This window comes from Lactococcus sp. S47, assembly GCF_016517475.1.
GTDB lineage: Bacteria > Bacillota > Bacilli > Lactobacillales > Streptococcaceae > Lactococcus > Lactococcus lactis.
Genome location: NZ_JACVUB010000001.1, coordinates 1 through 57,671 on the forward strand (window position 1 = coordinate 1; position 57,671 = coordinate 57,671).

Below are 57,671 nucleotides of genomic sequence, written 5' to 3' on the forward strand. Positions count from 1 at the left end.
TTTTAGAAAATATAAAGAAGAGACTAAAAAATATCCAAATGTTATTTTTGGAGGGCGCTTAGGTAACTATCAATACTACGACATGGATCAGGTCTTTGGAGTGGCTTTAAAGGCGGTTGAGAAAGAAGTTGCATCTTTTAGATGATCTACTAATAAGTATTCAAAGTTAGAGTATTTGTTAAATCAATTGTCCAGACTTCATTATGAGGTTTCAGATTAAATTATTGTTTAAGTAAGTCCCATTAATTATAGAAATTTATATGTTTTCCTTAGAATTGAAAGGGAATTTTAAGTTAAATAGTGTATTGGGCCATAGTGCTCATTGGTCCCTCTTAGTTCTCTCAGTTCTCTTACTTTAACCATCAGTATAAAAATTCCAAGGGTTCTTACTGAATTAATTGAACTGGTTGTTATTGTCGCCTCGCTCATACCTGGTTTGATATATAATCAAAGCGATTATAGAAAAATAAAAAGTGAGAGATAAAAATGTAATAAACCAATTCTATTAAGTATTTATTAGAAGAAATCGATTGTTGGTGGGGGAAGACATTAATACTTTTCTAAATTCACCTTAATGAGATGAAGAATCTAGAAATTTAGTTGAGATTTACCAAGAAGAAATAGGAAAACTAAAGAGAAAGAATTGGACAGTGTTACCTTGCTCCAACAGTTAAGTGTCACTGAAAAAAATATAAACTGAGCATACAGAGTATTCATACTGTATGTTGTCTTATTAAGACTATAAAAAGACCATGATTTATTGTTATGAAATAATATATGGTTTGCGAAGTAATGATTTATATATTGTTTCTATAAGGTATAATCATATAAATTACAGTAGTTGTATGTCCTCTCGACTTAAAATATGAAGAGTGGCAACCTTCTATAATTAAAAGAAAAGTTTTTTGAATGAACAGTTATATGTAGAAAAGTTGACTGTTAAATTGTTTTCTAAAAAATTTAGTTGAAAACGTTAGTCACAATTTTGATATTAATAAAATAAATCTTTACGATATTTTTTATCAGACTTATTTAAAAATGCACAGATTTACCAGAAAATCCTATCAATAATAGGAAGTTTAACTTATAAATATGAAAAAATAGTAAAAAAGGATTAAATGAGGTCCCTTTTTTGTGTGAGATAATCTAAGCATAAACAAAATTAAACTTATTTGACCTTCGGTCAGCCCCATCTACAATTTATATTGTTGGTTATTTTTTATTAATTCATATTATTTTCTCTATAATAATATTTTTCATTTATTATTACTGATATTTGATAAAACTATTTTTATAGAGTTTTTCTATCGATATCGATTTCTAATTAAATAAATTCCAATTTATACTTTTTAGTTAAAGCAATTGAGAACGCGTGTTCTTAAGAGAGTATCGTGTGATACAGGTTTCCTATGAAACTATAGAAGATGAAGTTACGCCATTTTTTAACTCCAGCAACCAGTAACCGAAATTAAGGTATTAATTTTTAGATAAGTAGGGGGCTTTCAAGTCAGGAAGGACAAAGGTATTAGTTGATGTCTGAGACTACTTACGATTCAAAGTTTGGCTTAAGAGTGTCTAATGTAGAAATGCTTAAATCAATTAATGATTAAGATAGCGTCATGCCCAGTGTGGGAGTGATGTGTCATCCTTAGAAGTGGCTTGCAAGTGGCGCTTGCGTATTAACAACTTGAATCTAGAATGTTGAGTTGAAGGATTTCTTCAACGAATGTGCAAAGCGAAAGCTTCCAGTAGTACAAGAGGCGACAAAAGTGAAAGATTCTAGTGTGATCTGAACTTTGTATGCGTCCAACTTCATAACCCTTTAAGAACAGTTGTTGGTAATTTCCCAACTACACTCATCGTTATTGAATTTGAAACACCAGGGGCTGCGCAAAATTATTGTCAAAGACTTAATGCGCGTGACTTCAAATATTGTGTCACTAATTCTTTAGGAATGAGGCTCTAATTTCACACTAGACGTGTGACTCATTTACTCATTATGGCTGAATTAAGTCAGAATCAACAACATCCAATCGCAGATAGCGAAGTTTTACTACCTGTGGGTAGTAGATTTTTACTATCGCAATTTTAACCTAGGAGGGCAATATTATGAATAACACACACCAAATCGGACATTTGTCAAAAGACCTTGAACTTAAAAAGAAGCCTTCTAATAAAAGCTATGTTCATTTTTCGATTGTGGTAAACCGTAAGTCTAAAAATGCAAATGGCAATTGTGAAGCTGACTTTATTCCATGTATTCTTTGGGGAGAAAAAGCAGAAACACTTGTGAAATATGCTTCAAAAGTAAATAGAATTGGAATTGATGGTGAATTACGAACTAATCCTATAAAGACTCTTCAGGAGTCAAACGGTTTAGTATGGAAGTTCTCGTCAATAATTTTGAGTTTTTAGAATCAAAAGGGTCTCAAGTAGGAAATGGAACTTCAAATGGTCCAGCCTCTACTCAAGAATCAAATCAAACAACTGCTGAAGAGTTATATGGTGGAACTCCAATGGAGATCAACCCAGGTGACTTACCGTTCTAAATCTGAAAGATGAGTAACATAAAAATATGATACATTTACGACCACACAATGGGCAAGTTTTTCACCCATGGGTGGGGAGGCTTGCTTTTTATTTTTAGAAAGCAGGAAAAACATAATGGAACATCCAATTTTTACAACAATCGAACTTAAAGGAACGCTCTATCTCTACTCAGTTGATGGAGAAGCGCAAAGAAAAGGGTTCACCATATGAAAATAAAGTAAAAAATTAGTAAAACTAGATCTAATTGACGATGATTTTGCAAGTGATTTGATCACATTGTATGAATTCAGAAATAGAGTCCATTTAAAAGCCGAGATGAAGAAATGATTTGACTACAATTTAAAGATGGACAAACTGGCATATATAAGGGGTGAGGGACTAAGTACTAATTTAAGTAAAAAAACTTTCCTAATTGTATTGAAAATAATCTTGATAGTGAAGTAGTAGAAGTAGGAAGATATTTTCGCTTGTTTCGTAAAACTCCAATTTTTCAGATATCTTATGAATTTTTGAGTTTAAAACGATTTATCTTTAAAAATAAAAACACGTCCAGAAAGGATCGTGTTTTATTTTATATAAAAAGTAATCAGTACCTTTAGCCACAAATAAATATAGCTTGATATAAAGAGACCTATCCATTATTAGTTTAGTTACTATTACTTTTAATTTCGTTTAATTTATCAATAATATCAATCGCTAATTCAACAAAATTTTTGCGTTCTTTTTCACTTGCTGTATAAGGAGTGTTGTAGAATACAATTTTTTGTGATTTATCTTCTTCAAAATTTATTTCAATCCATAAAGAAAGAAAAGATAAATAATTCAAATAATTTTTCTTTGACTTAAGTCGTTCTTTAATCTCAACAGTATCACTAGGAGAACCAGAAGCATAAAGGGTAAAGTCTTTTAAACTGTTATAATTATATTTTGTTTTTTTTGAAATCGTGGGAAGTGAGAATTCTTTTTTACTATCATCAAAAGTAAAATATTGGTTAATTTTTTTTGTCATATATTTTATACCGAATAAACAAAGTTTTTAGATACAACATAAAAAGCTGCACCAGCAGGATTTCTTGTAACTACATATACATATCTTTTGAACCAGTTATCATATGCCAAATATCCATTAGCGTAATCTTTAATATAAGTGAATTGCTTTGAACCTCCCCCTTGAAATTCCACATTTGAACGAAGTGAAATTGTTGGAGTTGAATTTGGGGTTGTAGATTTAACTGAATCAGCAGAAGCTGCAGTTGAGCAACCTACTGCAATAAATGCTTAAGCAAGTGCAAGTGTAATAAACTTAGTTTTGAATTTTTCATAAAGAACCTCCATTAGTTTGTGAGATTATTATATAAATTTCTGACTGTTTCGTCAATAACAAATGTTAACGATTTTTATAAAGAGACAACCTTGGTATGCAGTACGTATTTTCATTAGTTTCGAAAAAATACTAATTTTTTGATTGCGTTGTAGTAATTGTTGCTGGAGGAGCTTATGAAGTTTCAAGTTAATTAACTAGATTTTGTCCTTGCTTATCTTTTGAATAAATTAGGACTACTCATATTATGAGTAGTTTTTTAATATAATAAAAATACTGTATATATTAGATATACAGCACCTTGCCTAACAAAAATATTTGATTACGTTTTTAACTACGTTTAAGATGAAAAGTATTGTCGCTTATTGACGTTAGCTAATTTAAAAAGTGATAAATTTCAAGTTTATTGATACGTATTGAACCCTATTGACAAGATGTGCTATAATAGATAAATATACTACTTCAAGGAGAAGATTATGACAACTATTGATTTTAAAGCCGAAGTTGAAAAGCGTAAAGACGCTTTGATGGAAGATTTATTTAGCCTTTTGCGCATTGATTCTGCAATGGATATGGAACATGCAGATGCTGAAAATCCATTTGGTCCTGGTCCAAGAAAAGCATTGGATGCATTCTTGAAGATTGCTGAACGTGATGGTTATACAACTAAAAATTATGATAATTATGTTGGACATTTTGAATACGAAAATGGTGCAAGTGATGATGCAGAAGTTCTTGGAATTATCGGTCACTTAGACGTTGTTCCTGCAGGTTCTGGTTGGGATTCAAATCCATTTGAACCAGAAATTCGTAATGGTAATCTTTATGCTCGTGGAGCATCTGATGATAAAGGCCCAACTGTTGCATGTTACTATGCCCTTAAAATCTTGAAAGAACTCAATCTTCCATTAAGCAAAAAAATCCGTTTTATCGTTGGAACAAACGAAGAAACTGGTTGGGCAGATATGGATTACTATTTTGAACATTGTGAATTGCCATTGCCAGACTTTGGTTTCTCACCTGATGCTGAATTCCCAATTATCAATGGTGAAAAAGGAAATATTACAGAATATCTCCATTTTGCAGGCAAAAATGATGGAGAAGTTGTTCTTCACAGCTTTAAAGCTGGTCTTGCCGAAAATATGGTTCCAGAATCTGCAACTGCAGTAATTTCAGGTGCTAAAGATTTACAAGCTGCACTTGAAAAATTCGTAGCTGAACATGCAAGCAAAAATCTTCGTTTTGACCTTGAAGAAAGTGCTGGAAAAGCGACAATTACACTTTATGGTAAATCAGCACACGGTGCGATGCCAGAAAAAGGTGTAAATGGAGCAACTTACCTTACTTTATTCTTGAACCAATTTAATTTTGCTGATGGTGCTGCTGCCTTCGTTAAAGTTGGAGCTGAAAAACTTCTTGAAGACCATGAAGGTGAAAAATTGGGAACAGCTTATGTTGATGAATTAATGGGTAATACTTCAATGAACGCTGGTGTTTGGTCATTTGATGAGAATTCTGAAGGTAAAATCGCGCTTAACTTCCGTTTCCCACAAGGAAATAGTCCAGAACGTATGCAAGAAATTCTTGCTAAACTTGATGGTGTTGTTGAAGTTGAACTTTCAAAACATCTTCATGTTCCACATTATGTTCCAATGTCAGACCCACTTGTATCAACATTGATTGATGTTTATGAAAAACACACAGGCCTCAAAGGTTATGAAACAATCATTGGTGGTGGAACTTTTGGTCGTCTTTTAGAACGTGGTGTTGCTTATGGTGCGATGTTTGAAGGGGAACCTGATTCAATGCACCAAGCTAATGAAATGAAACCTGTTGAAAATATTTATAAAGCGGCAGTAATTTATGCTGAAGCAATTTATGAACTTACAAAGTAATTTATAAAATTAAAGAGTTTAGTGACTAAACTTTTAAGGGTTTAAAAATCTGGCATAATTTGCCAGATTTTAACCTTTTATTCCATAAATAGAGGTGGAAAAATGGTTTTTGGAACAGGTGTTGATAATGTAGAGCTTTCTCGAATTCAAAAAGCACTGACACGTTCTGAACGTTTTGTGGAACAGGTTCTTACGGCAGTGGAGTTAGAAAAATATAATAGTTTTCAATCTACAGCTCGTAAAACTGAATTTCTTGCGGGACGTTGGGCAGCAAAAGAAGCTTTTTCTAAAGCTTACGGTACGGGATTTGGTAAGGCTTTGGGCATGCATGACCTTGAAATCAAAAATGATGAATTAGGAAAACCCTATTTTACTAAACATCCTTTTGATGGACAGGTTCATTTATCTATCTCGCATAGTAATTTAGAAGCTGTTGCTTTTGTTGTTTTGGAAAAGAATTAAGAAGTAATAAAAATTTTTGCTTAAACTAGAGGAAGGTTTAAAAGATGAAAACTTCTCCACATCGCAATACGTCAGCCATTGTTGACTTAAAGGCGATTAGAAATAATATTGAAAAATTTAAAAAACATATTCACCCTAATGCGGAAATTTGGCCAGCAGTGAAAGCAGATGCTTATGGTCATGGCTCGGTTGAGGTTTCTAAAGCGGTGAGCGATTTGGTAGGCGGTTTTTGTGTATCAAACCTTGATGAAGCAATTGAATTACGGAATCATTTGGTAACTAAACCGATTTTAGTTTTATCAGGAATTGTTCCAGAAGATGTTGATATTGCAGCTGCTCTTAATATCAGTCTTACTGCCCCAAGTTTAGAATGGTTAAAATTGGTTGTTCAAGAAGAAGCAGAACTTTCAGATTTAAAAATTCATATTGGTGTAGATTCTGGTATGGGTCGGATTGGGATTCGGGATGTTGAAGAAGCAAATCAGATGATTGAACTTGCAGATAAATATGCGATTAATTTTGAAGGGATTTTCACTCACTTTGCGACCGCCGATATGGCTGATGATACAAAATTTAAAGATCAACAGGCAAGATTTAACAAAATTATGGCCGGCTTATCACGTAAACCAAAATTTGTTCACTCAACTAATACGGCCGCCGCTTTATGGCATAAAGAACAGGTTCAAGCTATTGAACGCTTAGGTATTTCAATGTACGGCTTGAATCCAAGTGGTAAAACTTTGGAACTTCCTTTTGAAATCGAACCTGCTCTCTCTTTAGTTTCTGAATTGACTCATATTAAAAAAATAGCCGCAGGCGAAACAGTTGGTTACGGTGCAACTTATGAAACAAGTGAAGAAACATGGATTGGAACTGTTCCAATTGGTTATGCTGATGGTTGGACTCGTCAAATGCAAGGCTTCAAAGTGTTGGTAAATGGAGAATTTTGTGAGATTGTTGGTCGAGTTTGTATGGATCAAATGATGATAAAACTTGATAAATCTTATCCTATAGGAACAAAAGTTACCCTGATTGGTCGTGATAAGACTAATGAAATCACGACGACAGATGTTGCTGATTGGCGTGGAACGATAAATTATGAAGTGCTTTGTTTACTTTCTGATAGAATCAAACGAATTTATAAATAAAATGAAAAAAACTGTATTTTTGCAGTTTTTTTCATTTAGGTTAAAAATGAATTAATTCCTAATTTTTTTCTCATGATACCCTTTACAAATTGTCTTTTTATGGTAAAATATAATTAAGATATAAATGAGAAAGCCATAAGAAAAAAATGAGGTGAACACTATGATAAAAATATACACAGTAGCATCTTGTAGCTCTTGTAAAAAAGCAAAAGAATGGTTGGAGAAACAAAATCTTGCTTACCAAGAAATAAATCTGGTTACGAGTCGAATTTGTAAGGAAGATATATTAGAGATTTTAGCATTGACTGAGGAAGGAACTGGAGATATCATTTCTAGAAGAAGTCAAGCTTATCAACGATTAAATATTGATTTTGAAACGATTAAATTAAATGATTTGATTCAAATAATTGAAGAAAGCCCAACGCTCTTACGTCGACCTTTAATTGTCGATCATAAGCGACTACAAGTTGGTTACAATGATGATGAGATTAGAAAATTTTTACCAAGAAAAAAGAGAGAGATTCAAATTAAAGTCGCAACAGAAGCTTCTTATAATTTGGATATTGAAGAACAATTTCATGAAGGATAATTCAGTAGTTAGGCTACTGAATTTTTTCTATATAAAGCAAAATAGTTTATTATTTTAGAGAAAAAAAGTAGAATTAAGCTAAAGTGTTGTATCATGAGTACATTTTAAAGATCTATTAATAATTAGGAGGCTAAAGAATGTTTGATTATATTATTATTGGTGCCGGACCCGGTGGGCTAGGATTAGCTTATCGTTTAAAGACTAAAGATAACAAAATCGGAATTATTGAGAATGATAAATGGGGAGGAACTTGTCCAAACTATGGTTGTGACCCAACAAAAATGATGATGGCAGTTGTCGAAGCCAAAAGTCGTGTCGAACAGTTAAAAGGGCAGGGTATTTCTGGTGAATTAAACATTGACTGGAAAGGGCTGAAAAGTCGTAAACTAAATATTACTGACCCTTATGAAAAATCAACTTTTACTGGTTTGAAAAATGCTGGAATAGAAACAATATATGGCAGTGCCGCTTTTAATGACCAAGGAGAGCTTGAAGTTGAAGGGAAAACTTATCAAGCTAAAACTTACATTATCGCAATAGGAAGCCGTCCACGTCTTTTAGATATTGCTGGAAAAGAATTTTTAAAAACAAGTAATGATTTTTTAGCGCTTGAAGAATTTCCTGCTCAAATCAGCTTTTTAGGGAGTGGGCCAATTTCATTAGAACTGGCTCAAATTGCTAAAGCGGCTGGAAGCGATGTTACTATTATTTCACGTAAAAAAGCGAAAGCTGCTCATTTTGATGAAGAAATGGGGCAAGAATTTATTAATTACCTTAAAGCTCAAGGTATTAAATTTATCGAGGATATTTCTGTAGATAAAGTCGAAAAAGTTGCTGACGGATTTTTACTGACTGACGGGACTGATTTTGAACTTAAAACAGATTTAGTGATTGCGGGAGTAGGCCGTCAGCCAAACAGTGATAAGCTAAATTTAGAAAAAGTAGGTGTCGAAACGGATGCTAAAGGCATCAAGGTAAACGAATATTTACAAACAAGCAATTCTAAAATTTATGCGATGGGAGATGTACTTTCTAAAAATCAACCTCATTTGACGCCTGTTTCTTCTTTTGAAGGAGCTTATTTAGGTGAAAATTTAGTTAAGGATGAACCGCAAAAAATTGCTTATCCAGCAATTCCTACAATCATTTTTGGAACGGCAAAACTGGCTGAGGTTGGCCATTTGGCAGGTGAGGGGATTCATACCAAGACTTTAGATTTAAGTTCTTGGTATACTTATAAAAGAATTAATGACCCCTTGGCAAAATTAAAAGTTGCACTCAATGAAAAGCGAGAAATCGTGGGGGCATCAACGGTAAGTTCAGTGGCTGATGAAGTGATTAATTTAATTAATATTTTAATTCAACAAAAAATGATTTTGGCGGATGTTGAAAAAATGATTTTCACTTATCCAACAGTGGCTAGTGACTTAGAATATTTTTACTGACAGAAAATAAATTACTACCGACATTATAATAGTAGAAACAATAAGTTACGGCAGAATAAATTTTTTACTGACAGACTTTATTTTCAAGCTGTCAGTAAATTTTACTGATAGAAATGAGGACATTCATGATTGAATTCCAGAATGTGTCCAAGGCTTTTGCTAACAAAAAAATTCTTGATCATGCTAATTTTACAATTAAAGACCAAGAGTTTTTTGTGTTAGTGGGGCCGAGTGGAAGTGGGAAAACGACTACTTTAAAAATGATTAATCAATTAGTCACTCACAGTGAGGGAAAAATATTAATCAATAAGGAAGAAATATCAACGGCAAATTTACGAAAATTGCGCTTATCTGTGGGCTATGTGCTGCAGCAAATTGCTCTCTTTCCTAATTTGACTGTTTCAGAAAATATTGCTTTAATTCCTGAAATGAAGGGGTGGGATAAAGCAAAAATTGCTGACAGAACCAATGAGCTACTTGATTTAGTTGGTTTGAATCCTAAAGATTACGCTCAACGCCAACCTAGTGAATTATCAGGTGGTGAGCAACAGAGGGTAGGAATTTTACGAGCCATTGCCGCAAATCCCAAAATTGTCTTAATGGATGAACCTTTTTCAGCACTTGACCCAATTTCACGACGTCAGTTACAAATATTTATCAAAGACTTACAGAAAAAAATGAATTTAACAGTGGTCTTTGTGACACATGACTTAGATGAAGCGCTCTATTTAGCTGACAGAGTCGCTGTAATGAATGATGGATTAATCCAACAAATTGCTGAACCAGCAGATATCTATCAACATCCGGCAAATGATTTCGTTAAAACATTTTTTAAAGAATACCGTCAGAATTTATCAACGGTTTCTGTTGAAAATTTATTACTGACAGAGCTGTCAGTAAATCCAGAAGCGCAAGAAGTTGCTGACAATACGGCTATTTCGGAAATAATTAATCGTCTTTCTGATAAGGAAGTTTTAAAATACAAGGGCAAGTCAATTTCCTCAGATGATATTATATGCTATATCGCAGGAGGTGACAAATGAATCAGCTAATTTCAACTTTTCAAAGCCAGCAAGGCCAATTTTGGCAGGCGCTTTTAGAACATATCCAGATTTCATTAATTTCAATTTTTATTGCAATTCTGATTTCGATTCCTTTAGCTTTATTGTTACGACGTCTTCCCAAAATTGCTGAACCAGTTTTGCAAGTCACTGGAATTTTTCAAACTATACCTAGTTTGGCACTGCTAGGACTCTTGATTCCATTCATCGGAATCGGAAGTTTACCAGCAATTGTCGCTCTTGTTGTTTATGCGATTTTCCCTATTGTTCAAAATACTTATACTGGTTTAGAGCAAATTGAACCTTCTTTAATCGAAGCTGCAACAGCATTTGGGATGAATCGAAGAGAACGATTGATGAAATTTGAGCTCTCATTAGCGATGCCCTTTATCATGGCAGGAATTCGGACGAGTACAGTTATGGTCATTGGTACCGCAACACTAGCTGCTTTGATTGGTGCTGGAGGCTTAGGGAACTTTATTCTGCTCGGAATCAATATGAATGATGTTTCATTGATTTTAATTGGAGCAATTTCATCAGCACTTTTAGCGATTATTTTCAGTAGTCTTTTAAAATTTTTAGAAAAAGCCAAGATAAAAACAATTCTCATCAGTTTTTTCATTGGCTTACTCGTTCTTGGAGGCTCTTATTATCGACCTCAAACTTCTAATCATCCACAAATTACAATTGCTGGTAAATTGGGAGCAGAACCTGATGTTTTGATTAACATGTATAAACTAATGATTGAAAAAGATAGTAATATTCGCGTGAACTTAAAATCTAATTTTGGTGATACCACTTTCTTATATAATGCTTTGAAAGCTGGAAAAATTGATTTATATCCTGAATTCACAGGAACCATTACTTCAACATTTTTGAAAGATCCAGTGAGTTCAACTGATCCTAATGTCGTTTGGCAAAAGGCAGAAGAAGGAATAAAAAAACTTAATCAATTTACATATCTGTCCCCAATGAAATTTCAAGATACATATGCAATTGCCGTCAAATCTGATTTTGCTAAAGAGCATCAGCTCACCAAAATTTCTGATTTAGCGAATGTTTCAGGTTTAACTGCAGGCTTTGACGTTGAGTTTGCTAATCGTTCAGATGGAAATATTGGTTTGAGAAAGCTTTATGGTCTTGATTTAAATGTCAAAACCATGCAAAATAGTTTAATTTATAAAGCACTAAATTCTGGTGCTGTGAATGTCGCTGAGGTTTATTCTACTGATAGTCAAATCAAGCAATATAATCTGACTGTCCTGAAAGATGATAAAAATCTTTTCCCACCTTACCAAGCAGCACCATTGATGAAAGAAAGTTTATTAAAAAAATATCCTGAACTCAAAAAGATTCTCAATAAACTGTCAGGAAAAATTACTGACCAAGAGATGATTGAGATGAATTATGATGTTAATGTCAAACAAGAAGATGCTGCAAAAGTAGCAGAAAGATATTTGAAAGCTAAAGGATTGATTTAAAAGAAAAAGTCATTTTATAATGGCTTTTTTGCTTTAGATGATAAGAAAATCTAAAAGCGCGTGTAAAAGTGCAAGAATATGATGTTTTGGTGCTTTAGTGAAAGAGTAGCCTACCACTTTTGGTGGGCTTTTTTGTATTCTAAAAGTCTTGTTTTTAAATTAAGTTAAAACGATTACTTTATTTTTACCAAAGTTTCTAATTAAGCGTATAATATTAAATAATCAGAAAACAAAAAATATTCACTGAAAGGAGGTTTTGCATTGGAAAATCAGAAAAAGTACTTTCAGATGAAGTCACCAAGTAAATTTTGGTTACTTAGCACTGGAATTCTTTTAAGTTTGTTAGTTCCTGGTCTGCCTTTAGCAGTAAAGGCTGATGAAAATTTGGCTGTTAGCCCACCAAACCAAACTGAAGCTGTCACCAATCCAACTGTAAATTCTTCTCTTGCCGTGTCTGATTCGACAACCGAAGGAAATACAGGAAGTTCACAGGCAGAAACGCGAACTAAAGCGGCAAGCTCAATCACTTCACAGGTAAGCACCGCTCCAAATGCCAGTTCAGTTTCATCATCTTCAACCAGTTCGGATCAGACTTCAAGTGTAGAAGCAAGCTCTAATTCTTCAGAGGTTTCAACTTCATTGAGTTCAAAGGCCTCAACTTCAAAAGCCCCAAGTGTTCCCCTTGATTCATCAAAAGCAAACGTCACAATTGCTTCAAGCCTGTCGGCGAGCGGAACAATCATAAATCCTGTTCTCACAAATGGTTCAATTGCCAGTCAAGCCAATGGTCAAGACCCTGCAATAAGCACTATTGAAGCGACCGGTTCAGTCGCCAATGACATCACAGGGCCAGCCACGCTAGATGATATCAATATTACAATCAAGGCTAACAACCTTGTGCCAAATAACTTTTTAACGCCTGATGGTCTTCATTGGTCGGCAAATACGCAGGTTATTCCAATCACAGGTCAGGTAACAGGTCAAATCAGTACTGAAAACTTTGGACAAACGGATGGCCCGACCATACCTGCGACCACTTATACTATGAATGCAGGAGATTCTGGCCGAATTACTAATGTTGGAAGGACCCTAGCCGGAACCAATCTAGATTTGATCTACAAAGTCATTTCAACAGATGAATCAAGCTGGCAAGCCCCCGCAGAAAGTACGTCTGACTGTCCGATTGGATTGGCTTTTACAGGCGAACAAAATATTGTCAACTCCGACGGAAACTCGATTGTCGCCCTCTACTACGGGGCAAATAATGTCAACCTCAATTATCAAATCGTCGTACATAATACGAATTTTCAAATCCCTGTTCTTGCCTCATTTATCACAACGGATATTGATATGGCACAAGGAGTCAAGACCAATCTTGCTAACCTTTTAACGGTCATTCCGAAGACCACTAATCTTGCGACAGATTCAAGTGGTGTTATTTATGATACGACAAGCCCTGATACGGATTTGAATGGTCAAGCTAGTCTACCTTATGGCGGTTACTTGGGCGTTGGTTTTCTCTCTAACTTTGACTATGATTTTTATAGTCCAGCACCAGTACGTAGTGGAGATTCTTATCAATATTCGCAAGGGGTTCGCTATGACCTCTTTGGTTCAGCGCTTCAAGCGCATTTAACCACACAAGTTCGTGATAGTGTTTATCTTAACTACTATGATGCGGACGAAAACAATCAGCTTATCGTTCCCCAACATCAATTTATCTGGTTTCCAAATGTTTCTTGGAATGTTCCAGCCAGTAAATTCCCACATTATGCTTATGGACAAGAAAGTCAGCACAGAAATGGGAACACAATAATAGTTGGTGATTATTATCACATCCAAAGTACCGTCACTTATGATTACTATGGTACGGACGGTATTTATCTAGGACAACAATCAACTACTGGACTTTATGGACATTCTTATTCGGTCAATGTCCCTTATCAATTTGGCAATTACTATATCGAAGGAAGCACGACGCGGTCTGGACTTTATCCGAAACATGATGAAACGCTAAACGTTTACTACAAATATGTTCCACCGATTGTTTATTACAACACGAGCAATCCTTATGCGACGACTTATTATGCCAATGGTTATGAATATGTGCCGAATTACATTGCGCCTGTGGTTTATTATGCGTCGACTTATGGCTATTACGGTGGAGGAACTTCTTATTCTCGTGGTTATGGTTATTCATCAGGAGGAGGATATAGTAATTCTAGTGGAGCTTACTATCCAAATTACGTGCCACAATCTGCTTATTATACGAAAGAAGCTCAACTTGTAGCAGAAGATAGGGAATATGATGGAGCTAGTACATACTCACTACCAAAAACTGGGAATGAGAGTGCAGCTTGGGCACCAGCACTAGGTTTTGGACTATTTACAGCCGAAGATGCGGGAGAAAGTATAGAAGTGCCACCAGTAGCGATTGGACTTGGAGTCGTTGCTCTGGTATCTTTGGTAGTTGCAGGAGGAATTTGGTTATTTAGTAGACAGGGACCAATTAATAAACCAAACAGAAAAAAACAAAATAGAGAGGTTAACAATAAAAATCGTCAGAATGGTAAGTTTAAAAGTAATTCTAATAAAGATCCAAATCGTGCAACAAAAAAACATACGCCTGGAAGGGGACATAGAGGAAATAAATAATTATGAACTATGAAATTAAACTAAATATTCTTCCGTCCGTTAATAGATTAGTTGCGAAGGAGATTATAAAATATATTGATTGGCTAAAAGAAAGAAATTCATTTCCAGAGCAATTGACAATTATTATTACTGGGGCTTCTTATCTTGTTAGTGATAAAACTGGAAATCATGTGACTTCTACATTCGGAAAGCCATGGGGAGAGCAAAAAGATTATTATATGAAAATAGCGGTAGGAGATTTTTTTGAGATGCATCGCTGGGGGAGAAGAAATGCTGTTTATAGTATTTTAAATGATATATCGTATGGTCTTATGCAATACTATGATTTACTTAGTACAGAAAAAGCTGATTTTAATGAAGATGAAATAGATAAAAAGGCTACCCAACTAACAATCGACTATTCTATTGAACGAGGCGTTTTGCTAGGGGATATGTACAGAAAAATACATCATTGGGGAATGTCGGCAGTTAGAAAATATAGAAATAGTAAATCAAATAGAATAAAGAAGTGAGAAATAGGTAATGTTTCAAGAAATTTATACAAAAGATAATGAAGAGAATTTTTATGTTGGTAAAAAGCTTGGAAGGAAAGAAAAATTTTATCTTTATGAATTGATAGATGATAAAGGACGTTTTCTTTCTATATCTTTAATACATAAAAATATTATTAATAAAACAATAGATTCAAGCGAGTATCTGGATTTAATGAGTTATTTTGTGAAAACAAATGGCAAATTTTTTGATGTTTTCAATCTTTCAAGAGATTTTGAACCAAAAAAATTCAAATTTTCTCACCTGCTTAATAAAAATATCCTTTATGCACGTGGGAAAAAAGACTTGATAGAAATATCAAAAGTTGTAAAAGTTAAAGAAGAGAGTCTATTTTTAGGAAAAATAGACTCCCCATTATATGACTCTATTGGTGAAGAACTTTCTGAGGTTTTGTTTAGTGATTTTGAGAAAGTTGATATAGTCTCAGTTGAAGAATATTTAATGAGGCAGTATTTGAAAAAAATGTAAATATTCAGGGGGAAAATAAAAGATGTTTAAACCAAAACTATGGATTAAACCAACAAATACAAAGTGGCTTGTTAAAGAAATATCTCAATATTTGGATTGGATAATAAAAAAAGGAATTTTTGATGGAGAAATAAATATCTTTCTTACAAATGCTAAATTTGTTTACGATTCTAGTGCTAGAAAAAGAGAAGGAAACTTTTTCGGACCTTTTGATAAATCAATTATTCCGTCACTTTATTTTCCGCTTGGAGATATTTTTAGGACAATATCTCGTAGAGGAAAAGAAAATGCGGTCTGTGATTGGCTACAATATTTAACGCTCTTTCTCTATGATTATGTAGATTGGCAAGAAGATAGGGAGTTCAATAGTGAATTAAACAATGACTTAGCAGATAAAATGATTTATGAATATATAGATTTTAAAAAAATTAGCTTTGAATCAGAGGATAGAAGAAAAAGAGAAAAAAGAAAGCGGGCAAAAAATAAGGGTAAGAAGAAAGAAAAAAAGAATAGACACATGAAAAGAATTTGAAAGGAGTTTCTAAAAAAATAAATGAAGGATAGAAAAAATGAGAAAATTACGTACAATGATAGCCTAGAAAATTTAGACGATATATTTTTAATCAAAGATAAGAATAAACCTAAAACAAATAAAGAAAGAAGCAGTGAAGAAAAAGCAAGGGAAACTAAGCAAATTGTGGATAATCTTAAAAAGATGCAAGGTCCTGGAAAGAGATTGAACGAAGAACAGAAGAATGAAGTTCACTATGAAAGAAATGGACTCGTTAGATTTGAGAGTCTTACTAAACAAAAGCCAAGAAAAATTAAAAGAGGAAAAAGCTATCAAGTATTTATGGAAAATATAGATATTTATCTTGATTCTAATGAGGTTAGATTAGAAATAAAAAAACTGCTTCAAGATACTAAAGATTATTTACTTCAAGGAATCTTTGATGTTTTTGATGCTAATCGTTATCTTAGAGGTAATATTTATTTTTTAGTTCATAAAGGGAGTCAATTAAATGATTATGAACGAAAGATTCTAAAATCATTTAAAAATAAACCATATTTAAAAAATATCATTACAATCATTAGTATTTGTGTGATATCATACTTAATCTTTAAGTATATTTAAGTGATAAAAGTTTCATAATTAGTATGATAAAAAATAGAAGAGCATGTGCTCTTCTATTTTTTATCATACCTCAATCCCATCGCGTTGATTGAGACAATCACGGTTGAGATTGACATCAGGACTGCTGCAATGAGAGGGTCAATATAAATCCCTGTAAATGGATAAAGAATACCCGCTGCAACAGGAATAGCAATAATGTTATAGCCTGCTCCAAACCAGAGGTTTTGTTTCATTTTTCTAAGCATGCGTTTGGAGATATTAATCATATCCAAGACGTCACTTGGATTGGAGTTAACTAGGACGACATCAGCGGTACTGATAGCAACCGAAGTTCCTGCTCCAATCGCAAAACCAATCGTAGCAGTTGCAAGAGCTGGGGAATCATTGACACCATCACCAATGAAAAGCACGCCGGCTTTCTTTTGGTACTCTTTCACAATTTCTGCTTTATCTTCAGGTTTTAATTCCGCTCTAAATTCGGGAATATTTAGTGCACTAGCAATTTTTTGAGCAGTTTCTTTATTATCACCCGTGAGCATAACAGGGGTAATTCCTTGGGCTAATAAACCATTAATAAAGGCTTTCGCGTCTGCTTTAGGAGAATCTCCTAAGGCAATAAATCCTAAAACATCTTGTTGTTCATTGATTAGGAAAGATACAGTTAAACCTAAATCTAAATATTGAGCAATCTTTTGTTCATCATAAGAAAGTTGATTTTCACGAAGATATTTATAGTTAACAATTTGATAAAAGTTTTGATTAACTTGCCCTTTAATCCCAACTCCTGGAATATTTTCAACCGCTTCAACTTTTAGATTTTCAAGAGGTGTAGCAGCTGAAACGATTGATTGAGCAATCGGGTGGGTGGAACTTCCTTCAAGTGCTGCCACGATTTGGAGAATGTCTGTTTCATCAGTAAAATCAATAACATTACGAACAATAAACTTACCGTCAGTTAATGTTCCCGTTTTATCCATTAAGGCATATTTAATTGTATTTATTTTTTCTAGAGAAGTTCTGTTTTGAATTAATAAACCATTTTTAGCAGAAATACTGGTTAGGCGAGAAATAACAAGTGGAACCGCAAGACCTAAAGCGTGTGGACATGCAATTACAAAAACAGAAACCGCAAGAAGTAGAGCAAAACTAAAGTTAGAACTAATTGTCCAAAAAACTAATGAGAAGATACCAACAATAAGTGCGGCATAGAAAAGGTAACCAGCCACTCTATCTGCCATATTTTCCAAATTAGATTTTTGAGCTTGGGCTTTCTTGACTAATTCGGCCACTTGATTGAGAAATGAATCTTTTCCAAGGGTTGTGACTTTCATCTCAAATGGTTGGTTTTGATTGAGGGAACCACCATAAACAAGGTCATTTGTTTTTTTATTGACTGCTCGGCTTTCACCAGTAATCATTGACTCATCAACGAGCGCTTCACTTAATATAAGGCCATCTGCAGGAATTTTTTCATTTTCTTTCACTAAAAGCAAATCACCAACTTTTAGTTCTGAAAGCTCCACATCCTTCCCACTTTTTAAGTGAGCTTTTTTGGGAACAAGGCTTGCTAAATCTTTCAACGCATCGCCAGCACCCATGATTGCTTTCATCTCAATCAGATGACCAATCAGCATAATGACAATTAATGTTGCCAGTTCAAACCAGAAGTTCATGCCCATATGTCCGTTAAGACTCATGATTGTGGCATAAACAGAATAAGCATAGGCAACGGTAATTCCCATTGTAATCAGCATCATCATGGCTGGCTTACGGCTTTTTAATTCACCTTTTGCTCCGCTAAAAAAAGGAGTCCCAGAGTAAAAGAAGATAATTGTACCAAGGATGAGTTGCAAAATTTCACTTCCGGGGAATTTAAGGATAGTAAAGCCCGCGATTGGTGAAATGAGTAGAAGCGGAATCATAAGAATGATAGCCACTTTGAGCTTTTTACTCATATCACCCATATGCATCATGTGTCCTCCATGATTCATCATATCCATATTGTCCATATCATGCATATTATCCATATTGTGCATGTTGTGCATCTCATGGTTTTCGTGCTCCATATCCATCATTTCATGATTATGATGATGCTCAGACATCATTTCATCGTGATTAGACGAATGAGTTTTATTTGACATATTTTCCTCCTAAATGAATGCTTTGAAATTTCTATCTATATATAGTTTACAATTGTAAACTATCAAAGTCAAGGAAAAAAGTTGTATTCTATAAATATTACAAATAAATAACCATAAGGTTTCTTTTGTGACCTAAATGTGATATTATAATATATATTCATAGCGATACTCAATAAAAAAGTATCGGCAAGGAGAGAATAAATGAAAAAAATACGGCCAGAAGTGATTACGGTTACCTCCAAGTCTCATTTTCGAACTTGGAAATCAGGGAAAAGTTGGTTATTTGCTACTTCAGCATTAGCTATAATTATCGTTTCAGGAACGATTACTGACCAAAATGTAAAAGCGGACACAGCAATTGATGGTAGTCAGCAAATTAGTGGTATTACTGAGGTAACAAGTTATTCAGCACTAGCTTCATCGACAAATAGTGATGTAGCTGCTAGTCAAAATCAAGTTGCTTATGAACAAGCTAGTGACCAAAGTTCTAATAATTCACTGGCTAACACAGTAGAAACTGATACTGAGGGAATAACTTCAAATGTGTCAGATAGTAGCAATTCAATTAATGAAAGCCAAAATACGACAAGTACAGCGGTTATTCAAACTCTTACAAACAATATCGTATCGCTTGCAGATTCAAGCTCATCAAATGATAATGGCAGCAATTCTATATTAAGTTCTTCTAATGCTGCAGACAGCGTTGATTCGGCAGCTGTCTCTCAAAGTTCAACAAGTTCATCAGTAATTTTGAGTGAAAGTTCAGCAATTGATAGTGGTATTGGATCAACTTCTCAAAGTTCGGAAATGAATCTTGCGGGAAATAGTAGTACTAATGCTTCAAGTGCTGCTGTCGCTTCTTTTACGGCTATTCTAGCGACTAATTCGTCTATGGTACTACCAATACTTACTCAGGCACTAGCTACAACAGCGCCTGCTACAACAAGTGGTTCAGCTATTCTTAACACAACACTCGGAGATCTTGTAAATCAAGCAATTTCGACAGTAGGAATTAGTGGTTTAGAAAATATTTTTAGCACACTTGGAACTTTTAATATTCCAGGAATGACTACAGCCGCGTCAGCTCTTAATGGTGTTGAACAAATCGTCAATATTGTTGGAAATATCCAGGAAGCAGCTGCTAATCCTGGAGCCTTTCTATTAAATGGAATGAAATCTGCAGGTTTAGATGTTAGCCAAATTCCATTAGTTGGAGGGCAGATTGTGGCAGCATTTAATGCTATCCCATCAATGAGCCCCGCTGCTATGCTTACTTTTCTTGAAAATCCAACAATTCCAGGACTTTCAAGTATTCCGGGGGCAAGTCTAGTACTAAGCCCAGTACTTAGCGCAATAAGTACTGTAACAAGTGGGATTGTTAATCAACTTAATACGACAACTTCCAATGCCTTGGGTGGTGTTAATTTTGATTTAGACACACTTGTCTCTCTTCAAGGAAATGATCTTGTCAACTACTTGGCTGGTTTAGTAGTTAATTCAGCGATTAATCGAGTAGGTCAAATTGCTTGGAGTCAATTATCTCCAACTATTAGTAATATTCCTCTTGTAGGTACTACAGTTAATAATGTTTTAAGCCCAATATTAAATAATCTTACTGGTGCATCTTTGGGTGAAGTTGCGAATTTAACGGGAGTTTCCAGCCTTATTGACCAAGTAAATAATAGTTTGGGTAATCTTACAAGCCTTGGTTCAACAGCCTTAGCCACGATTGAGAACACGGTTCAAAATAGTCTAAACTCACTTGGTAATCTTCCTGCTGGTGCTTCAGATATTCTTAACCAAGTGCTCGATCAGTTGCAAAATGCGATCAATAATATTGTTGAAAGTGCGACGGGGATTGTAAATAATTTACCAGGTCTTGGAGCTATCGAAAATGGTCTTTCGAACACTATTAGTCAAATACAAAATAATATTAATAATTTCGTTAATAATGCACTTAATGGAATAACGACAATTATCAATTCTTTAACTCCAAGTGTTGGTGCTTCAACAGTTAATCCAAATTCTAGTGCTAATAGTAGCCAATCAAGCAGTAGTGCCAGTTCTTCATCAATTACAGCTAGTAGTTCAACTTCATCTTCAAATGTATCAAGCAACACGAGTTATAATTCTAGTGAAGCAAATACTTCAAGTTCGACTTCTAATGCTTCAAGTTCAAGCTCAGAAGGTTCAAGTACTTCAAGTTCAAATTCCAGTGAAGGTAGTGTCACAAGTTCATCCTCGGTAGACTCAAGTCAAACAAGTTCTGCTGGAGCAAATAGTTCAAATTCAAGCTCAGAGAGTTCAAGTGCTTCAAGTTCAAATTCCAGTGAAGATAGTGTTGCAAGTTCATCCTCGGTAGATTCAAGTCAAACAAGTTCTGCTGGAGCAAATAGTTCAAATTCAAACTCAGAAGGTTCAAGCATTTCGAGTTCAAATTCCAGTGAAAGTAGTATTGCTAGTTCATCTTCGGTAGACTCAAGTCAGTCAAGTTCAGCTGGAGTAAATGGCTCAAGTTCAAGCTCAGAGAGTTCAAGTGCTTCAAGTTCAAATTCCAGTGAAGGTAGTGTTACAAGTTCATCCTCGGTAGATTCAAGTCAAACAAGTTCAGCTGGATCAAATAGTTCAAATTCAAACTCAGAAGGTTCAAGTGCTTCAAGTCCAAATTCCAGCGAAAGTAGTATTGCCAGTTCATCTTTGGTAGACTCAAGTCAATCGAGTTCAGCTGGAGTAAATGGCTCAAGTTCAAACTCAGAAGGTTCAAGTGCTTCAAGTTCAAATTCCAGTGAAGGTAATATTGCCAGTTCATCTTCGGTAGACTCAAGTCAATCAAGTTCAGCTGGAGTAAATGGCTCAAGTTCAAGCTCAAAAGGTTCAAGTGCTTCAAGTCCAAATTCCAGCGAAAGTAGTATGACAAGTTCTGGTGGGACAAGTGATTCAAATTCAAACACTGGTCAAACTAGTACTACAAGTTCATCTTCTGAAAATTCAAGTCATTCGAGTCTGAGTTCAAATGAATCAAGTAGTGCAAGTTTGACTTCATCCGAGTCAAGTGGTTCAACAACATCTTCAAGTATGTTGACTAATCCAAATTTACAATCTAATGATAAAAATGGCTCAAGTCTAACTTCAAATAGTTCGTATACTTCAGAAATGAAACTAAATAACTTGAGTGACTCAAATTTACCTTCGAATGAAGCAAAAGTTTCGACTTTAATTTCTAAGGTATCAAGTAGTCCGAGTCTTTCAAATTCATTAAGCGCAACAATCTTACAACTTGTACCAACTGTAACGAAAGAAGAACTTCCCAAAACAGGTGCTGATGACGATTTAAGTTTAGTATTAGCAGAATTGGGATTAGGCTTAGTGGCAACGTTAACTATTGGAAAAGTTAAATATAAAAAAAGGTTTTGAGTAGTATATTTTAATTAAGGACTTCTTTTCTTTTGAAAGAAGTTTCTTTTTAATTTGGAATTATTCCTTTATTAAAAATTACGAACAATTTAAAATAAAGAAAGAAAAAGGAATGATGATGATTAGAGGATGAATGTTAGCTTATGGTATAATAGTTCTATGAACTTGATAGATGGAAAAGCACTTGCTGCTAAAATGCAAGCTGAGTTGAAAGTTAAAGTCGATAAATTAAAAGAAGCGGACAATGTTCCAGGTCTTGCCGTTATTCTTGTGGGCGAAGATCCTGCGAGTCAAATTTATGTCCGAAATAAAGCACGACAAGCCACAGCAATTGGTTTAAATTCTAGTGTGGTTCGTCTACCAGAAACTGTGTCAGAACAAGAACTGTTAGATTTAATTGAACAGTATAATCAGTCAGAACAATGGCATGGTATTTTGGTACAATTGCCATTGCCAGAACATATTTCTGAAGAAAAGGTTTTACTAGCTATTGATTCAGAAAAAGATGTGGATGGTTTTCACCCAATGAATATGGGACGTTTGTGGTCTGGGAATCCTTTGATGATTCCCTCAACTCCAGCCGGTATTATGGAAATGTTCCGTGAATATAATGTGGAACTTTCTGGTAAACGTGCAGTTGTGATTGGTCGTTCAAATATCGTCGGAAAACCAATGGCGCAATTATTAATGATGGCTGATGCTACTGTGACGATTGCTCATTCAAAAACAGAAAACTTGCGCGAATTGACTAAGGAAGCTGATATTTTGGTGGTTGCTATTGGCCGTGACCGGATGATTAAAGCTGAGGATGTCAAAAAAGGGGCAGTTGTAATTGATGTTGGGATGAACCGTGATGAAGATGGAAAACTTCATGGCGATGTTGATTTTGATGAAGTAAAAGATGTTGCAAGTTTGATTACCCCTGTTCCTGGTGGAGTTGGTCCGATGACGATTACAATGCTTATGGAACAGACAGTTCGTGCAGCAAGTAGAAAAATGAATGAAAATAAATAGTTAATTAATAAAAGAGTAACTAAGTTTATAGTAATTTCTAAAGACTTATTTTTAAGTTAGAAGTTTTTTGAAGATAAACTTTTTACTTTTTTTCGATTTTAGCAGTAGAAATTTTACTAACAGAATGATTAGTAAAAAGATTAATTGAGAACTAAAGAGTGAGGGAATGACAGAATATTTATCAGTATCAACCTTAACAAAATATTTAAAAGCGAAATTTGACCGTGATCCATATCTTGAACGGGTTTATTTGACAGGAGAAATTTCAAATTTTAGAAGAAGACCAAATCATCAATATTTTGCACTTAAAGATGAGGGCGCTGTGATTCAAGCTACGATGTGGGCGGGACAATTTCGCAAATTAGACTTTGAATTAGAAGAAGGGATGAAAGTTTTGGCTGTCGGTCGAATCAGTATTTATCCACCTTCTGGCTCTTATTCTATAAATATTGAAAGTTTAGTTCCAGATGGCGTTGGAGCTCTTGCGGTTAAGTTTGAACAGTTGAAGAAAAAGCTGACTGCTGAAGGGCTATTTGAACAACGTTGGAAACAAACTTTGCCACAATTTTCTAAAAAAATAGCTGTGGTAACTAGCCCGTCAGGAGCGGTCATTCGAGATATTATTACGACGGTTCAACGTCGTTTTCCGATGAGTCAAATCGTTCTTTATCCGACAAAAGTTCAAGGACAAGGTTCGGCTGAAGAAATTGCTGGAAATATCCGTCGAGCTAATCAACGTGGTGATTTTGATGTCATGATTATTGGTCGTGGTGGTGGGTCTATCGAAGATTTATGGGGATTTAATGAAGAAATTGTGGTTCGAGCAATTTTTGAATCACGTATTCCAATTATTTCATCGGTTGGACATGAAACAGATGTGACTTTAGCTGATTTTGTTGCTGATAGTCGTGCAGCGACTCCAACAGCGGCAGCCGAATTAGCAACACCAAATACAAAGGTTGATTTAATAAATTGGGCGAATGAGCAGGAAAAACGACTTTTTAACCGCTTAACACATTTAATTAAAATAAGGCGTGAACGAGTAGATAAATTAAGCCAGTCAGTCGTTTTTAGACAGCCAGAACGCTTGTACGATGGACACTTACAAAAACTTGACCGTTTGTGTGAACGTTTGTCAGTGCTGACGGAAAATAAAGTTGCAAATATGAAACACCGTTATGAGCTGTCAGCTGGGAAATTAATTCCGACTTACGGAAAGATAGTTGAAGCTAAAAAGAATAAGACGGAGCAACTTTATCAGTCTTTACTTTTATTAGATATTTCGAAAATAAAAGCGCGTGGTTTTTCCCTCGTTACTGACGAAAAGGGAAAGATTATTAAATCCGTAAGTGATGTGAAAAAAGGTCAGACTTTAGATGTTGAATTGACTGACGGAAAAGTAATAGTGGAGGTAAAATAATGGCAACCAAAAAAGAAGATGTAAAATTTGAAGATAATTTGGCAGAGTTAGAAAATATTGTTCGTAAGTTGGAATCTGGTGATGTAGCGTTGGAAGATGCTATTGCTGAATTTCAAAAAGGAATGAAAATTTCGGAAACTTTGAAAAAAACACTCAATGAAGCGGAAGAAACATTAGTAAAAATAGTTGGAAAAAATGATCAGGAGAGTGATTTCTCTCCGGAACAGAAAGACTACTAAAATAAAAAACCTTTGATTTTTCAAGGTTTTTTATTTTAAACAAAATTTTACTGACAAAAAAGCCTATTATTCTAATATCAATCTTATTTATTATATACTAATAATAGATAGAATTATGGTCAAGTCTTTTATAGAAAGAGTAGATTAAATGAAGAAAAAATTTGTATTAGCGCCAGATTCTTTCAAAGAAAGTTTGAGTGCGCTGGAAGTTTGTCAAGCAATGGAAAAAGGAATTAAAAAAGTTTTTCCTAAGGCTGAAATAATTTCTATGCCAATGGCTGACGGTGGTGAGGGGACAACAGATGCTTTGATTGATGCAACGGGTGGACGACGGGTATATAAAAAAGTACAAGGTTCATTTGCAAATACAAATGTAGAGGCCTATTTTGGTATTTTGGGAAACTCAAATACGGCGGTCATTGAGATGGCAAAGGCAAATGGTCTGGAATTGGTTGCTTTGGAAGATAGAAATCCATTGATTACATCAACCTATGGAACAGGACAATTAATTAAGGCTGCAATGGATGAAGGAGTAGATAAAATCATCATTGGCATTGGTGGAAGTGCGACTAATGACGGTGGCTCTGGAATGGCTCGTGCTTTGGGAGCTAAATTTTTAAATAAAGACCAAGAAGAGATTCCACTTGGTGGAGGTTTCCTTAAAGAAGTTAGAACAATTGATATGAGTGATTTTGACCCAAGAGTGGAAGAAATTGAAATATTAATTGCTACTGATGTCACCAATCCTTTAACCGGAAATAATGGCGCTTCTTATGTTTTTGGACCACAAAAGGGAGCAACTGAGGAAATGGTCAAAGTATTGGATGAAAACTTGAAGCATTATGCAGAAATTGTTCATAATGATCTGGGGAAAGATGTTAAAAATAAACCGGGAGCTGGTGCAGCAGGTGGTTTGGGAGCAGGTTTGCTTGCTTTTACCAATGCAAAAATACAATTAGGAATTGAGCTTGTTGCACAAACAATATACTTAGAAGATAAAATTAAAGAAGCTGATTATGTATTTACAGGTGAAGGTGGAATGGATTATCAGACAAAATTTGGTAAAGCACCCTATGGCGTCTGTAAAATTGCTAAAAAATACAAGAAACCTTGCTTTGCTTTGGCAGGATATATTGGGGATGGAGCAGATGTTCTTTATGACGAAGGAATGACCGCTATTTTTGGTGTTTTGAGTCAAGCACAATCTTTGTCAGATGCCTTGGCTGACGGCGCAAAGAACGTTGAGCGAACGAGTGAAAATATTACAAGAGTATTAGCAATGAATGAGCAAAAGGCTCACTTATAAAAATGGAATGGATTTAAAAAATAAAAAAATTTCCTCAAATCATCACGGTTTTTAGCCGTGAATTTTGGTATAATTAGGGTAATGGATACGAAGATACTAAAGTTAGAAGACTTTTTAACTGAATTTTATGAAAGCGCTGAATTTCCAACTGGCTTAGCCGAATCAGCAAAATATTCTTTATTGGCAGGCGGTAAACGAATTCGCCCTCTCCTTTTTTTAAACCTATTAGAGGCTTTTGATTTAGAATTGAGTAAGGCTCATTATCATGTGGCAGCCGCACTTGAGATGATTCATACGGGTTCTTTAATCCATGATGACTTACCAGCAATGGATAATGATGATTATCGTCGAGGGCAGTTAACTAATCACAAGAAATTTGACGAGGCAACTGCAATTTTATCTGGTGATACTTTATTTTTTGACCCTTTCTTTATCCTTTCAACTGCTGATTTATCCGCAGAAATAATAGTAGCGTTGACGCGTGAATTGGCCTTTGCTTCAGGTTCTTATGGAATGGTTGCGGGTCAAATCTTGGATATGGCTGGTGAAGGAAAAGAGTTGACATTAGCTGAAATTGAGCAGATTCATCGCTTGAAAACTGGGCGACTTTTAACTTTTCCTTTTGTAGCTGCTGGAATTGTTGCTCAAAAATCAACTGATGAAGTTGAAAAACTTCGTCAAGTGGGGCAAATATTAGGATTGGCTTTTCAAATTCGAGATGATATTTTAGATGTCACAGCAACTTTTGCTGAGCTTGGAAAAACACCAGGTAAGGATATTTTAGAAGAGAAATCAACATATGTTGCTCATTTAGGACTTGAGGAAGCAAAAAAATCACTGACAGGAAATTTGTCAGAAGTTAAAAAATTACTGACAGACTTATCAGTTACTGACAGCTCTGAAATTTTTAAAATTATTGAGCAATTGGAAGTGAAATAAAAAAAATAGAAATATAAAAAGAAATTATTAGTTACATTTCTAAGAAAAATACGTATAATTACTATAAAGAAAGATCTACATGAAAGAAAGAATTGACGTACTTGCCACGAATCAAGGTTTGTTTGAAACACGAGAGCAAGCCAAAAGAGGAGTAATGGCTGGTCTAGTTGTTGATAGTAAATCAGGAGAGCGTTACGATAAACCTGGTCAGAAAATTGATGATGGAACAGAACTTCGTCTTAAAGGTGAAAAGTTAAGATATGTTAGTCGAGGAGGGTTAAAATTAGAAAAGGCTCTTAAAGAATTCCATTTAGAAATTAATGGAAAAACTTGTCTTGATATTGGTTCTTCAACTGGTGGTTTTACTGATGTAATGCTTCAAAATGGTGCCAAATTAGTCTATGCTTTAGATGTTGGAACCAATCAATTGGCTTGGAAAATTCGTTCAGATGAACGCGTTGTCGTTATGGAACAATTTAATTTCCGAAATGCTGTTTTAGCTGACTTTGAACAAGGAAGACCGTCATTTACTAGTATAGATGTTAGTTTTATTTCTTTAGATTTAATTCTACCGCCACTTTATGAAATTTTGGAAGAAAATGGCGAAGTAGCAGCTCTTATTAAACCGCAGTTTGAAGCGGGACGTGAACAAGTCGGAAAAAATGGAATTATTCGTGACCCTAAAGTTCACCAAATGACTATTGAAAAAGTTTTAAAAACAGCCACTCAACTTGGTTTTTCAGTAAAAGGTTTGACCTTTTCGCCAATCAAGGGTGGGGCTGGAAACGTTGAATTTCTTGTCCATTTACTTAAAGATGGAAAAGCAGAAATTGCTCAGCAGGTTAATATTGAATCAGTTTTACAAAAAGAAAGTGAAGAACTATGAAAAGAGAAGACCGATTAAACTTTATTGCTCAATTTATCCGTGAAAACGAAATTAAAACGCAAGAAGAACTTGTGAATACCCTCTTAACTCATGGAATTGACGTTACTCAAGCGACCGTTTCCCGCGATATTAAATCACTTGCCCTAATCAAGGTGCCAGCTGAATCTGGTGGTTATCGTTATGATTTACCAAAAAACAAGGAAGTTTTACAGTCAAGCCTTCATAAAGCCTTAGCTTTTGATGCAATTACGGGAACAAAAATCAAAGATAATATGCTCTGGATTCTTGCTAATCCAGGGACAACAAGTCTTGTGAAAAATTATCTTTTGGAAGAATATAGCGATGATATTTTTTCAATCATTATTGATGATGATAGTGCTTTAGTTATTTTTGAAACGGAAGAAGATGCTAAAAATCTTTATAATTTACTGACAGAATTTTAAATTTACTGACAAGAATATTGTGACAAAATTCTGCTGAATATTTTGAGCGAATTAATAGCTGTCAGTAAAAAAGATAAGGTTATTGGGTTACTAATAGCCTTGTCATTTATTTTTGAGAAAGGAAATTTTGATGTTACAAGAGATTTCAATCAAAAATTTTGCAATTATTGAAGAAATTCATCTATCCTTTGAGAGTGGAATGACGATTTTAACTGGGGAAACTGGTGCGGGAAAATCAATAATTATTGATGCAATGTCTTTATTATTAGGTGGGCGTGCTTCGAGTGATTTTGTGCGGCATGGGGCAAACAAAGCCGAAATAGAAGGTCTCTTTTTCTTTGATAAAACTCCAGAATTGAAGGCGGTATTATTAGAACTTGGCTTTGAAGAAGTAGATTCTGAAATTATTTTAAGACGTGAGATTTTTGCTAATGGTCGTTCCGTTTGTCGAATCAATGGTCAAATGGTTAATTTAGCTACGCTAAGACAAGTGGGTGAATTATTAGTTGATATTCATGGTCAACACGATAGCCAAGAATTGATGAATCCGAAAAGCCATCTTCGTTTACTTGATGAATTTGGTGACGAAGCCTTTGATCAGATAAAAAATAATTACAAACTCAAATTTGAAAACTTCAAAAATTTGCGTCAACAGCTCAATTTACGACAAAAAAATGAGCAAGAATTTGCTCAAAGAATTGAAATTCTTCAATTTCAGGCTGAAGAAATTGAAGCAGCGGAAATTAATCTTGAAGAAGATGAACAATTAATTAATCGCCGAGAAAAGTTAAATAATATTAAAAATATTGCTGATTCGCTTAGTAGTGCTTATCTAGCGCTTGATGATGAAGATAATGATTATTCAAGTCTTAATAATATCCGAACAACAATGACAGAATTGGATAAAATTAGTAACTTTGATAATGACTACCAAGAGCTTGCTGACAAGACAGCTGAAAGTTATTATGTATTAGAAGAAGTTGCTAATCAAATTCAGAGAATCATGAGTGATTTAGAATTTAATCCAGCTGAACTTTTACAAATTGAAGACCGGATTATGACCTTGACCACTTTGAAGAAAAAATATGGCCCAGAACTGTCCGATGTGATGAACTATTTAGAGAAAGTCCAACTTGAACTCTCAGAACTGACGGGTTCAGAAAATGACTCAGAAAATCTAGAAAATTCAGTTAAAGTTGCACAAGTTCAACTCATTGAAGCAAGTAAAAAACTTAATGAAGCGCGCCATAAAATTGCCAAAGAAGTTGAAAAAGATATTAAACACGAACTTTCTGAGCTTTATATGGAAAAAGCTGATTTCAAAGTTAGTTTTGAAGGGGCAAAATTTTCAGCAAACGGGAATGAGCATGTTGAATTCTTTATTCAAACCAATCCGGGAGAAGGATTTAAACCGCTGGCAAAAACAGCTTCGGGTGGTGAACTTTCACGTTTAATGCTCGCTATAAAATCAAGCTTTTCAAGACGTGAAAATAAAACAGCCATTGTTTTTGATGAGGTCGATACTGGTGTTTCTGGCCGTGTTGCTCAAGCGATTGCTAATAAAATATATAAAATTGCTAGACATGGGCAAGTTCTTGCAATTTCTCACCTTCCGCAAGTTGTGGCCATTGCCGACAGACAATTTTATATTGAAAAAGCTTCAACCGATGACATTACTACTTCCACAGTTAGAAAATTAAACGCGGAAGAAAGAGTAAATGAAATTGCGAAAATGCTTGCTGGTGAAGATTTAACTAAAGAAGCCTTAGCTCAGGCTAAACGTTTATTGAGCAAATAAATCGAATATTATTAAGAAAAAGTCTTGATTTTTAATCGGGGCTTTTTATCTTTTAGATGACAAAATCATAATTAGTGTAAAATTGCAACCACAAATGTGTATATACCGAAAATAATAAATGTTAAAATTAAATTGTAGTTACACTATTAAAAATATTGGAGTATATGTGAAAGTAAATAAAATTTGGATTTTAATCATTTTGGTCTGTTTGTTTTTTTCAATTTATGGGCATTATAATCAAAATTATTTTTTCTTGTTCGTAGGTATTGTTGGTGCCTGTGCGGGAATAATCTGTATGTTATGTGAAATGCTGATTCAAATTCTTAGAAATCAAAAGATAAAAAAATAAATTTTAAAAAGCTAGTTTTAGATAAATTTCTTTGATTTGTTAGCAAATGTTACTGACAAACCTTTTAAAAAGGGCTAAAATATATTCATAAGCTATGTGCCAACTTCCAAGTCAGAGAGCCATAGATAAAAACGCCTTCTCCTATATAAGATAAGGGCGTTTTTATTATAAATTCGAAGCCTCATTTATTGGGGCTTTTTATCTCTAAAGGAGATATTATGAAGTAAAAATAGATTTTTTACCATTAAGAACTTCTGTTAAAGTTCTTTTATGAATTAAACTCAATATGTTATAATGAGATATCAATCATAGTACTGAAAGGAGAGGTTTGTAATTTAAAAACTGAAGTCGTATTTTATAATTTAGGAGTTAAAAATGAGTAAAACACGTTTAGAAGCATTTACGGATGCTGTCATCGCAATTATCATGACTGTCTTAGTTTTAGAATTGGTCCGTCCAGATTCAGATAGCTTGCAAAGTTTTATTGCTTTACTTCCGCATCTGGGTGTCTATTTTGTAAGTTTTTTTATACTGGCTATTTACTGGGTCAATCACCATCATCTTTTTCAAAGCATCAAAAGAATTAATGGAAAAGTTCTATGGATAAATATTAGTTTTCTTTTTGTCTTATCACTTATTCCTATTTTTTCTAACTGGGTATCAATCTATCCTAATTCATTTATCCCAGAATTAGGCTATGTGATTATCTTTTTCTTCGGGAATTTTATTTATCTACTTTTGACAAGAGAATTATTGAAAATCAATGGACATCGTAAAACGTCTGAGACAACGATTAGAAAAAATATCCTAAGTGTTGTGCTCAATATTGTCAGCATTTTATTAGGTTATTTTATAGCTCCAGTAATCATGCTTGTTGGTTCAGCCTTAATTTTTTCAATGTGGGTGATTCCAGATAAAAATATTGAAAAAATGTTTAAATAATCTTTTAATAAAAATATGAGTTTACTTAATAAAAAAGTTTGGAATAAATAACTGACCTTCTGTCAGTAAATAATATTATAAGTAAAGAGGAATAACAATGATTAAAGCATACATCAAATATTGGAAAAAAGCAGGAGATTTAAAATCTTATTCAAATCGTTCGGATTATTGGTGGGTTTTCTTGACTAATTCAATCATATTTGCGATTCTCAGCTTTTTAAACTTTATGGTGACAATACCTAAAGCTGGGAAAATAATGAGCCAATCTGCAACTTTATCACAAAAAGAAATTATTCAACAGGTGACAGACTTATATGCCAACCCTACAGGTGGCGCATTAGTAATAGTTATTGTTACAGCTCTCATTGGTCTTGCTATTCTTGTTCCTAATATCAGTTTGACAGCTCGCCGTTTATGTGATGCTAGGTTTCCTTGGTGGATTGCTCTTGTTTTTGGAGTAGCTGCAATTTATGGGCTGGTTACAATGTTTATTCATCAAGATTTTCTAGCAAAAATGGGTTATTTTGTTGGATTTGTCAATTTCATTATTTATATTCTTTGCCTTTTTCCAACCAAATATGGCATTGACGAAGAAGATGATTCAAGAACTTATGAATAATTAAAAAAATAAAGAGGTAAAATATGGTTCAAGCTTATAAAAAATTTTGGCTGGGAGCTTTCACTTTCAATAAAAAAACTAGTCGTAAAGATTTTTGGTCAGCCTTATTAACTCATATCATAATATTTGTCATCTTGTTTAAAGCTTATCATTTCTTTAATCTACTAGATTTTTATCAACTAACGACTTTATGGCAAACTTTTGCTTCATTCTTTCAATTAATATTTAATCTATATTTCTTTGGAAGTTTATTGTCCTTCATTGCTCTAACTGTTCGGAGATTGAATGATGCAGATTTGCCTTGGGGACTTATTTTTCTTAATTTTATCCTTGGTCTAGGAACTCTTGTGCTCTTGATACTTAACCTATTTCCAAGTTCGCCTAGAGCTTTAAAATTCAAGGAATACGAGATTAGTTCTTCTCAAGAATTTAATAATTTACCAGAGACAGAGACATTATCAGGTATATTCAAGGACTATTTTAAAAATTACTTTGAATTTCGCGGAAGAACGACAAGAAGAAATTTTTGGTGGGTGCAACTGTTTTGGGGACTGACCGTTATTCTTTTTCTGTTTTTAATCTATCTTTTCAATCAATTTGAACAAATAATGTTTGGCTATAATTTTATTGGTAGTATGGTCTTGCGTTTATTCTTTTTCCTATTTATCTTAGGAACATTTTTCCCACAACTTACGATTCATGTAAGACGCTTAAGAGATGCTGGTTTGAGTAATTTAGGATTATCACTTTTGTTAGGTGGAACAAGTGGAATATTAATTTTCTATCAAATGTTCACGAAGACATTAAAAATAACATATACAACCGGTCACTATCAATTAGTTCAATATCTCTTATTTTTACTAGTAATGATTGCAGGATTGAGTTTAATTCTTGTAGAAGTAATGGCGACAGGAGAATTAAAAACGAATAAAAAAAATTCTTTATTTGAAAAAATAGACTGATTAATTTCAGTCTATTTTTAGTATTAATTGTTAAACTATAAAAAGTCATGTTTACACAACTTGTAAATTGAATTGACATCAAAGAAGCCAGTAATAGATGCAAATGCAGTTCATGTAAGCCTTTTTATTAAAAAAATCTTTACATAATCATGTAAACTACTACAAAAATAGAAAAAAAGTGATATAATAAACTGTAAGTATACAAGGAGGACGGCGCTCTTGCCAAAAACAATAGCATTTAAGCATGATACAGTCTTACTACATGAAACCGTAGATATGCTTGAAGTAAAGCCAAATGGAATTTATGTTGATGCGACACTAGGTGGCGCAGGACATAGTGAGTATCTTCTTAGTAAACTGACTAATGGTCATCTTTATTCATTTGACCAGGATGAAACTGCTCATGAAAACGCAAAAGTACGCTTAAGTGAGCAACTTGCAGAAGATAAAGTAACATTGATTAAAAGTAATTTTCGCTATCTTAAATCAGCTTTAGCTGAATTAGGAGTCACGAAAATTGATGGAATTCTTTATGATTTAGGAGTTTCCAGCCCACAATTCGATGATAGTCAACGAGGTTTCTCTTATAAAAAAGAGGCAAGATTAGACATGCGGATGGACCAAAATCAAACTCTTTCTGCTTATGAAGTTGTAAATGATTATCCTTACGAAGCATTAGTTCGCATTTTTTTCCGCTACGGCGAAGATAAATTCTCTAAACAAATTGCTCGTAAGATTGAACAAGCAAGAAAAATTAAACCTATTGAGACAACAATTGAGCTTGCAGATTTAATAAAATCTGCATTGCCTCAAAAAGAACTCAAGAAAAAAGGGCATCCAGCCAAACGCATTTTCCAAGCGATTCGTATTGAAGTAAATGATGAACTTGGAGCAGCGGAAGAATCAATCGAACAAGCCATTGATTTATTAAAAGTTGATGGTCGAATCTCGGTAATTACTTTCCATTCTTTAGAAGATCGTTTAACAAAAACAATTTTCAAAGAATATAGTACAGTTAATGTTCCCAAGGGATTACCGATGCTTCCTAAAGATATGGAAGCTAAACTAAAATTGATTAATCGCAAACCAGTTCTTGCAAGCGAAGAAGAACTCGAATTTAATAATCGAGCTCATAGTGCAAAATTAAGAGTAGCGCAAAAACAAAGAGATTAATCAAATAACAAGTTGGTCTAATAAAGAGGGTTTTCCCACTTGAGGATTGTTTTTGGATGTCTTATATAAATGAAATAACAATATTTAGCTTTTCTCTTTTTAACAGTGAAGAGAGTAAGTTGAATTTCTTTAGTAAGATAAACGAGTGGAGGCAAAGATGGCAGCACAGCCTAAAGAATACTTCGATATAGAAACTGCGGCGAAAAAAGATAGTTATCTCATTGATACGGAAACTTTAGCGCCAGAAGTTCTAGCAAGTAAGTTTAAAAAGTTTTCTGGTGTTGAAAAGGTATTCTATCTGACAATGGTAGTTGCTGCTTTAGTGTTGGCTGTTGGTCTACTTTATGTTAAGACTAAGACACTTGAAGTTCAAGGGAATACAATGGACTTACGTTCAAAAATTTCTCAAGAAACAACCCGAAAAACTGAGTATGATCAACAAATTTTAGATTTAACATCAGGTACTAAAGTGCTTGATACGGCGAATAAAGCTGATTTAAAACAAAATCCTTCTAATGTATTGAAAGCAACGAAATGATAAAATTTTTAAAAAAACTAATTTTCTTTCCTTTTAGAAAAGTATCACGAAATGCCCGAAAAACGAATTGGAGTACAGAAAGAAATCGTAAACGAGTAGGTAAGAGCCTGTTTTTCCTAGCTATTGCGCTGTTTACGGTTTTTATATTTCGTTTTGTCTGGCTAATTACCGTCAATCATGTCGGTGGAACCAATCTTACAACGATGGCCAAGAGCAACTATCAAAGCACAGTAACGGTTCAGGCGAAGCGTGGAACAATATATGACCGTACAGGTGCGGCCATTGCGGTAGACTCAAGTACCTATACAATTTATGCTGTAATTGATAAAACACAGGTTGATTCAAATGGAAATCCTCTTTATATTGATAAGAAAGATTTTACCAAAGTTGAAGATTTCTTAAATAGTAAACTTGGAATTGACCGCGATTTAATTAAAAAGCAGCTCAATTCTAAATTGAAACAAGTTCAATTTGGCCCTAAAGGTAGTGATATCTCTCTTGAAAAAATGAAAGAGATTCAAAAAGCGGCTGAGAATGAAAAAATTGTTGGACTTGGTTTCACGGCAAATATTTCTCGTTCTTATCCTTTTGGAAATTTTGCTTCTCAATTTATTGGTATTGCTCGTCCTAAAGATGAAAATGGTACTCAAGCTCTCAAGGGTGATATGGGCTTGGAAAAAGCCTTCAATAATGTTTTGAGTGGTGAAAATGGTAAAGAAACTTATCAAAAAGATATCTATGGTCGCCCAATTCCAGGAACAACTAAAGTCATTGAACCTGTTAAAAATGGTCAAGACGTTTATACTACACTTGATGCACAACTTCAAAGAAATCTTGAAGGATATATGGACAAGGCGGCTACGGATACTGGAGCACAACAACTTTCAGGAACTTTAGTTGATGCTCATACCGGTGAGATTTTAGCAACAAGTCAACGTCCAACCTATACGGCAACAACGATCAATGATGCTGAGAAACAAAAGTATTTCACTTGGAACAGTTTGCTCTCACAATCAGCCTTTGAACCGGGTTCAACATTTAAAACTTTCTTGATGGCTGGAGCGCTTGATAGTGGAAAAGTAAATCTTAATGAAACTTACCAACGGAAACTTCAAGTTTATGATACAACGATTAATGACTGGGATGTAACAGAAAATAAAAGCTATACTTTGCCAGAAACAGTAACCTATGCTCAAGGTTTTGCTTTATCTTCAAATATTGGGATGAGTAAAATTGAAATGAATATGGGAGATGCTTTATGGGGAAGTTATCTTAATAAATTTAAATTTGGTCTTAAAGTAAGAGCCGGTTTAGATGGTGAAAATCCGGGAGCTCTTCCTTCATCAAATGCCGTTTCGCAAATTCAATCTTCATTTGGTCAAGGGGTTGCGGTTACTCCACTTCAATTGATTAGAGGTTGGACGGCTATTGCTGGAAATGGAACAATGCTTGAGCCACATATTGTCAGCAAAGTAGTAGATCCGAATACAAAAACAAGTTTGACTTCTAAAGCAGAAGTTGTTGGACATCCGGTCTCTAATGATGCAGCAAGTGGTGTGCGTGATTTGATGTTAACAGTAAATACTGACCCTGTTTACGGAACATCTTATTCAACAAGTGGCGATTCTGAGCAAAATCTTGCTGCTGGTCCTTTATTTATGGTCAATGGTGAACCGGCAGCGGTTAAAACGGGGACGGCCCAAATTGCCTCAACAACGGGTGGTTATATGACAGGTTCTCAAGATTACCTTTACTCTGCTGTTGTGATGTATCCTGCTAAGAATCCTGATTTTATTTTCTATATGAATGTAAAAATTCCTACAGAAAGTTGGACACTTAAATATATTGCTCGAGTGGCAAATCCATTGTTAACAAGTGCTGAAGCAATGAAAAATGATTTATCAGTTAGTGCTGATACTGATACTAAAGCTGGCAAAGTGACCATTGAGAATTATAAAGGCAAAGATTCAGGAGATACTGCTGATAGCTTACGCCGTACTGTCCTTAGTCCGGTTATTATTGGGACAGGGGCAAAAGTAACTGCTCAATCGATTGCTGAAGGTGAAAAAGTTTCAGCAAATTCACGAATTTTACTTTTGACGAATGATAAAGATCAGGTGATGCCTGATATGTATGATTGGTCGAAAAAAGAAGTTGAGCAATTGGCTAATTGGTTTGGAATTAAAGTAACTTATGAAGGGTCAGGAAATAAAGTCTTGACTCAAAGTATCGAAACTTCTACCAATGTTAAAAAAGGTCAAACTCTAACTGTTAAAATGGGAAATTAAAAATTATTAATTGAGGCTCCACAGACACTAGTCCATGTGGAGCTTCAAAAATTAGGAGAAGAAAATGTTATTGAATGGGATAGTGGCGGCGGTAATTACAATGATTATAACAATCATTGGTATTCCTCGCTTCATTATGTTCTTCCACAAGAAAAAATTGGGTGGGCAACCAACCCTTGAAGATGTAAAACAGCATGCTAGTAAAGCTGGGACTCCTACAATGGGCGGTTTTGTCTTCGTTGTTGTGAGTTTAGTAGTTTCATTAATTGCCGCTTTGGTTTTTGGCAAATTTAGTCCAGCTTTCATTACTGCGTGGTGGGTCTTTGCCATGTATGCTGTCATTGGCTTCTTAGATGACTTTTTGAAAGTATTCAAACAAATTAATGAAGGTTTGACTGCCAAACAAAAAATGTTGGCTCAAATTTTAATTGGGATTGTTTCCTATTTCATTTACAGTCATGGCGAAAAATCACATATTATTCATCTTTTAAGTTGGGAATTTAATATTGGGATTTTCTTTTCAATTTTCATTATTATTTGGCTTGTGGGTTGGTCAAATGCGGTCAATCTTACTGACGGAATCGACGGTCTTGCTTCAATCACTGTTGCGATTTCACTGACAGCTTATGCAGTTATCGCAGTAGCACATCAACAGTACGATGTTTTGTTGATTATCTTGTCAGTCATTGGTGGTTTGCTTGGATTCTTTGTCTTCAATCACAAACCAGCAAAAATTTTCATGGGTGATGTTGGTTCCTTGGCTTTGGGTGGTTTTCTTGCAATTGTTTCAATCTTACTTCATGCCGAATGGACTTTGCTTTTAATTGGTGCGGTTTATGTCATTGAAACACTTTCAGTGATGCTACAAGTTGCTTATTTCAAGAAAACAGGTGGTAAACGTATTTTTAGAATGACTCCTATTCATCATCATTTTGAACTCGGTGGATTTTCTGGAAAAGCAGCTGGTTGGTCAGAATGGAAAATTGACATTGTCTTCTGGTTATTTACAGCAGTGCTGTCAGTAATTGCGCTTTGTATTTACTTTGCTTTTTAATTAATAAATTTACTGACAGAATGGTCAGTGAAAAGTCGCTCTTGTGAGCGACTTTTTTTATTTTTTAAAGTTAATATTTTACTGACAGAATACTCAAGAAAATATTATTTAACTTTTAGAAAAGCTTAAGTTTTACTTGGGTTGAAATTAAGTTTTAACAATTATAATCAATTTATCAAGAAAAGAAAGGATTCCAAAATGAAAAAAGTTCTTAAACTTTTAAAAGGGAAAGAAATTATTTTTGTTTCATTACTAACATTAATTGTTGGTGGAGTAGGTGGCTTTTTCATTGGTAAGGGCCAAAGTAATCAATCACAGCAAAATAATTTTCAAGAACAAATGCAAAATCGCTTTGGACAAAATGGACGTAGTCCAGACACTAATAGCGGTGCGACTACGGGTGGTTCTAACAGTCAGTCAGGTAATTCAGGAACGACACAAGAAAGTAGTGACGAAAGTGGAACTGCATCAGCATAAAGGACCAAGTGGTTTTTAAGGACGTTGAGCCAATCATTCTTTCCGTCTTTATTTTTAATAAATTGACTGACGTGCTTAAAATCGACTTACAAAAAAGAGTCTATCAGAAGAAGACTCAGAAATGAGGAAAATATGGATTTTATAAGACGTGCATGGCTTTTCACTAAAGCCAAAATTGGACGGACAATACTTTTAATTGTTGCCTTTTCAGCAATTTTAATTTTTGTACTTTCAGGATTAATTATTAATAGTGCAGCTAATGTTTCTATTGATAATGCTAAAAAATCAGCTGGAGCAACCGTGTCACTCTCTGTTAACATGCAAAATGTTATCAAAGAAGCACAAAATAGTGCAACATCAAGTTCAAGTAGTAGCAGTTCAAGTGATACTGCTGAAGCAGGTAAACGGTTTAATATTGATTTACCAACGATTTCAGAAACAACTGCTGAAAAAATTGCCAAACTTGATGGTGTAAAATCAGCAAGTTTCACTTATCAGGCTCAAGCATCAGCAAGTTCTGGTATTGAAAAAGTTTCAACAAGTAGTAGTTCTTCAAGTTCATCAACAGATACGCAAGCAGCTGGTGGATTTGGTGGACGTGAAGGAGGAATGGGCGGAGCTTCCCAAGAGGATTTCACAATCAGTGGGACAAATGATTTAGCAGCAAGTACAAGCTTCACAGATTCTTATAAGATTAGTTCTGGACGCGCAATTAAGGATTCAGATGAGGGGACGAACAATGTTGTCATTGAATCAACCCTTGCTAGCCAAAACTCATTAAAAGTGGGTTCAACTTTCACAATCAAAGATAGTAATGACAAAACATATAAAATGACTGTTGTTGGTATCTATACAACAACAAGTAGCTCGACAGAAAGCTCAATTCAATACATGAATACAATGTATACTGCACTTTCTGTAGCAAATTCTATCAAAGGTACGACTGGCAAAGTATCAAATGCAACTTACAGCATGGAAAATCCTGCACAAGCAGATACTTTTGTAAAAGCTGCTAATAAATTAGTTAATGACAGTAATTTCCAAGTTTCTAAAAATGACCAAGCTTATCAAAATGTAAAATCATCATTGAATAATGTTGCAAGTTTTGCTAGAAATATTGTACTCATTGTAGCAATTGCTGGAGCAATTATCTTGGCGCTTATCGTGATGCTCATGGTTCGCGAACGTCGTTTTGAAATTGGTGTTCTGATGAGTCTTGGAGAATCAAAACTCAAAATTATTGGTCAATTTTTCTTTGAACTCTTCATGGTTATGATTGTTTCGGTTGGTATTGCATCAGCTGCTGGAAATGTAGTAGGAAATGTCGTTGGACAACAACTTTTAAAACAAGAAACAACGCAGACAACGGCAAGCACAAGCACCATGCAAGGAGCTCCAGGAGCAAATGGAGGCAAAACCGAAGGTCAAAGACCATCAGGAAATGCTGGCGGATTTATGGGGCGTGCAGGTGGAGCAATTGGCTTTGGACAATCAGCTTCTGAAGCAAAAGCACTTGAAAAATTGAATATTAAAACTTCTGTCAGTGAAATTTTACTTCTTGTTGCTATTGCGATTTTGATTACACTAATCGCTGTCGGTCTAGCAAGTATTGGAATTCTCAGATTGAATCCTAAACAAGTTTTAACAAATTGATTTCTAAGAAGAACCAGTCTAATAATTTACTGACAGCCTTCAATTTTTATCAAAAATTAATCACCAGATTTTGTCAGTAAATTTTTAAAATGAGAGGAGCAAAGATGACTCTAAAAGTTGAAAATTTAACTTATTATTATAGCAACCCCGATGACTATCTATTTAAAGATGTCACAGAAAGTTTTGAAAAAGGCACGATGTATGCCATTCTAGGACAATCCGGCTCAGGAAAAACTACTTTTCTTTCCCTGCTTGCCGGACTTGATACACCAAAATCTGGAAGTATGTCTTTTGATGATAAAGCAATCAAATCAAGTAATTTAACAAATTATCGTAAAAAAACAGTAAGTACCGTTTTTCAAGCTTATAACTTACTGACCTACATGAGTGCTTATGACAACGTCAAAACAGCCGTAAAAATTTCGTCAGTAAAATTTGAAAATGAAAAAGCAGCAATAGAAGAAGCGTTGAATAAAGTAGGATTGAGCACAGACCTAATTTATAAACCTGTCAGTAAACTTTCAGGTGGTCAGCAACAAAGAGTGGCCATCGCTAGAGCATTAGTTTTAAATCATGAGATAATTATTGCTGACGAACCCACAGGGAATCTCGATGAAGAAACAACAGCCCAAATTGTTGAACTCTTTAAAGAAATTGCTCATAAAGATAATAAAATTGTGATTCTGGTTACTCACGAAAATGAAGTTGCCAAAGCATCAGATGTTGTATTTACCCTTAAACATCGTAAATTTGAAAAGACAGCATAGAATATAAAAACCATTACAATAATTGTAATGGTTTTTTATCCAGCCAAAACAGATAAACTCAAGGTTTATGGACAATTAAACTAGAGTTGCTCAATAATACTTATGGCACTAAGAATAATTACAAAATTATGTTAAAATAGCTCCTAGGAGTATAGCCATGAGTTTAAATTTAAGAGATCTTGAATATTTTTATCAATTGTCAAAATTGCGTTCGTTCACCAATGTTGCCAAACATTTCAGGGTTAGTCAACCCACTATTTCTTACGCAATCAAACGTTTAGAAACCTACTATGACTGTGATTTATTTTATAAAGATTCCTCGCATCAGGTAGTTGATTTAACTCCGGAGGGCGAACTTTTGGCAATGAGAACCAATGAAATTCTCTCTGAACTAAATCACACGAAAAAAGCTATTCATCGTTCGAGTATGAAAGATTTTAAAGTTGGTTTTCCGCCAATTATAAGTTCATATCTTCTATCAAAGCAAGATAATTTGAACTTTTTGAATGCCTTACATATGATTTATGGTGGTTCTAATGAACTCTTGAGCCTACTTTTAAATGAAGAAATAGATTCGAGCCTTTTAGGAAGTCTAGAAAAGATTAAGCATCCCCAATTAGAAATAGAAGAACTCTTTCAAAAAGAATTTTTTATCATTATGTCGGATAGTCATCCACTAGCCAATGAAAAAGAATTAGGATTTAAAGATTTACTTAATGAAGACTTTATCTTATTGGGAGAGCATAATATCCACTTTAATGCCTTTAATCGTTTAAATGAAAAATATAATCAATCAGCTAATGTAGTTTTGAAATTAGATGATGCTCATACCATAAAAGAACTTGTCAGGAAAAATTTAGGGATCAGTCTTATGGCAGATATCCGCTTATCAGAGGACTTTAAAAATCTAGTTAAAGTACCATTTATTGAAGAAGATAAACAATTCTTTCATATTAATTATGCCTATCAAAAAAATTCTATTCTCTCTGAAAGTGAAAAAAACTTTTTAGAAATATTGAAAACATTAAAATAAATATTGCATAAGAGCATCAATGATTTGGTGCTTTTTTGATAGTAATTATTTACAGTAGAAAGCGCACAAAAAACTTTCAGGAAATGTTATAATTAGAAGTATGATGTGAATCGTTTTTAGAGCAAATAGCATTATCCAGTCAAAGAAAAATATAAGGAAATTATATTATAATTTATTAATCACTAAATATTTGAGAAGAAATTAATAAGAAGATAAGACTAGATAGGAATTAAAGTAAAATGGAAAAAGATTATTTAAAAACAAGATTTGAACCAGAAGAATTTGAAAAATTAAAAAAGAAACTTGTCAGATATGAGTGTGCTTTAGATGTTGTCAGAACTCAACTTTCTAATCTAAATACCTATTATAATAATTTTGAGGCAATCAACCCAATTGAGCATATCAAACATCGTTTAAAATCACCGGAAAGTATTGCAGGAAAGCTGAAAAAGAAAGATTTGCCTGTGACCGCCGATGCTGCTGATGAACATTTATCAGATATTGCAGGAATTCGTATTATTTGTTCTTATGCTAAAAATATCTATGAGATTGTTGAAATTATCAAAAGCCAAGAAGCTTTTACAGTTGTTAGCGAAAAAGATTATTTAAGAAACGTTAAAAAAACAGGTTATCGTAGTTATCATATGATTGTCGAAGTTAATTTAGGACATCTATTTAGTGAACAAACCTGTCGAGTTGAAATTCAGTTACGAACTTCGGCAATGGATTTTTGGGCAACGTTGGAACATAAAGTTCGTTATAAATATGATGGACAAATTCCTGAGCAACTCAGTGGTGAACTACAAAATTGTGCAGAGCAAATTCATGCGCTTGATGAGAGAATGTATCTTATTCATAAAGTTGTGGATATGATTAATCAGTCCGAAGTTGATATTGAACAAATTGGTTACTAATAAAACAAAAATAAGAACTTGTCAAAGGATGGATAATCTGTTATACTTATTGAGTATGTTTTTGCATACTAATAAAACTGTTCATCCGCTGAGCTTAATTTGCTAGATGCTGCTTAATGATGGGCAAGAGGAGAAAAAAATGAACCTTATCGAATCTATCAACGCTGCGCAACTCCGCACTGATATTCCTGACTTCCGTCCTGGTGACACTGTACGTGTTCACGCAAAAGTTGTCGAAGGAACTCGCGAACGTATCCAAATGTTCGAAGGCGTTGTTATCGCTCGTAAAAACTCAGGAATTAACGAAACTTACACTGTTCGTAAAATCTCAAACGGTGTTGGTGTAGAACGTATCTTCCCAGTTCACACTCCACGTGTTGAACAAATCGAAGTTATCCGTCACGGTAAAGTACGTCGTGCGAAACTTTACTACCTCCGTGCACTCACAGGTAAAAAAGCTCGTATCGCTGAACGTCGTCGTTAAGATACACCAGTTTAACCGCTCTATTGAGCGGTTTTTTTATTTGGAAAGATTTATGGTTATGCTCAAAGATTTAAGGATATTGTTTTATTGAATCTACTGAGCTAGGTTAATGAAGTAGTTGATAATTTAAAATAGAAGAAGTTGAATAATAAGAGCCGTTTGGTAATTTATCAAGACGACTTTTTTTGTAGTTAAATAATGACATTGATGATGGATTTTAAGGAAAAAAAATGCGATAATTGTTTAAATGTAGTTTATAGACTACAACCCAATTAAAAAAGATCAGAAAGGACTGAAATGAAAAAAAATATCAGTCGAGAAGAAGCAAAGAAATCTTTAGTCTATGACCCTTATTTTGAAAAAGGCCATTATGGGAGTAAAATTTTTCAAACTATAATTGCTCTTTTAGGATGGTGTGGTGTTATCATTCCATTTTTATGGATTATCTTTCCTTTTGTTTTTCCAAATCGAGCACGTTTTGATCATATCATAATTTATAGAGAAGAAAAAACTACACTTTTATTTCTTTTCATTTTTCTTTCTATATCTTTTATTTTCCTATCTATCTTGTATATTATCCTAACTTTTTGGAATAATTATCGTTTTAAACATTTTCTACAAAAAGAAAAGCAGTACGATGCTGAACGTGTCGATGTAAGACGAAAGTTAATTAATCAAGCTTATGATGAACGATTTGGCACAAAAGATTTTCGCCATAATGTTTGTTTTTATTCGGTCAAAGAAGAGCAAAATTTGGAAACAGATTTTGTGAAAAAACTTTATCAGAAGGGAGAAAACAATGATTAGTTTTGTTCAAACGGGAAATGGCATTGTTGACTTTATTCTGACACTGATATTTCTGGTGTTAATTACTTACCCAATTTTAGGCGGATTCGCCTGGTTTATTGGAGTCTTATGTTATAGCTTTTTGTTCAAATATAAGCAAAAGGATTGGGATGATATTCCAGTAGAAGTTGAACCTTTTGTTACTATAATGGTTCCAGCTCATAATGAAGAAATAGTCATTGAAGATACACTTAATTATTTAATGACAAAAATTAATTATGAAAATTATGAGGTTCTAGTTACTGATGATGGTTCAACTGATAGAACTCCTGAAATTTTAAAAGAATTACAAGAAAAATATGATAAATTGCGCGTGATTAGAATTGAAAAAAATAAAGGAAAAGCGCATGCCTTTAATATTGGTTTAGGATTTGCAAAAGGAGAACTAGTTTTAAGCAACGATGCAGATACTGTTCCAGAACCTGACTCTTTAAATCGCTATATCAATTATTTTATTCGACAAGATTCTACTAACATCTCAGCAGTAACAGCTAATATGGATGTTCAGAATCGTGCAAAATTGATTGCGAAATCTCAAACAGTTGAATTTTCTAGTATTGTAGGAATTATTAAACGGACTCAACTTGGTGTGCTAGGGAGTATTTATGCCTATAGTGGTGCAAATACGATGTATCGAAAAGATGCCTTAATTGATGTCGGTTTGTTTCGACAAGATAGAGCCACAGAAGATATTAGTATTGCTTGGGACCATCAAATGGACGGTTGGTTATCATTGTTTGCGCCTCGTATTATGTTTTTTATGGAGGTTCCAGAATCTCTGAAAATGCTCTATCGTCAAAGGAAACGGTGGGCCAAAGGTGGTACAGAGGTTTGGCTGACTAATTTTAAAAAAGTATTTTTACACCCTTTTGACAACGTTGGCCGAACAATTATGTTTATTGACCAAAGTTTCAGCATTATCTGGTCATTCTTTTTCTGGATTTCGTCAGCAATTTTTATCTGGTCTTTATTTCAATTTGCCATTACCGGAAACTTAGAACGGATTTATCACATGTTAACGATGGCCTTTCTCTTTGTTTGCTTTGAAATGATTTCGGGAACTTTTCAATTAGTCGCTTCATTAATAGTTGATGACCGTGGAAGAAAAGTAAAATATCTATTATTTGCTCCACTTTATATGCTTTTTTACTGGGTAATGAATGCATTAACCATTGTAACGACTTTTATTCCAGCAGTAAAAACTATTCTAGGTTTAGGGTCTGGAACCTGGAAAAGTCCGGAGCGTAAAGGGATAAAAGTGACAAATAAAAAAGATAATTGAAATTACTAACGATAAAAGTTTGATTTTATATCTTATCATTTGAAAATTTTTGAGGAGTTAAAGTACTCCTTTTTTTGAATTAACTTTTTTTTAAGAAGACTAATAATAAAAATAATGACTTGTATAAAGACAACTAAGCGTAATTTTTAATCATCATAAATAAAATATTGTATTCATTATGTTATAATTAAATGAGAATTGAAGAATATTTTTTGGAGGTAAAGTTATGTTAACAGATTTTGAAAAACTTCGACGCGGAGTCGGATTTAGTGGGATAATTTCAATTATTATTGGTTTATTGATATTATTCTTACCTACAAAAACAGCAGCTATTGTCGCCGCTCTTGTAGGGGTAGCACTCGTAATTATGGGTGTCATTTATATTGGAGCAAATCTAGTCAAAAGAAGTGAAGAAAAAGGAAATTTCTGGAGAATTTCTCACCTCTTGTTGGGATTTATCTACCTATTTGCAGGAATTTTTGTTTTTTCAGATTTGAATGCAGCCGCAGAATCGCTTTTTGTCCTTATTGGTATTTTTGTAGGGATTAGTTGGATTGTAGATGGAATTGTAACTCTTACAGTTTTGACTAATTTCAATAGTAAATTTTGGGGGATTTTCTTAAGTGTAATTAGTATCATTGCTGGTTTTACTTTAGTATTTTCTCCGCTTTGGGGAGGGGTAACTTTGTGGTTACTTCTTGGAATCGAATTTTTAATTGTTGGGTTCATCAAAATGATTCACTATTACAGATGGGATAAATAGAAACGAAAAGGCCGATGAATATCGGCTTTTTTATTTATGCAACTTTATTAGAGATAAATAAAATTTTTATGGAACAAAATTGATAATGATTGGTCTCAAAAAAATCTAAAGAATATATTTGGAAGCGTCTGACAATTTTTTATTCGTGATATAATTTTTAGTGGACGTTTTTGACGTTCTTAGATTGGGGATGAGAATGAAAAATTATCTCAAATGGCTCAAAGATGAGCTAAAATCAATTAATACAGCCGGAAGCATCATGCTTTCGTTTATCATAGGAGTACAGTTGGCTTTCTTTTTAACGTCAACAATTACGGTCTTATCAATTATCACTTTGATTGCTACCTTAATGGGGTCGGCATGTACAGTTTACATGATGATTGGAAAACCAATTAATGGTCTTTTGGGGCTGATTAGTGCTTTGGGTTATATCTATATTAACTGGACTGCTGGTCACTATGCCTCTGTTTTAGATCAAATTGTTTTTGTTTTGCTGATTGACTTGCCATTGATTTTCACTTGGAAAACTTGGGGACATCGAATTGAAAATGGGGTCAAATTCATGAAGACAAAAGGATGGATTTTGACAATCATCAGTATGTTGGTTCTTTGGTGGCCAATTACAGTCATTTATACAAAACTTGGAGACACCAATCCTTTATGGGATGCTATTACTTTAATTATTGGAGCTGCGGCTTCAATCTTGGTTGTTAGAGGTTATGGGGATAGTTACTCACTTTGGCTCTTATCTGATGTGGTCATGATTATTTTATGGGCAACAGCACTTATGGATGGCTATTCTGCAAGTTCTTTAGCAATGCTTCTAACTATTACTTTCTATTTGGTTACTTCTTTATATGGAAAATTCTTTTCTATTTGGAAGAATGACAAGAAGGCAAGTGGAGAAGTAGTAACTGAGAGAAACTAAAAAGGGAGTTGCTCATTGAGCAACTTTTTTTATTTAAAGTATAACAAAAGCACCTACTCTCAAAATTAAAGTAGATGCCTTTATCGATTGGGATACTCGCCCATTTTTTTCTCCTTAAACTAATTGTTCTAAGTTTTGTACAGCTTCTTCAATAGTATTTCCAGCACCATAAATATTTGAATCATTTACAAGTGATGCTCTGAAGATATTATGAGAAGTATCTAGAGTTACTGTATATTGGAAAAATTTATTTTTGTTAGTGAATGTCATAGTACATTCTCCTTTCTTTATTTATTATACGAAAGGGAACCAAATTGGTTCATAACGAAATTCCAACTAAATTGTAGCATAAAGAAATCAGAATATCAAAAAAAGTGATTTAATATTTTCATAAAATTATATTTTTACTCCTAAGTAAAATTGGAAAAAAAGTCTTAAAAATAAAAGTTTCTTCTAAAAATATAGTGAGTGTTTAGTTGGACTTCTTAAATATTTTATCATAGAATATAGTAAAGGAGGCGTTTACAATGAGAGATGAATACAAGAAAATTTTAGTTGCAGTTGATGGCTCTGACCAATCGAAAGAAGCAATTCACGAAGCAGTCGCCATTGCCAAAAGAAATAAAACTTCATTATTTGTTTTACATGTTAAAGACGAAACAAGACTTCGGGGAACTCCGTATGCCTTGGCAATTAATTTGGATGATTTAGAAACAGAATCTAAAGAAATTATTGCTGAAGTTGAGGTTCTGATTAATGATGAAGTTGAGTTTGAAGTCCATGCCTTTACAGGAAATCCAAAGAAAGAAATCATTAATTTTGCAAAGCAATTTGAATTGGATTTGATTGTAGTCGGTTCAAATGGTAAGGGATTATTAGACAGGATGCTAGTAGGTTCGACGACAAGTTATGTTGTTAATCATGCGCCTTGCAATGTTATGGTTGTAAAATAACCAAAAAATCTTGGCGTAAGCTAGGATTTTTTATGAAGATTTATATGATGACAAAAGAATTCACTAGAGTTAGTGAAGAAAAGGATGATAGGGAAATGTAGAAAATAGGAGGAATGAGTTAATGGCGTCGAAACAGGAGTTAATTGATTATGTAGCAGACCGTACAGAACTTTCAAAAGTAAATGTAGCAAAGGCAATCAATGCCTTTGTCGAGGCAATCACTTACTATATTTCTGAAGGGACTCCCGTACATATTTCAAATTTTGGGACTTTTGAGGTTCGTAAACGTGCAGCCAGAGTCAGTCATGATGTTCATTCAAGAGAAAAAATTTTAGTAGGCGAACAAAATATTCCGGTATTTAGAGCTGGAAAAGCTTTAAAATTGGCTACGAAACAAGAACTATCTGATGAAGATATGGTGATTGAAACATTGAGCAATATGATTTTGGAAGTTCAGCATCATGATTAACACCTGTTAATGGCTATTATTTTCCAAATAGAATGATAAAAAACGATTCTTCTAAAAGAACCGTTTTTTTTAATTTATGAGCTCAACTAATAGATTAGCAATTTGAGTAGGTGTTTCCTTTTGTTTTCGACGAATCCATGATTGAGTAGTTCCAAAAATAGCATTAGCATAGTAGGTTGTCGCATAAATTTCCCCTAATTTTCCTAATTTAAGATGTTTAGATTGAGGGAAAAAGGAACTTTGAATAAGTTCTTTGAGTTTTTGCAACATAAACTGGTGGATTTCTTTGCTACCATTTTCCGAAAGAAGAGCGGCATATATTTGATTTCCTTTTAGAAATTCAAAAGTTTCAAGCATTGTTGCATGAATATTTCCGTTATTTTTTTCAAAGACATATTGAATAGTCTCAAAAAGTCGACGCTGATAGGCTTCAATCATGTCATATTTATCTTGATAATGAGTATAAAAACTACTACGACTAACTTTAGCTAATTTCACAAGTTCAGTCGTTGAAATTTGGTCAAAAGATTTCTCGCCTAAAAGTTGAATCATGGCATCTCGTAGTTGAAGTTTTGTACGATCTTTTCTGCTGTCATTAGACATTTAAAAGGGGACCTCCGTCCTTTTTAGAATGTAAGTGCTTTATTTAGACAGATTTAAAAATCTGTCCAAAACCGAATGGATAATAATTGTCAAATTTTCTAAAAAGTTTATAATACGTATTGTAACAGTTTTTGGACGTGTTGTCCATAAAGAAAGGGGAAAAGATGTTAAAAAAAGAATGGCAAGCCATTTTAAAGCACAAATTTTTTATTATTGTTATTATCGCTTTGGCACTTGTACCAGCAATTTATAACTATATTTTCTTAGGTTCTATGTGGGATCCTTACGGTAAATTGAATGACTTACCAGTAGCGGTTGTAAATTTGGACAAGACGTCTGAATTGAACGGAAAAAAATTCAAACTTGGTGATGATGTCATTGCTGAAATGAAAAAATCAAAGGATTTAGATTATCATTTTGTTTCGGAGGATAAAGCTTCTAAAGGGATAAAAAAAGGTGATTATTACATGGTTATCACTTTTCCAGAAAACTTTTCAGAAAATGCAACAACCTTAATGAATAAGAAACCAAAAACGGTTCAGTTAGATTATCAAACGACACGTGGTCATAACTATATTTCATCAAAAATGAGCGAAAGTGCGATGAATCAGCTGAAATCAGAGGTTTCTAAAAATATCACAGAAACTTACACCAAAGAAATTTTCGCTAAACTTGGTGATATGAAGTCAGGAATGAAAGAAGCTTCTGACGGTTCAAATAAATTGGCTGATGGAACTTCGTCAGCATTGAATGGTTCAAAAGAATTAAGTAGTAATTTGAATACTTTATCTTCATCAAGTTTAACTTTTACTGACGGCGCAAATAATTTGAATTCAGGCTTAAATAAATATGTATCAGGAGTGAATCAAGCTGCCAATGGTGGGCAACAACTTTCTTCTGGTGCTGACCAATTTGTCAGTGGAACGCAACAATTAGCAGCAGGTACACAAACACTGGCTGATAAATCAAAAGAGCTGTCAGCAGGAATTTCACAAATTTCTCAAGGGTCAGAAGCGGTGAGTCAATTACAATCGGGTGTGCAACAACTATCCGAAGGCTTAAGTCAAATGGCTCAAAAAACAACTTTATCCGAAACTCAACAGCAAAAAATTAGTGCTGTACAAAATGGTCTTACTGAATTAAATCAGGAGTTACAAAAAAATACGATTGACCCAAATTTGGCTGCCAATATCCAAAATAACTTGGAAGGTCTTGGAGCTACGGTCACAAATCTAGCTAATGATCAAGTGGTAGCCTCTAAGGCAGCAGTTGAAAGTACTGAGACTTTTAAAACTTTAAGCGAAAGTCAGAAAACAGATATAAGAAATGCACTAGATAATTCTGTTGGTGCTGGAGCAGTTCAAACCGATTTACTATCTTTAAATAAGAATATTAAAGGAGTCCAAGACAGTCTTACAAGTCTACTACCAATGTTTGGAAAAATTGCTGATCTTAAAACATTAGTTCCAGGCGCAAGTCAAATAATTGCTGACCTTTCAGGTGGTCTGAACGAAGTAAACACTAATGTAAACACAAAATTTATTCCTGGTATCAATCAGTTAAATGCTGGTTTGACGAATTTTAATGACCAGTTAACTTCTGGAAGTCGAAAATTAACTTCTGGTTTTGCCCAATATGCTGACGGAGTTAATCAAGCAAACGCTGGCGCTCAACAATTAGCAAGTAAATCAAAAGATTTACAAAGCGGGACAATGCAATTAGTTTCTGGATTGTCACAATTACAAGCGAATGGTTCAACTTTAACTTCAGGTTCAAATCAATTGGCAGGGGGTGCTCAACAAATTTCCTCTGGTTCACAACAATTGGCAAATGGAGGTTCAAGTTTAACAAGTGGTTTGGGAACGCTAAATACAGGGGCTAATAACTTGTCAACAGCGTTAACCAAAGCAGATGATACTCTCTCAGCAACTAATAATTCTAATGAAAATGCTAAAAAAGTAGCTGCACCGTTGAAACTTAAACATACTGACCATGACAATGTACCAGAAAATGGTGCAGGAATGACACCATACATGATTAATGTTGCTCTCTTTATTGGTGCCCTTGCGACAAATGTTGTGATTGGAATTGGTTTCTCAGGTGAAAAATGGAAATCTGGTCGCGAATTTATGTTGGCGAAAATTGGTACAAATGGTTTGGTAGCACTTTTACAAGGAATCATCGTCTGGGGAGCAGTTGCTCTTCTTGGATTGAGACCAAATCATTTGTGGGAAATGTTGTTGTCAGTACTTTTAATCAGCTTCGCTTACATGGCAATCAATACTTTCTTCTTAACGGCTCTAGGTAAGATTGGTGAATTCCTTATGATTGTAGTCTTAGTTCTACAACTGGCGACGAGTGCAGGAACTTACCCCTTACAACTTGCGCCTAAAATATATCAAGTCATCAGTCCTTGGTTACCAATGACTTATGGTTTAAAAATGTTACGCGAAACCATTGGTTTGAATGGAGCAATTTTACCAGAAGCAATTCTATTTGTGGTTATTATCGCTCTCTTTACTTTCATGTTGAGTTTCTTCAAGAAATTCTCACGTTTTGCATAAAATAAATTACTGACAGAAAATTTTATGAATAAATTTTTTCTGTCAGTAATTTTTTATCTAGAAATTTTAAAATAAATTTGGTAAAATAAAGCTGTAAAAAGAATTTGACAATTTGGATTTGTCCTAGAAAGCACATTCGTTCAACTTTTAAAGTTTTGCTTTTTATGACAGCCTAAGGAGATAAAATGGCAGATAAATACACAGAAGAGCAAGTGAATGAAATCAAGGACAAAATTCTCTCTGCCCTTGAAAACGTCATTGACCCAGAGCTTGGGATTGATATTATCAACCTCGGATTAGTTTATGAAATTAGCTTTGAAGATAACGGATTTACAGAAATTAAAATGACATTGACAACAATGGGTTGCCCTTTGGCGGACCTTTTGACTGAACAAATTCATGATGCTTTGAAAGAAGTGCCAGAAGTTGGTGAAATCAAGGTGAACTTGGTTTGGTATCCAGCATGGACAGTTGATAAAATGAGTCGTTATGCCCGTATTGCTTTAGGAATTCGATAAATATAATAAAAAACTCCTTAGTCAGCATTGACTAGGGAGTTTTTTTATTTATTAACGAAATTCATTATTCAATTATAAGCTTTTTGTCTGTATATTTTAATCTTTGGTATTTTATTTTAAAAAATAATATTTTTTTCTTAGTTCTAATTTCTAAAAACTTAGTCATAACAAGAGGTTTAAACCAATAAAAAAACATTTAATTTAGGTAATGCATTTGTTATTTGACTAAAAGTATAGGTCGTGTTATAATTTTTTTGCTTAGGAAATATTTTGAAAATTTAATTTAAGCAATTTTGGTTAGAGATTTTCTAACCATCGGTAGGTGAGGCTACCACAGGGATACGGGTTGCTGCCGCAGAGTCGTGGAGACACGATGAGAGGGCCAACAGTTCACGTCGAAAAAAGAAGGCGTGAAATAGTGCAACAACATCGCCCTGCGGAGCTAAAGCTTGAACGATACTGGGTACTTTAGTTCACTTGATAGTGTATCTTTTTGAAATCATACCTTGTCTACGTTCAACCGGCGTAGGCAATTTTTTTATAAAAAAGGAGGTGGTGAAAATGGAAGCACAGAATAACAGTGGCTCAGACCCTGGGAGCTATAGGAAGAAAGATAGCATAAAAGTGGACAAGCATTTTTATCACTTCAATCTAATCTAGTTCTCTGAGTTGGAGCTGTACAATCAAAATCTACTATAAATCAGAAATTGAGGTACAAGCCGATGACAAAAATATTAATTCATACAACAATAAAAAATAAGAAAATAAGAAAGAAAAAGTTATTCATTGATTTGCAACTAGAAATACTCTTGTCGTTCATTTGGAAAATTAACGAAGGGGGATTCATTTATGGATAAAAAAATTACAAAAAATAGTTTTTTAGATTTATCTATTTTGATTCCTTATTTGATTCTTTCAGCTGTTGGCTTACTCATGGTGTTTTCAGCAACTGTCCCCTATCAAATTAACCGAGGACTATCTCCTTATCGATTGGCAATTTCTCAAGGAGTCTTTATAATTATAAGTTTTGTGGCTTTAATTATTATTTATCGAGTAAAATTAAGAATTATAAAAAATGAAAAGATTTTAAAAATAATTTTTCTAATTATTATCTTGCTGATGATTTATTCAAGGGTGGGTCCTAATACATCAGCGAATGGAGCGCATGGATGGATTCCCTTACCAGGGATTGGAACTATTCAGCCGGTTGAATTTGCAAAACTTTTTACAGTTTGGTTTCTTGCTTCTATCTTTTCTAACAGACAAGAAGAGATTGAGAAAAATGATATTCAAGCAATTTTTAAGGGTAACAATCTCATAAAAAAAGTTGTAGGGGGATGGCGATTTCCGATTATCTTACTAATGATAGTGGAACTCAGTATGCCTAATTTAGGAAATACAGCAATTATTGGGCTCTTAGCCTTGATAATGATTGGTGCAAGTGGAATTTCTTGGCGATGGTTTTCAGGTTATGGGAAGATGTTGCTTACGATTAGTCTTAGTTTTTTGCTCTTTCTTTTTATCAGTGGAGGCGATTTGATTCCAGGATCTTATATTAATGCTCGATTTAAAGCATTCGTTAATCCTTTTACTGACTTGGCTTCTTCGGGTCATCAACTTGCTAATTCATATTATGCGATTGTAGATGGTGGCTGGTTTGGAAGAGGACTGGGGAATTCGATTGAAAAACAAGGATTTTTGCCTGAAGCTCATACAGATTTTATATTTTCAGTAATAGTAGAAGAATTGGGAATCATTGGTGGAATTATAATCCTAGCTGTCATTTTTTTCATGATTACCCGAATGCTTTTGGTGGGGATGCGGGCAAAAGATCCATTTAATTCAATGATTTCAATTGGTTGTTCATCTTTTTTGTTGATACAAGTTTTTGTCAATTTAGGTGGAGCAATTGGTTTGGTTCCAGAAACAGGTGTCACCTTTCCCTTTTTATCACAAGGTGGATCATCATTTTTAATTTCAACTTTGGCAGTAGGACTGGTTTTGAATAGCTCGGCTGACGAAAAATTAAAGAGTTTAAGTAAGTTATAATTTTTAATAAAAGAAAGAAGTATTCTTGATATGAAAAGAAAAGAAATTAGACAAAAGAAAAAAATAAAAAGGTCTAAAAAAGTATATTTTGTTCGTTTTATGTCCCTTTTTGTTATTTTAGTCGTGGCAGTTAGTGCGGTTATCTATGTTCAAGCAGAGAAAACATTAACGAAAACTCATGTAAATACAAAAATAAAAAGTTCTAGTATATCTGCAAAAAAACCACTAACTATCTTGCTCATGGGAGTGGATACTGGTGATAATAGTCGGGGGGGTGCAGATTCATGGAATGGAAATTCAGATTCTCAAATTATTTTAACATTGAATCCTCGGACAAAAACAACCACTATTATTTCAGTGGAACGAGATACGATGACGAATATTGAAGATGCATCTGGAAAAATTCAATCTACTCAAAAAATGAATGCTGCTTATCCTTTAGGATTTAATAATGGTGGGTTATCATCTGCTGTCACTTATGCCATGAAAACCATTGGTAATCAAGTAGGGCTTAATCTTAATAATTTTATGATTGTTAATATGGACGGTTTAGTAAATCTTGTGAATGATGTTGGGGGAGTAGAAGTTGTCAATGATACTAATGGCTCAGATGTCTATCAAGGGACTGATTCAGGTAAAATAACTTTGCCTGGTTCAGATAAAATTGTAGATAGTGGAGCGATTTATATCTCAAATACAGAACCTGAATATAAAGCTTATGTTCCTTATCTTTCAGGAAATCCTAAGCAGCTCATCAACGGAGAACAAGCTTTAGTTTTTGCTCGAGATAGAGATACGTTAGCCAATGGGAATTATGGACGCGCCGCTCATCAACGAGAAGTTATGACTGAATTAATGAACAAGATGCTTAGTCTTAATAGTGTTTTTAAATATCAATCATTTTTAAATGATATTTCATCAGATTTTAAAACTAACATTTCTATAAATCTTGCTAATTTGACCGCACTTATGGCTTATAAAGATTGTCTTAATAAGGTAGTTTCTGTTCAATATCAAGGGGTAAGTCAAATGGTGGATGGTGGAAGTTATGAATTCATACCAGAAAATGTGGATTTGGCTATTCAAAATATAATGAGACAAGCAAATGATGAGTCTGTCACTGATAAGCTTGATCAAAGTGTCATTACTTATGAAAACTATTTTGGAAGTCAAATTGACCAATATTATATGCCTTCTGCGACGGTAACTATCAAAGGTGAAAAAAGTGAGACTTATGGAGTGGATACTAAAGGGAGTCTAGTAAAAATAAATAAGGAGAATGCCCAAGATTATGTTTCAAGTCAAGGAGGAGCTTTAGCCGCTAATTAAAATAGAGATAATAAAATAATGTTAACCAGTTGACATTGTTTTATTTATAGGATATACTTAACTGGTTAACTAAATTAATAAATGAAAGGATAATATTTTGGCGAAGAAATCAAAAATTGCTAAATTTAAAAAGCAACAAAAATTAGTTGCTCAATATCAAGAGCTTAGACAGGAACTTAAGAAAGCAAAAAATTATGAAGCTCTCCGAAAACTTCCTAAAGATTCTCATCCCAATCGAATGAAAATGCGAGATCGAATTGACGGAAGACCCAGAGCCTACATGCGAAAATTTGGTATGTCACGAGTTAATTTTAGAAAATTGGCGCATGAAGGTAAGATTCCAGGGGTTAAGAAGTCAAGCTGGTAGAAACCTTTTTGAACAATCTTATGGGATATGATAAAAATATTTTTATTATGTAATTTAAAGAATACTTCATCTTAATGAATGGAGTATTTTTTCTCTATTTTTCTTAAGTAAAATTTAAGTCTTAAGTCCGAGAAAAAGTAAGCTTTTTTTTGGTACAATAGATTTATGAATAAAAAATTGAAAGCAATCTTTATTATAGAAATTTTTATTGTATTAGGATTGATTTTTCATGTGATTAGTACACCGCGTATGTGGGTAGTTCTAGCTTTAGCTATTCTCTTTACTATCTTGGCGACTCGTTCGCGTGCGCGTGTGTTACGTATCATCAGTTTCATTTTTTGGGCAATATCGGTAATGATTCTCTTCACAGTTGGATGGTTCTGGTTAGCAATTATCTTCCCTACGATTGCTTGCATCGTTTTTTGGAAAAATAATCCACGAGAAGGAGGAGTAAGAAATTTTTCTTACGAAGATATTTCTCAAGATGAATCTGAGTCAATCATGAATGAAAATCAAAATGATATCATTGATCTTGATGATGTTACTTTTAAACCTTCTGGAAATAGTCTTTCTATTAAAAAAATGACAGGTAATACAAAAATTATTGTTCCTGAGGACGTAGGAGTTTCGCTTGATTTAACAACAAATGCTGGGCTTGTAAAGATTTTCAATGAGGCAGCACAAATTAATGCGGGAAATGTTCGTTATTTTAGTGAAAATTTAGATCAGGCGGAAAAACGAATTAAAATCAATATCCGGGTTGATTCAGGAAATATTGAGGTGATTAGAGGATGAAAAAATCACTTTTCACAACCTTTTTAGCAGTTTTTAGTATCATCCTTATTATGTATCTTCTTCTATTTATAATGATGAATAGTGGTCAAACTTTAGGGGGACTAAATACCGCTAATATTATTAGGGAACTTCGAGATAATTTCTATGGTTTATGGATATTTATATCAGTTGCAGGATTACTTGCGCTGATTTTTACCCTTTTTAATCATATTGAAAATATGGCTATTCAACAAAAATTTCAAGATGATATTAAACTTTTAGAAGAAAATCAACAACCTGAATCTCCTGAATTACAAGCTGTTCATGATAAAATTATGAATATGTCAGCTGAACTCCAAGAATTATCTAAGCAAAAATCTGCTGACAAAGCTGAAATTATTGAATTAGAGCGTAAAAGAATTTCACGTGAACTTCATGATTCTGTCAGTCAAGAACTTTTTGCAGCGACAATGATTTTATCTTCTGTTGCTGGTTCGACACAAAATTTGACTAAAGAACAAATCGAAACACAGACACAATTGGTTTTAAAAGTGCTCCATTCTGCACAAAATGAAATGCGAGCACTCTTACTACATCTTAGACCAGTAGAA

The 57,671-nt window shown here is 34.0% G+C and carries 53 protein-coding genes, 1 pseudogene and 1 riboswitch (1 of these 55 running past the window's edge); of the genes and pseudogenes, 50 read left to right on the forward strand and 4 right to left on the reverse strand.

Going from position 1 to position 57,671, the window contains the following annotated elements; translation table 11 throughout:
• The 3 genes and pseudogenes from IAE52_RS00005 to IAE52_RS00015 all read left to right on the forward strand — a co-directional run.
• Positions 1-145 (forward strand): annotated as a pseudogene (locus tag IAE52_RS00005) (UDP-galactopyranose mutase); the annotation flags it as partial.
• A 1,964-nt stretch (positions 146-2,109) separates the two neighbouring features.
• Positions 2,110-2,415: a single-stranded DNA-binding protein gene (locus IAE52_RS00010; protein ID WP_052062168.1), complete on the forward strand. Its 306-nt coding sequence runs from the start codon at positions 2,110-2,112 to the stop codon at positions 2,413-2,415.
• Complete coding sequence (locus IAE52_RS00015; RefSeq protein ID WP_155273359.1) at positions 2,382-2,549, forward strand: hypothetical protein; 168 nt, start codon at positions 2,382-2,384, stop codon at positions 2,547-2,549. The genes IAE52_RS00010 and IAE52_RS00015 overlap by 34 nt, the downstream gene beginning before the upstream one ends.
• A 647-nt stretch (positions 2,550-3,196) precedes the next feature.
• Here IAE52_RS00015 and IAE52_RS00020 read toward each other — a convergent pair.
• Positions 3,197-3,559, reverse strand: coding sequence for a hypothetical protein (locus IAE52_RS00020; protein WP_033900923.1), 363 nt, complete (start codon positions 3,557-3,559; stop codon positions 3,197-3,199).
• Between the two features lie 788 nt (positions 3,560-4,347).
• Between IAE52_RS00020 and pepV the strand changes: the two genes are divergently transcribed.
• The 12 genes from pepV to IAE52_RS00080 all read left to right on the forward strand — a co-directional run bounded on the left by pepV (position 4,348) and on the right by IAE52_RS00080 (position 16,762).
• A complete protein-coding gene (gene pepV / locus IAE52_RS00025) occupies positions 4,348-5,766 on the forward strand; it encodes a dipeptidase PepV (protein WP_109990756.1) in 1,419 nt (472 codons plus the stop codon).
• A gap of 102 nt (positions 5,767-5,868) precedes the next feature.
• Complete coding sequence (acpS, locus tag IAE52_RS00030) at positions 5,869-6,228, forward strand: holo-ACP synthase (protein ID WP_021468491.1); 360 nt, start codon at positions 5,869-5,871, stop codon at positions 6,226-6,228.
• A 44-nt stretch (positions 6,229-6,272) separates the two neighbouring features.
• Positions 6,273-7,376 carry an alanine racemase gene (gene alr, locus IAE52_RS00035; RefSeq protein WP_058206786.1) on the forward strand — a complete coding sequence of 368 codons (1,104 nt, stop codon included), beginning with the start codon at positions 6,273-6,275 and terminating at the stop codon, positions 7,374-7,376.
• Positions 7,377-7,536: 160 nt separating this feature from the next.
• Positions 7,537-7,965 carry a Spx/MgsR family RNA polymerase-binding regulatory protein gene (locus tag IAE52_RS00040; protein WP_033900920.1) on the forward strand — a complete coding sequence of 143 codons (429 nt, stop codon included), beginning with the start codon at positions 7,537-7,539 and terminating at the stop codon, positions 7,963-7,965.
• Between the two features lie 137 nt (positions 7,966-8,102).
• The gene (locus tag IAE52_RS00045) at positions 8,103-9,410 is read left to right on the forward strand and encodes an NAD(P)/FAD-dependent oxidoreductase (protein WP_109990757.1); all 1,308 of its coding nucleotides are present in this window, start codon (positions 8,103-8,105) and stop codon (positions 9,408-9,410) included.
• Positions 9,411-9,535: 125 nt separating this feature from the next.
• Entirely contained in the window at positions 9,536-10,453 is a 918-nt protein-coding gene (locus IAE52_RS00050) for an ABC transporter ATP-binding protein (protein WP_109990758.1), read from the forward strand.
• Positions 10,450-11,952: an ABC transporter permease/substrate-binding protein gene (locus IAE52_RS00055; RefSeq protein WP_023189035.1), complete on the forward strand. Its 1,503-nt coding sequence runs from the start codon at positions 10,450-10,452 to the stop codon at positions 11,950-11,952. The genes IAE52_RS00050 and IAE52_RS00055 overlap by 4 nt, the downstream gene beginning before the upstream one ends.
• A gap of 261 nt (positions 11,953-12,213) precedes the next feature.
• The gene (locus IAE52_RS00060; RefSeq protein ID WP_200136622.1) at positions 12,214-14,607 is read left to right on the forward strand and encodes a cell wall anchor protein; all 2,394 of its coding nucleotides are present in this window, start codon (positions 12,214-12,216) and stop codon (positions 14,605-14,607) included.
• Between the two features lie 2 nt (positions 14,608-14,609).
• Positions 14,610-15,119, forward strand: a complete 510-nt coding sequence (locus tag IAE52_RS00065; protein WP_058206782.1) for a hypothetical protein — start codon at positions 14,610-14,612, stop codon at positions 15,117-15,119.
• Positions 15,120-15,129: 10 nt separating this feature from the next.
• Positions 15,130-15,627: a hypothetical protein gene (locus IAE52_RS00070; protein ID WP_058206781.1), complete on the forward strand. Its 498-nt coding sequence runs from the start codon at positions 15,130-15,132 to the stop codon at positions 15,625-15,627.
• Positions 15,628-15,649: 22 nt separating this feature from the next.
• The gene (locus IAE52_RS00075) at positions 15,650-16,159 is read left to right on the forward strand and encodes a hypothetical protein (protein ID WP_058206780.1); all 510 of its coding nucleotides are present in this window, start codon (positions 15,650-15,652) and stop codon (positions 16,157-16,159) included.
• Between the two features lie 21 nt (positions 16,160-16,180).
• A complete protein-coding gene (locus IAE52_RS00080; RefSeq protein WP_109990760.1) occupies positions 16,181-16,762 on the forward strand; it encodes a DNA repair protein in 582 nt (193 codons plus the stop codon).
• Positions 16,763-16,815: 53 nt separating this feature from the next.
• Here IAE52_RS00080 and IAE52_RS00085 read toward each other — a convergent pair whose 3' ends face one another.
• On the reverse strand, positions 16,816-18,903 hold the full coding sequence (locus tag IAE52_RS00085) for a heavy metal translocating P-type ATPase (RefSeq protein ID WP_109990761.1): 2,088 nt from the start codon (positions 18,901-18,903) through the stop codon (positions 16,816-16,818).
• Positions 18,904-19,104: 201 nt separating this feature from the next.
• On the opposite strand from IAE52_RS00085, the gene IAE52_RS00090 reads away from it, so the two are divergent.
• The 26 genes from IAE52_RS00090 (at position 19,105) to pnuC (ending at position 47,434) form a co-directional block, all read left to right on the forward strand.
• Positions 19,105-22,317, forward strand: coding sequence for a KxYKxGKxW signal peptide domain-containing protein (locus IAE52_RS00090; RefSeq protein ID WP_109990762.1), 3,213 nt, complete (start codon positions 19,105-19,107; stop codon positions 22,315-22,317).
• 159 nt (positions 22,318-22,476) lie between these two features.
• The gene (locus IAE52_RS00095) at positions 22,477-23,331 is read left to right on the forward strand and encodes a bifunctional methylenetetrahydrofolate dehydrogenase/methenyltetrahydrofolate cyclohydrolase (protein WP_033899233.1); all 855 of its coding nucleotides are present in this window, start codon (positions 22,477-22,479) and stop codon (positions 23,329-23,331) included.
• A 166-nt stretch (positions 23,332-23,497) separates the two neighbouring features.
• Positions 23,498-24,751, forward strand: coding sequence for an exodeoxyribonuclease VII large subunit (gene xseA / locus IAE52_RS00100; RefSeq protein WP_031559209.1), 1,254 nt, complete (start codon positions 23,498-23,500; stop codon positions 24,749-24,751).
• On the forward strand, positions 24,751-24,990 hold the full coding sequence (locus tag IAE52_RS00105) for an exodeoxyribonuclease VII small subunit (RefSeq protein ID WP_003131346.1): 240 nt from the start codon (positions 24,751-24,753) through the stop codon (positions 24,988-24,990). The genes xseA and IAE52_RS00105 overlap by 1 nt, the downstream gene beginning before the upstream one ends.
• A 148-nt stretch (positions 24,991-25,138) precedes the next feature.
• Positions 25,139-26,296 carry a glycerate kinase gene (locus tag IAE52_RS00110; RefSeq protein ID WP_200136623.1) on the forward strand — a complete coding sequence of 386 codons (1,158 nt, stop codon included), beginning with the start codon at positions 25,139-25,141 and terminating at the stop codon, positions 26,294-26,296.
• Between the two features lie 81 nt (positions 26,297-26,377).
• Positions 26,378-27,235: a polyprenyl synthetase family protein gene (locus tag IAE52_RS00115; RefSeq protein WP_109990763.1), complete on the forward strand. Its 858-nt coding sequence runs from the start codon at positions 26,378-26,380 to the stop codon at positions 27,233-27,235.
• Positions 27,236-27,314: 79 nt separating this feature from the next.
• Positions 27,315-28,121 (forward strand): TlyA family RNA methyltransferase, encoded by an 807-nt coding sequence (locus IAE52_RS00120; protein WP_015426159.1) that lies wholly within the window; start codon positions 27,315-27,317, stop codon positions 28,119-28,121.
• A complete protein-coding gene (locus IAE52_RS00125) occupies positions 28,118-28,564 on the forward strand; it encodes an arginine repressor (protein WP_015426160.1) in 447 nt (148 codons plus the stop codon). The genes IAE52_RS00120 and IAE52_RS00125 overlap by 4 nt, the downstream gene beginning before the upstream one ends.
• A 130-nt stretch (positions 28,565-28,694) precedes the next feature.
• On the forward strand, positions 28,695-30,362 hold the full coding sequence (gene recN / locus IAE52_RS00130; RefSeq protein WP_017864362.1) for a DNA repair protein RecN: 1,668 nt from the start codon (positions 28,695-28,697) through the stop codon (positions 30,360-30,362).
• A 724-nt stretch (positions 30,363-31,086) separates the two neighbouring features.
• The gene (locus IAE52_RS00135) at positions 31,087-31,653 is read left to right on the forward strand and encodes a TMEM175 family protein (RefSeq protein WP_003131353.1); all 567 of its coding nucleotides are present in this window, start codon (positions 31,087-31,089) and stop codon (positions 31,651-31,653) included.
• 97 nt (positions 31,654-31,750) lie between these two features.
• Positions 31,751-32,272, forward strand: a complete 522-nt coding sequence (locus IAE52_RS00140) for a DUF805 domain-containing protein (RefSeq protein ID WP_109990764.1) — start codon at positions 31,751-31,753, stop codon at positions 32,270-32,272.
• A gap of 23 nt (positions 32,273-32,295) precedes the next feature.
• Positions 32,296-33,234, forward strand: coding sequence for a DUF805 domain-containing protein (locus IAE52_RS00145; protein WP_109990765.1), 939 nt, complete (start codon positions 32,296-32,298; stop codon positions 33,232-33,234).
• 219 nt (positions 33,235-33,453) lie between these two features.
• Positions 33,454-34,407, forward strand: a complete 954-nt coding sequence (rsmH, locus tag IAE52_RS00150) for a 16S rRNA (cytosine(1402)-N(4))-methyltransferase RsmH (protein ID WP_010905597.1) — start codon at positions 33,454-33,456, stop codon at positions 34,405-34,407.
• Positions 34,408-34,564: 157 nt separating this feature from the next.
• Positions 34,565-34,945 (forward strand): cell division protein FtsL, encoded by a 381-nt coding sequence (locus tag IAE52_RS00155; RefSeq protein ID WP_003131357.1) that lies wholly within the window; start codon positions 34,565-34,567, stop codon positions 34,943-34,945.
• Positions 34,942-37,233 (forward strand): penicillin-binding protein, encoded by a 2,292-nt coding sequence (locus IAE52_RS00160; RefSeq protein WP_058203632.1) that lies wholly within the window; start codon positions 34,942-34,944, stop codon positions 37,231-37,233. Before IAE52_RS00155 ends, IAE52_RS00160 begins: the two co-directional genes overlap by 4 nt.
• A 64-nt stretch (positions 37,234-37,297) precedes the next feature.
• Positions 37,298-38,287 carry a phospho-N-acetylmuramoyl-pentapeptide-transferase gene (mraY, locus tag IAE52_RS00165; protein ID WP_010905599.1) on the forward strand — a complete coding sequence of 330 codons (990 nt, stop codon included), beginning with the start codon at positions 37,298-37,300 and terminating at the stop codon, positions 38,285-38,287.
• Positions 38,288-38,485: 198 nt separating this feature from the next.
• Positions 38,486-38,764 (forward strand): hypothetical protein, encoded by a 279-nt coding sequence (locus IAE52_RS00170; protein ID WP_003131365.1) that lies wholly within the window; start codon positions 38,486-38,488, stop codon positions 38,762-38,764.
• Positions 38,765-38,896: 132 nt separating this feature from the next.
• Positions 38,897-40,417, forward strand: coding sequence for an ABC transporter permease (locus IAE52_RS00175; protein ID WP_109990766.1), 1,521 nt, complete (start codon positions 38,897-38,899; stop codon positions 40,415-40,417).
• Positions 40,418-40,521: 104 nt separating this feature from the next.
• Positions 40,522-41,184: an ABC transporter ATP-binding protein gene (locus IAE52_RS00180; protein ID WP_012897517.1), complete on the forward strand. Its 663-nt coding sequence runs from the start codon at positions 40,522-40,524 to the stop codon at positions 41,182-41,184.
• Positions 41,185-41,341: 157 nt separating this feature from the next.
• Entirely contained in the window at positions 41,342-42,217 is an 876-nt protein-coding gene (locus IAE52_RS00185) for a LysR family transcriptional regulator (protein ID WP_012897518.1), read from the forward strand.
• A gap of 239 nt (positions 42,218-42,456) precedes the next feature.
• The gene (locus IAE52_RS00190) at positions 42,457-43,131 is read left to right on the forward strand and encodes a GTP pyrophosphokinase family protein (protein WP_003131377.1); all 675 of its coding nucleotides are present in this window, start codon (positions 42,457-42,459) and stop codon (positions 43,129-43,131) included.
• A 139-nt stretch (positions 43,132-43,270) separates the two neighbouring features.
• A complete protein-coding gene (gene rplS, locus IAE52_RS00195) occupies positions 43,271-43,615 on the forward strand; it encodes a 50S ribosomal protein L19 (RefSeq protein ID WP_012897519.1) in 345 nt (114 codons plus the stop codon).
• Between the two features lie 297 nt (positions 43,616-43,912).
• Complete coding sequence (locus IAE52_RS00200) at positions 43,913-44,422, forward strand: hypothetical protein (protein ID WP_033900119.1); 510 nt, start codon at positions 43,913-43,915, stop codon at positions 44,420-44,422.
• Positions 44,415-45,743 carry a glycosyltransferase gene (locus IAE52_RS00205; RefSeq protein ID WP_029343694.1) on the forward strand — a complete coding sequence of 443 codons (1,329 nt, stop codon included), beginning with the start codon at positions 44,415-44,417 and terminating at the stop codon, positions 45,741-45,743. Before IAE52_RS00200 ends, IAE52_RS00205 begins: the two co-directional genes overlap by 8 nt.
• A 226-nt stretch (positions 45,744-45,969) precedes the next feature.
• Positions 45,970-46,506: an HdeD family acid-resistance protein gene (locus IAE52_RS00210; protein ID WP_010905603.1), complete on the forward strand. Its 537-nt coding sequence runs from the start codon at positions 45,970-45,972 to the stop codon at positions 46,504-46,506.
• Positions 46,507-46,702: 196 nt separating this feature from the next.
• On the forward strand, positions 46,703-47,434 hold the full coding sequence (gene pnuC, locus IAE52_RS00215) for a nicotinamide riboside transporter PnuC (protein WP_109990767.1): 732 nt from the start codon (positions 46,703-46,705) through the stop codon (positions 47,432-47,434).
• Positions 47,435-47,548: 114 nt separating this feature from the next.
• On the opposite strand, the gene IAE52_RS00220 is transcribed toward pnuC, so the two are convergent.
• Positions 47,549-47,704 carry a hypothetical protein gene (locus IAE52_RS00220; RefSeq protein WP_185961032.1) on the reverse strand — a complete coding sequence of 52 codons (156 nt, stop codon included), beginning with the start codon at positions 47,702-47,704 and terminating at the stop codon, positions 47,549-47,551.
• Positions 47,705-47,961: 257 nt separating this feature from the next.
• Between IAE52_RS00220 and IAE52_RS00225 the strand changes: the two genes are divergently transcribed.
• The gene (locus IAE52_RS00225) at positions 47,962-48,387 is read left to right on the forward strand and encodes a universal stress protein (RefSeq protein WP_003131384.1); all 426 of its coding nucleotides are present in this window, start codon (positions 47,962-47,964) and stop codon (positions 48,385-48,387) included.
• Between the two features lie 121 nt (positions 48,388-48,508).
• A complete protein-coding gene (locus IAE52_RS00230) occupies positions 48,509-48,856 on the forward strand; it encodes an HU family DNA-binding protein (protein WP_033900114.1) in 348 nt (115 codons plus the stop codon).
• Between the two features lie 69 nt (positions 48,857-48,925).
• Here the strand turns inward: IAE52_RS00230 and IAE52_RS00235 are convergent, their stop codons facing one another.
• Positions 48,926-49,459 (reverse strand): TetR/AcrR family transcriptional regulator, encoded by a 534-nt coding sequence (locus IAE52_RS00235; protein WP_003131387.1) that lies wholly within the window; start codon positions 49,457-49,459, stop codon positions 48,926-48,928.
• A gap of 164 nt (positions 49,460-49,623) precedes the next feature.
• Here IAE52_RS00235 and IAE52_RS00240 point away from each other — a divergent pair, with 164 nt between their 5' ends.
• The 7 genes from IAE52_RS00240 to IAE52_RS00270 form a co-directional block, all read left to right on the forward strand.
• Positions 49,624-52,023 (forward strand): YhgE/Pip domain-containing protein, encoded by a 2,400-nt coding sequence (locus tag IAE52_RS00240; RefSeq protein WP_109990768.1) that lies wholly within the window; start codon positions 49,624-49,626, stop codon positions 52,021-52,023.
• 185 nt (positions 52,024-52,208) lie between these two features.
• On the forward strand, positions 52,209-52,541 hold the full coding sequence (locus IAE52_RS00245) for a metal-sulfur cluster assembly factor (RefSeq protein WP_003131392.1): 333 nt from the start codon (positions 52,209-52,211) through the stop codon (positions 52,539-52,541).
• 307 nt (positions 52,542-52,848) lie between these two features.
• Positions 52,849-53,010: riboswitch (M-box (ykoK) riboswitch) on the forward strand.
• Between the two features lie 380 nt (positions 53,011-53,390).
• A complete protein-coding gene (locus tag IAE52_RS00250) occupies positions 53,391-54,590 on the forward strand; it encodes an FtsW/RodA/SpoVE family cell cycle protein (RefSeq protein ID WP_012897536.1) in 1,200 nt (399 codons plus the stop codon).
• Between the two features lie 30 nt (positions 54,591-54,620).
• Positions 54,621-55,919: an LCP family protein gene (locus IAE52_RS00255; RefSeq protein ID WP_052062143.1), complete on the forward strand. Its 1,299-nt coding sequence runs from the start codon at positions 54,621-54,623 to the stop codon at positions 55,917-55,919.
• A 97-nt stretch (positions 55,920-56,016) separates the two neighbouring features.
• Positions 56,017-56,286: a 30S ribosomal protein S14 gene (gene rpsN / locus IAE52_RS00260; RefSeq protein WP_033900110.1), complete on the forward strand. Its 270-nt coding sequence runs from the start codon at positions 56,017-56,019 to the stop codon at positions 56,284-56,286.
• A gap of 165 nt (positions 56,287-56,451) precedes the next feature.
• On the forward strand, positions 56,452-57,081 hold the full coding sequence (liaF, locus tag IAE52_RS00265) for a cell wall-active antibiotics response protein LiaF (RefSeq protein WP_012897539.1): 630 nt from the start codon (positions 56,452-56,454) through the stop codon (positions 57,079-57,081).
• A protein-coding gene (locus IAE52_RS00270) for a sensor histidine kinase (protein WP_109990769.1) crosses the window boundary here: on the forward strand, positions 57,078-57,671 show its 5' portion. It continues 405 nt past the right edge of the window; only the first 594 of its 999 coding nucleotides appear in the window; the start codon lies at positions 57,078-57,080; its stop codon lies off the right edge, out of view. Before liaF ends, IAE52_RS00270 begins: the two co-directional genes overlap by 4 nt.

Excerpts from the sequence above, each read along its gene's own strand:
- IAE52_RS00010 (WP_052062168.1), top strand. The coding sequence starts at position 2,110 with ATGAATAACACACACCAAATCGGACATTTGTCAAAAGACCTTGAACTT.
- IAE52_RS00015 (WP_155273359.1), top strand. The coding sequence starts at position 2,382 with ATGGAAGTTCTCGTCAATAATTTTGAGTTTTTAGAATCAAAAGGGTCT.
- IAE52_RS00020 (WP_033900923.1), bottom strand. The coding sequence starts at position 3,559 with ATGACAAAAAAAATTAACCAATATTTTACTTTTGATGATAGTAAAAAA.
- pepV (WP_109990756.1), top strand. The coding sequence starts at position 4,348 with ATGACAACTATTGATTTTAAAGCCGAAGTTGAAAAGCGTAAAGACGCT.
- acpS (WP_021468491.1), top strand. The coding sequence starts at position 5,869 with ATGGTTTTTGGAACAGGTGTTGATAATGTAGAGCTTTCTCGAATTCAA.
- alr (WP_058206786.1), top strand. The coding sequence starts at position 6,273 with ATGAAAACTTCTCCACATCGCAATACGTCAGCCATTGTTGACTTAAAG.
- IAE52_RS00040 (WP_033900920.1), top strand. The coding sequence starts at position 7,537 with ATGATAAAAATATACACAGTAGCATCTTGTAGCTCTTGTAAAAAAGCA.
- IAE52_RS00045 (WP_109990757.1), top strand. The coding sequence starts at position 8,103 with ATGTTTGATTATATTATTATTGGTGCCGGACCCGGTGGGCTAGGATTA.
- IAE52_RS00050 (WP_109990758.1), top strand. The coding sequence starts at position 9,536 with ATGATTGAATTCCAGAATGTGTCCAAGGCTTTTGCTAACAAAAAAATT.
- IAE52_RS00055 (WP_023189035.1), top strand. The coding sequence starts at position 10,450 with ATGAATCAGCTAATTTCAACTTTTCAAAGCCAGCAAGGCCAATTTTGG.
- IAE52_RS00065 (WP_058206782.1), top strand. The coding sequence starts at position 14,610 with ATGAACTATGAAATTAAACTAAATATTCTTCCGTCCGTTAATAGATTA.
- IAE52_RS00070 (WP_058206781.1), top strand. The coding sequence starts at position 15,130 with ATGTTTCAAGAAATTTATACAAAAGATAATGAAGAGAATTTTTATGTT.
- IAE52_RS00075 (WP_058206780.1), top strand. The coding sequence starts at position 15,650 with ATGTTTAAACCAAAACTATGGATTAAACCAACAAATACAAAGTGGCTT.
- IAE52_RS00080 (WP_109990760.1), top strand. The coding sequence starts at position 16,181 with ATGAAGGATAGAAAAAATGAGAAAATTACGTACAATGATAGCCTAGAA.
- IAE52_RS00085 (WP_109990761.1), bottom strand. The coding sequence starts at position 18,903 with ATGTCAAATAAAACTCATTCGTCTAATCACGATGAAATGATGTCTGAG.
- IAE52_RS00090 (WP_109990762.1), top strand. The coding sequence starts at position 19,105 with ATGAAAAAAATACGGCCAGAAGTGATTACGGTTACCTCCAAGTCTCAT.
- IAE52_RS00095 (WP_033899233.1), top strand. The coding sequence starts at position 22,477 with ATGAACTTGATAGATGGAAAAGCACTTGCTGCTAAAATGCAAGCTGAG.
- xseA (WP_031559209.1), top strand. The coding sequence starts at position 23,498 with ATGACAGAATATTTATCAGTATCAACCTTAACAAAATATTTAAAAGCG.
- IAE52_RS00105 (WP_003131346.1), top strand. The coding sequence starts at position 24,751 with ATGGCAACCAAAAAAGAAGATGTAAAATTTGAAGATAATTTGGCAGAG.
- IAE52_RS00110 (WP_200136623.1), top strand. The coding sequence starts at position 25,139 with ATGAAGAAAAAATTTGTATTAGCGCCAGATTCTTTCAAAGAAAGTTTG.
- IAE52_RS00115 (WP_109990763.1), top strand. The coding sequence starts at position 26,378 with ATGGATACGAAGATACTAAAGTTAGAAGACTTTTTAACTGAATTTTAT.
- IAE52_RS00120 (WP_015426159.1), top strand. The coding sequence starts at position 27,315 with ATGAAAGAAAGAATTGACGTACTTGCCACGAATCAAGGTTTGTTTGAA.
- IAE52_RS00125 (WP_015426160.1), top strand. The coding sequence starts at position 28,118 with ATGAAAAGAGAAGACCGATTAAACTTTATTGCTCAATTTATCCGTGAA.
- recN (WP_017864362.1), top strand. The coding sequence starts at position 28,695 with ATGTTACAAGAGATTTCAATCAAAAATTTTGCAATTATTGAAGAAATT.
- IAE52_RS00135 (WP_003131353.1), top strand. The coding sequence starts at position 31,087 with ATGAGTAAAACACGTTTAGAAGCATTTACGGATGCTGTCATCGCAATT.
- IAE52_RS00140 (WP_109990764.1), top strand. The coding sequence starts at position 31,751 with ATGATTAAAGCATACATCAAATATTGGAAAAAAGCAGGAGATTTAAAA.
- IAE52_RS00145 (WP_109990765.1), top strand. The coding sequence starts at position 32,296 with ATGGTTCAAGCTTATAAAAAATTTTGGCTGGGAGCTTTCACTTTCAAT.
- IAE52_RS00155 (WP_003131357.1), top strand. The coding sequence starts at position 34,565 with ATGGCAGCACAGCCTAAAGAATACTTCGATATAGAAACTGCGGCGAAA.
- IAE52_RS00160 (WP_058203632.1), top strand. The coding sequence starts at position 34,942 with ATGATAAAATTTTTAAAAAAACTAATTTTCTTTCCTTTTAGAAAAGTA.
- mraY (WP_010905599.1), top strand. The coding sequence starts at position 37,298 with ATGTTATTGAATGGGATAGTGGCGGCGGTAATTACAATGATTATAACA.
- IAE52_RS00170 (WP_003131365.1), top strand. The coding sequence starts at position 38,486 with ATGAAAAAAGTTCTTAAACTTTTAAAAGGGAAAGAAATTATTTTTGTT.
- IAE52_RS00175 (WP_109990766.1), top strand. The coding sequence starts at position 38,897 with ATGGATTTTATAAGACGTGCATGGCTTTTCACTAAAGCCAAAATTGGA.
- IAE52_RS00180 (WP_012897517.1), top strand. The coding sequence starts at position 40,522 with ATGACTCTAAAAGTTGAAAATTTAACTTATTATTATAGCAACCCCGAT.
- IAE52_RS00185 (WP_012897518.1), top strand. The coding sequence starts at position 41,342 with ATGAGTTTAAATTTAAGAGATCTTGAATATTTTTATCAATTGTCAAAA.
- IAE52_RS00190 (WP_003131377.1), top strand. The coding sequence starts at position 42,457 with ATGGAAAAAGATTATTTAAAAACAAGATTTGAACCAGAAGAATTTGAA.
- rplS (WP_012897519.1), top strand. The coding sequence starts at position 43,271 with ATGAACCTTATCGAATCTATCAACGCTGCGCAACTCCGCACTGATATT.
- IAE52_RS00200 (WP_033900119.1), top strand. The coding sequence starts at position 43,913 with ATGAAAAAAAATATCAGTCGAGAAGAAGCAAAGAAATCTTTAGTCTAT.
- IAE52_RS00205 (WP_029343694.1), top strand. The coding sequence starts at position 44,415 with ATGATTAGTTTTGTTCAAACGGGAAATGGCATTGTTGACTTTATTCTG.
- IAE52_RS00210 (WP_010905603.1), top strand. The coding sequence starts at position 45,970 with ATGTTAACAGATTTTGAAAAACTTCGACGCGGAGTCGGATTTAGTGGG.
- pnuC (WP_109990767.1), top strand. The coding sequence starts at position 46,703 with ATGAAAAATTATCTCAAATGGCTCAAAGATGAGCTAAAATCAATTAAT.
- IAE52_RS00220 (WP_185961032.1), bottom strand. The coding sequence starts at position 47,704 with ATGACATTCACTAACAAAAATAAATTTTTCCAATATACAGTAACTCTA.
- IAE52_RS00225 (WP_003131384.1), top strand. The coding sequence starts at position 47,962 with ATGAGAGATGAATACAAGAAAATTTTAGTTGCAGTTGATGGCTCTGAC.
- IAE52_RS00230 (WP_033900114.1), top strand. The coding sequence starts at position 48,509 with ATGGCGTCGAAACAGGAGTTAATTGATTATGTAGCAGACCGTACAGAA.
- IAE52_RS00235 (WP_003131387.1), bottom strand. The coding sequence starts at position 49,459 with ATGTCTAATGACAGCAGAAAAGATCGTACAAAACTTCAACTACGAGAT.
- IAE52_RS00240 (WP_109990768.1), top strand. The coding sequence starts at position 49,624 with ATGTTAAAAAAAGAATGGCAAGCCATTTTAAAGCACAAATTTTTTATT.
- IAE52_RS00245 (WP_003131392.1), top strand. The coding sequence starts at position 52,209 with ATGGCAGATAAATACACAGAAGAGCAAGTGAATGAAATCAAGGACAAA.
- IAE52_RS00250 (WP_012897536.1), top strand. The coding sequence starts at position 53,391 with ATGGATAAAAAAATTACAAAAAATAGTTTTTTAGATTTATCTATTTTG.
- IAE52_RS00255 (WP_052062143.1), top strand. The coding sequence starts at position 54,621 with ATGAAAAGAAAAGAAATTAGACAAAAGAAAAAAATAAAAAGGTCTAAA.
- liaF (WP_012897539.1), top strand. The coding sequence starts at position 56,452 with ATGAATAAAAAATTGAAAGCAATCTTTATTATAGAAATTTTTATTGTA.